The following is a 55,327-nucleotide window of genomic DNA, read 5'->3' on the forward strand; positions in this document are numbered from 1 at the left end:
GGTGCGGGGGGGGGGGGCGGGGCCCCGGGGGGCCGGGGGGGGGCGGGGGGCCGGGGGCCCCCCCCGGGGTGGGGGCGGGGGGGGGGGGGGCCCCCCCCCCGGGGGGGGGCCCCCCCCGCGCCCGCACACCCCCCGCGGTCTTCGGCGAGGCCGCCGCGGGGGCCGGGCCGGCTACTCGAACCGCGACGTGTCCCCGGCTCCCCGCCGTACGATCTCCAGCTCGCCGCTGGAGAAGTCGATGACCGTCGTGGGCTCCGTACCGCAGTCGCCGGAGTCGATGACGATGTCCACCTCGTGGTCCAGACGCTCCTTGATCTCCCAGCCCTGCGTGAGGGGTTCGGCCTCGTCGGGCAGGAGCAGCGTGCTGGAGAGCAGCGGTTCGCCCAGCTCGGCCAGCAGGGCCTGGACGACCGGGTGGTCCGGGATCCGGACGCCGACCGTCTTCTTCTTGGGGTGCAGCAGCTGGCGCGGCACCTCCTTCGTGGCCGGCAGGATGAAGGTGTATTGGCCGGGCGTCGACGCCTTGACCGTACGGAACACGTCGTTGTCGATGTGCACGAACTGCCCGAGCTGGGCGAAGTTCTGGCACATCAGCGTGAAGTGGTGGCGGTCGTCGAGGTTGCGGATCGCCCGGATGCGGGACAGGCCGTCCCGGCTGCCGAGCTGACACCCGAGCGCGTAGCAGGAGTCCGTCGGATACGCGACGAGCGACCCGGAGCGGATGCTTTCGGCCACGTTCGTGATGGTGCGCTGCTGGGGATTTTCGGGGTGTACGTCGAAATACTTCGCCATCCGGCGAGTCTACGGCGGGGTGCGTGAACGGGCCCAGGGGAAGCGGAATGTGCGGCCCCTGGGCAGGCAGGACAACCGGTTCGAGTGGAGGCCGCCGTTCAAACCCTTCCGGCCGGTGGCGCCCAGGGCGGCATGTTGTGCATCATGCACGATGCGTGCATCGTGCACACATTCCGTGGTATATGTGTACAGAGAGGTCGCCATTCCGGTGGGGGAGGCGTACCGCAGTCGTAGGGAGCCTTGCGTGGACATGCCTGTGGACCGGATCGAGTTCGAGACGATGCTGCTCGGCCGGCACATGAGCCTGCTCACCTCGCGCGGCGGCGGGCGGCTCGACAGGAGCGCGTACATCCTGCTCAGCCGCATCCGGGCCCAGGGGCCGATGTCGATCGGCCAGCTGCACGACGCCTTCGGCCTCGACACCTCGACGCTGAACCGGCAGACCGCCGCGATGCTCCGCGCCGGTGTGGTCGACCGCATCGCCGACCCGGACGGCGGGATCGCGCGCAAGTTCGTCATCACGGACGAGGGCGAACGCCGCCTCGACAAGGACCGGGCCGAGAACCGCGAGGGGCTGCAACGGGTCCTCGCCGAGTGGACCCCGGAGGAGGCCGCCCGCTTCGCGGACGACCTGGCCCGGCTCAACCGCGACATCGAACGCCTCGACGGACGGCCCTGGCCGCGCGACTGAGCTGCCCCGTGCGCGGTGTGAAGCGGAGCTGCGGTCCCGCTTAAGAAAACCTCGATGGACCTGGGGCGCGGGGTACGGCAGATTTCTCCGTGACGGCGGAGGATGGTGCGCGGCAGCCGGTGCGAGCGCGCTGCCGAGCCGTCCCTCTCATCCTTCCCCGGGCCGCAGGCTTCCTCAGTCGTGCCCCCGGCCCGGGGAGCTCAACGCCGTACAGGGAGCCGCAGCCGTGAAGGCACTCGTGAAGCAGAAGGCCGAGCCCGGGCTCTGGCTGATGGATGTCCCCGAGCCCGAGACCGGCCCCGGTGACGTACTGATCAAGGTCCTGCGCACCGGCATCTGCGGGACCGACCTGCACATCCGCAACTACGACGGCTGGGCGCAGCAGGCCATCAGCACCCCGCTCGTCCTCGGCCACGAGTTCGTCGGCGAGGTCGCCGCGATCGGCGCGGACGTGGTCGACATCGCCGTCGGCGACCTGGTCAGCGGCGAGGGCCACCTCGTCTGCGGCAAGTGCCGCAACTGCCTGGCCGGCCGCCGCCACCTCTGCCGCTCCACGCTGGGCCTGGGCGTCGGCCGCGACGGCGCCTTCGCGGAGTACGTCGCGCTGCCCGCGTCCAACGTGTGGGTGCACCGGGTCCCGGTCGACCTCGACGTCGCCGCGATCTTCGACCCGTTCGGCAACGCCGTCCACACCGCGCTGTCCTTCCCGCTGGTCGGCGAGGACGTCCTGATCACCGGCGCCGGCCCGATCGGCATCATGGCCGCCGCCGTCGCCAGGCACGCCGGCGCCCGCAACGTCGTCATCACCGACGTCAGCGAGGCCCGCCTCGAACTGGCCCGCAAGGTCGGCGTCAGCCTGGCCCTCAACGTCGCCGATTCGACCATCGCCGACGGCCAGAAGGAACTGGGCCTGCGCGAGGGCTTCGACATCGGCCTGGAGATGTCCGGCCGCCCCGAGGCCATGCGCGACATGATCGCGAACATGACGCACGGCGGCCGGATCGCCATGCTCGGGCTCCCCGCCGAGGAATTCGCCGTCGACTGGGCCCGGATCGTCACCTCGATGATCACGATCAAGGGCATCTACGGCCGCGAGATGTACGAGACCTGGTACGCCATGTCCGTCCTGCTGGAGGGCGGCCTCGACCTCGCCCCCGTCATCACCGGCCGGTACGGCTACCGCGACTTCGAGGCGGCCTTCGACGACGCGGCGAGCGGGCGCGGCGGCAAGGTCATCCTCGACTGGACCGTCTGACCTCCCGCCCCTTCAAGGACCCTCCCCGCCCCTTCAAGGACCAAGGAACCGGCATGTTCGACTCCGTACGCGACGATCTGCGCACCACCCTCGAAGAGATCGAGGCGGCCGGGCTGCACAAGCCCGAGCGCGTCATCGGCACCCCGCAGTCCGCGACCGTGGCCGTCACCGCCGGGGGCCGCCCCGGCGAGGTGCTGAACTTCTGCGCCAACAACTACCTGGGCCTCGCCGACCACCCCGACGTGATCGCCGCCGCGCACGAGGCGCTGGACCGCTGGGGCTACGGCATGGCCTCGGTCCGCTTCATCTGCGGCACCCAGGAGGTCCACAAGGAGCTGGAGCAGCGGCTCTCCTCCTTCCTGGGCCAGGAGGACACGATCCTCTACTCCTCCTGCTTCGACGCCAACGGCGGCGTGTTCGAGACGATCCTCGGCGCCGAGGACGCGGTCATCTCCGACGCGCTCAACCACGCCTCGATCATCGACGGCATCCGCCTCTCCAAGGCCAAGCGCTTCCGCTACGCCAACCGCGACATGGCCGACCTGGAGACACAGCTCAAGGAGGCGTCCGGGGCCCGGCGCCGGCTGATCGTCACCGACGGCGTCTTCTCCATGGACGGTTACGTCGCGCCGCTGCGCGAGATCTGCGACCTGGCCGAGCGCTACGACGCCATGGTCATGGTGGACGACTCGCACGCCGTCGGCTTCGTCGGCGCCGGCGGGCGCGGTACGCCGGAGCTGCACGACGTCATGGACCGCGTCGACATCATCACCGGCACCCTCGGCAAGGCGCTCGGCGGCGCGTCCGGCGGTTACGTCGCGGCCCGCGCCGAGATCGTCGCCCTGCTGCGCCAGCGCTCGCGCCCGTACCTCTTCTCGAACTCGCTCGCCCCGGTCATCGCCGCCGCCTCGCTCAAGGTCATCGACCTCCTGGAGTCCGCCGGCGACCTCCGCGAGCGGCTCAACGCCAACACCGCGCTCTTCCGTACCCGGATGACCGAGGAGGGCTTCGACATCCTGCCCGGCGACCACGCCATCGCCCCCGTCATGATCGGGGACGCGGCGAAGGCAGGCCGGATGGCGGAGCTGCTCCTGGAGCGCGGTGTGTACGTGATCGGGTTCTCGTACCCGGTCGTCCCCCAGGGCGCGGCACGCATCCGCGTCCAGCTCTCCGCGGCGCACTCCACGGAGGACGTGAACCGCGCGGTGGACGCGTTCGTCGCGGCGCGCGCCGAGCTGGAGGGCTGAGGGGCGGACCCAGGACGGTCGCGGGGGCGGTCAGGGCGCCCCCGCGACCCGGGCCGGCGTTCCCCCACGACCTGGGACAATAGGTCGCATGATCGATGCCCGGCGGCTGCGCGTCCTGCGTGCCGTGGCGGACCACGGCACGGTGACCGCCGCGGCCGCCGCCCTGTACCTGACCCCGTCCGCCGTCTCCCAGCAGCTCGCCGCCCTGGAGCAGGAGACCGGCCACCGGCTGGTCGAACGCGGCTCCCGGGGCGCCCGCCTCACCCCGGCCGGCGAGATCCTGCTCACCCACACCAACGCGGTCCTGGCCCAGCTGGAACGGGCGGAGGCCGAGCTCGCCGCGTACGGCTCGGGCGAGGCCGGTACGGTCACGGTCGCCGCGTTCGCCACCGGCATCGGGCTGGTGCTCGCCCCCGCCATCGCCGCGCTGAGCCGGACCGCCCCCGGCATCAAGGTCCGCGTCCAGGACGCCGAGGGCGACGCGAGCGTCCCCATGGTCCTGGACCGGCAGGTCGACGTCGCCGTCGCCGTCGAGTACCGGGGCGCGCCCGGCGAGGACGACCGCCGGCTCACCCGCGTCCCCCTCTACTCGGAGCCGTTCGACGCGGTGCTCCCGGTGGGGCACCGGCTGGCCGGCCAGGAGCAGGTGGCCGTCGCCGAGCTGGCCAAGGACGCCTGGATCGGGCCCTACCCCGGCAACCCCTGCCACGACGTGGTGGTCCTGGCCTGCGAGTACGCCGGATTCGCGCCGAATCTCGAACACTCCTCGGACGACTTCCACGCGGTCGTCGCCCTCGCCGGAGCGGCCGCCGGAGTGGCCCTGGTGCCGCGCACCGCCCTGAGCGGCATGCCCCTGACCGGCGTGGTGGTCCGCCCGGTACGCGGAACCGCCCCCACCCGCCGGGTCTTCGCGGCGGTGCGCCGGGGGGCCGAGGCCCACCCGCTGATCGCCCCGGTCCTGGAGGCGCTGGCGGGCGCGGCGGGCTGAGGGGAGCCGCCCGCAGGCGCCCCGGTCACGCCGGCTGGAGCAGGTCCCAGCGGTTGCCGTACAGGTCCTCGAAGACCGCGACCGAGCCGTACACCTCGTGGCGCGGCTCCTCCAGGAAGCGCACCCCGGCCGCCGTCATCCGGGCGTGGTCGGCCGCGAAGTCCTCGGTGTGCAGGAAGAAGCCGACCCGGCCGCCGGTCTGCGCGCCGACGCTCGCCGCCTGGGCCTCGTCCTTGGCGCGGGCCAGCAGCAGCCCCGTGCCCTCGGTGCCCTGCGGGCGCACCACCACCCAGCGCGAGCCGTCGCCCCGGTCGGTGTCCTCGACCAGCTCGAAGCCGAGGGCGCCGGTGTAGAAGGAAAGGGCTTCGTCGTAGTCGCGGACGACCAGCGTGACCAGGGCGATGTGGGCCATGGGACTCCTCGGGGCACGGTCGGGGGGAGGGACAACGGCCCCGGACGCGACACTATCGGCATGGACCTCCCCGACCTCACCGCCCGCGCGCACCGGCTCGCCCGCACTGGGGGACGGCGCGTCCTCGGCATCGCCGGGCCGCCCGGAGCCGGCAAGTCGACCCTGGCCGCGCGGATCACCGACGCGCTCGGCCCGCTCGCCGTCCTCGTGCCCATGGACGGCTTCCACCTGGCCCAGGCGGAGCTCCAACGCCTCGGCCGGGCCGGTCGCAAGGGCGCGCCCGACACCTTCGACGCGGCCGGGTACGTAGCCCTCCTGCACCGGCTGCGCGCCCCCGAGCCCGGCACCGTCGTCTACGCCCCCGCCTTCGACAGGTCCCTGGAGGAACCGGTCGCCGGAGCGGTCCCCGTACCGCCCGACGTCCCGCTCGTCGTCACCGAGGGCAACTACCTGCTGTACGGCGACGGCCCCTGGGCCCCGGTGCGCGCGCTGCTGGACGAGGCGTGGTACCTGGATCCGGACGACGCGGTGCGCGTCCCCCGGCTCGTCGCACGGCATGTGCGGTACGGGAAGGACCGGGCCGAGGCCGAGCGCTGGGTGGCCCGGTCCGACGAGGCCAACGCCCGGCTCGTCGCGGCCGGGCGGGACCGGGCCGACCTCGTCGTCCGGTGACCCGCTCGCGCGCGCACCGGCGGGCGGGCAGGATGGGAGGGCCGTTCCGCGCCGTCAGGAGGATCCGCATGCCCACGAACCAGCCCGTGCCGTTCACCGCCGACGACTACCGGGCCAGGATGGCGCGGGCCGCCGAGAGCGCCGCCGCGGCCGGGCTCGCCGGGGTCCTCGTCGCGCCGGGCCCCGACCTGGTGTACCTGACGGGCTACCAGCCGACCGCGATCACGGAACGCCTCACCCTCCTCGTCCTCGCGGCCGGCCACGACCCCGTGCTCGTCGTGCCGACGCTGGAGGCGCCGGACGCGGCGAAGGCCGTCGGCGCCCCGGCCCTGACCCTGCGCGACTGGACGGACGGCAAGGACCCGTACGAGGTCACCGCCCCGCTGCTCGACGCCCGGGGCCGGTTCGGGATCAGCGACAACGCCTGGGCGATGCACCTGCTCGGCCTCCAGCAGCGGCTGCCCGACAGCTCGTACTCCTCGCTCACCCAGGCGCTCCCGATGCTGCGCGCGGTGAAGGACGCCCACGAGCTGGAACGGCTCGCCGCCGCGGGGGCCGCCGCCGACGCCGCGTACGAGGAGATCCTGAAGGTCCGCTTCTCCGGCCGGAAGGAGACCGACGTCGCCGCCGACCTGGCCCGGCTGCTCACCGAATACGGGCACTCCCAGGTCGACTTCACCGTCGTAGGCTCCGGCCCCAACGGCGCCAACCCGCACCACGAAGCCGGTGACCGCACCATCGAGCGGGGCGACATGGTCGTCCTCGACTTCGGCGGCCTCAAGCACGGCTACGGCTCCGACACCTCCCGCACCGTCCACGTCGGCGAGCCCAACGCCGAGGAGCAGCGGGTCCACGACATCGTGCGCGAGGCGCAGCAGGCGGGCTGCGCGGCGGTGCGCCCCGGCGTCGCCTGCCAGGAGATCGACCGGGCCGCCCGCGCCGTCATCACCGAGTTCGGCTACGGGGAACGCTTCATCCACCGCACCGGCCACGGCATCGGCGTCACCACCCACGAACCGCCGTACATGATCGAGGGCGAGGAGCAGCCGCTCGTGCCCGGCATGTGCTTCTCGGTGGAGCCCGGCATCTACCTGCCGGGCCGGTTCGGCGTCCGCATCGAGGACATCGTGACCGTCACCGAGGACGGCGGGCGCCGCCTGAACGCCACCGCCCGCGAACTGGCGATCGTGGAGTAGGGCCGGTCAGTCGTCCGCGAGGACCACGCAGGACTCCGGCGGCAGGCGCAGCATCCCGTCCGGGCCCGGCGGGTCCACCGGCAGCCACGCCGCGAGGACCCGGCCGGGACCGCCCCGGTGCCGCCCGTTGCCCAGCGGGATCGCGGCCGGCTCCGCGTCGAGGTTGACCGCGATCCGCAGGTCGCCCCGGCGCACCGCGAGCCACCGCGCCCCGTCGTCGTACGCGGCCCTGACGCTCGCCAGGTCCGGGTCGCGCAGGTCCGGCAGGGTGCGGCGCAGGGCGATCAGCTCGCGGTACCAGGCGTACAGCCGGGCGTGCGGCTCGTGGTGGAGCTCGTCCCAGTCCAGGCAGGAGCGGGCCCGGGTGGCAGGGTCCTGCGGGTCCGGGATGTCCTCCTCCGCCCAGCCGTGCGCCCCGAACTCCCGCCGCCTGCCCGTCCGTACGGCCTCCGCCAGCTCCGGGTCCGTGTGGTCGGTGAAGAACTGCCACGGGGTGCGGGCGCCCCATTCCTCGCCCATGAACAGCATCGGCGTGAAGGGGCCGGTCAGCACGAGCGCCGCCGCGCAGGCCAGCAGCCCGGGGGAGAGGGAGGCGGCGAGCCGGTCGCCGAGCGCCCGGTTGCCGATCTGGTCGTGGGTCTGGGCGTAGCCGACGAAGCGGTGGGCGGCGCTGCGGGTGACGTCGACCGGGCGGCCGTGCGTACGGCCCCGGAAGCTGGAGTACGTGCCGTTGTGGAAGAAGGCGCTGGTCATCGTCTTGGCCAGGCCGGCCAGCGGGGCGGCCGCGAAGTCCGCGTAGTAGCCCTGCGACTCACCGGTGAGCGCGGTGTGCAGGCAGTGGTGGAAGTCGTCGTTCCACTGCGCGTGGAGCCCGAGCCCGCCCTCCTCGCGCGGGGTCGTGGTGCGCGGGTCGCACAGATCGGACTCCGCGATCAGCGGCAGCGGGCGCCCGAGCTCGGCGGCGAGCGCGTCGGCCCCGGCGGACAGCTCCTCCAGGAAGGTCAGCGCCCGGGTGTCGGCCAGCGCGTGCACCGCGTCGAGCCGCAGCCCGTCGAGCCGGTAGTCCCGCAGCCAGGCGAGCGCGCTGCCCAGCAGGTACGCCCGCACCTCGTCGGAGCCCGGTGCGTCCAGGTTGACCGCCGCGCCCCACGGGGTGTGGTGCGTCTCGGTGAAGTACGGGCCGAACGCGGGGAGGTAGTTCCCGGACGGGCCCAGGTGGTTGTGGACGACGTCCAGGACGACGGCCAGCCCGAGGCCGTGCGCCGCGTCGACGAAGCGCTTGAGCCCTTCGGGCCCGCCGTACGGCTCGTGGACGGCCCACAGCGACACGCCCTCGTACCCCCAGCCGTGCACCCCGGGGAACGGGCACACCGGCATCAGCGACACATGGGTGACGCCCAGCTCCGCGAGATGGCCGAGCCGGGCCGCCGCCGCGTCGAACGTGCCCTCGGCGGTGAACGTGCCGATGTGCAGCTCGTACAGGACCGCGCCCGGCAGCTCGCGCCCCGCCCACTCGGACCGCCAGGTGTACGCGGCGTGGTCGACCACCGCCGACTCGCCGTCGGGGCCGTCCGGCTGGCGGCGCGAGCGGGGGTCGGGGCGCACGGGACCGCCGTCGAGGGCGAAGCCGTAGCGGTCGCCGTCCGCGGCCTCCGCCTCGGCGGTCCACCAGCCGGGCCGGTCCGGATCGGGCTCCATGGGCCGCGGTTCGCCCGCCAGCCGCAGCACGGCCGACCCCGCATCGGGTGCCCATACTTCGAACAACATGCAGCACTCCCTCGCTCCCGGGCCCGGTCGCCCCGGCCCATGGTGCTACGGAGGCGAGGCGCCCGTCAGTCGTCCCACACCATGTCGAAGGCGCGCTCGAAATTGACGTAGCCCAGCCGGGCGAACGCCTTCGCCATCGGCACGTTGCCCAGGTCCGTCGCCGCCCGGACGCGCTCCACGCCGTCCTGCGCGGCCAGTATCCGCGTCCCCTCGGCGAGGATGTCGTCGATGTGGCCGTGACCGCGGTGGGCGGGCAGCACCCCGATGTACGCGATGATCGGGTTGTAGTCGTTGCGGGCCGGGATCACGAAGCCCACGGGCTCGCCGGCCGGAAGCTCCGCGACACGCCACCACTCCCGGGGCGTCGCGTACCCGGCCAGCTCCTCGTCGTAATGCTTCTCGGCGGCCTGACGCGGCGTCAGCCCGGACGCCAGGTCCTGCTTCCCGTGCGCGTCGAGGGTGCCCTCCATCACCGGCGTCATCAGCGCGAGCAGATCCTCGCGCCCCGCCACCGGCCGGAACCGCAGCCGCCCGGTCGGGGCGGGCACCTCGGTCCCGGCGCGCCACTCCAGGCGCAGGCGCTCCACGAGCATCCGGGCCCCGGTGCGCTCCATGACCCGGATCCGGGCCTCGACGGCCTCACGGACGGCCGGGTCCTCACGCCAGTCGGCCGGCACGAACCGCCCGTACTCGGGGCGCGGCGCTCCGGCCGGAACGACGGCGGCGGTCGCCGTCTCGACCAGCCGCAGCCCGGCCTCCTCGCGCTCCGCGGGCGGCAGGGTGTCGTCCAGGTCGAAGAAGTCGAGCAGCAGCGGTGCCGCGCCGTCCCTGCTCCACCAGGCGATGCGCGCCACCACGCGGTCGCCGCGCAGTGCCACCCACATCCATTCCGGGCGGCGGCGGCCCGTGTCGAGATCGTCGGCCAACTCGTGGTCGAGGACGTAGGAGAGACCGAGGAAGAGTTTCAGCTCCTCGGGGCCGGTCAGCGGACGGATGGTCAGGTCAAGCGGTGCGTCGGGCACTGAGCTCCAAAGGCGAAGGGGGCGCGTCACGGCGGTGTCCGGACGGCAGCGGCCGACCCTAGCAACGTTCCGTACGGGCCGCCCCCGGTTATCCGGTGCAGGTCAGAGTGGCGGAAAGCGGGGTCCTTCTGGACACCCCGGGGCCGTCGGACCGACAATCGAGCCGTGACGTCCCCGTTCGAGTACCACACGCCCACCGCGCGCCTGTCCGACGCGCAGCGCGACCGTGTTCTCGTCGTGCTCAGGGAGGGCGCGGCGCAGGGCAAGCTCTCCCAGGACACCTTCATGCGGCGCATGGAGGTGGCGCTGACGACGAGCCGCCCCGAGGAGCTGGAGGCGCTCACCAAGGACCTTGAGCGCGAAGGCCGTTGGTCGCGGCAGCTGCTGCGTGTGGTCGGCGGGGTCTCCGGCTTTCCCGAGCGGGTCCGCCGGGCCTGGCGGGCGGAGCGCCTGCCCAAGCTGCTGCTGCCCGCCCCCAGCCCGCACCCGCTGCTCATCGGCCGCGACCCGGGCAACGGACTGCGCCTCACCCACGAGACCGTCTCCCGGATGCACGCGGAGCTGACCGCGCACGGCGACCGCTGGCTGCTGCGGGACCTCGGCTCGACCAACGGCACCTGCGTCAACGGGCAGCGCGTCACCGGCACGGTCCCGGTGCGCGAGGGGGACCAGGTGAGCTTCGGCCGCATGATGTTCCGCCTCTCCGCACCGGCGCTCCGGCCGCCCGCGTAGCCGTTCGGACCGGGCCGCGCTCACGCCTGTCGGTGCAGTCCCCGGCCCGCCAGGGTGAGGAACGATTCGCCGATCGCCTCGGAGAGCGTCGGGTGCGGGTGGATGTGCCGGGCCACGTCGAAGGGCTCCGCGTCCCAGCCGACGATCAGCTGGGACTCGGCGATCATCTCCGATACGTGCGGCCCGACCAGATGCACGCCGAGCACCCGTCCGTCCCGCTCCGCGACCACCTTCACCATGCCGCCCTGGCCGTGCACCATGCCCTTCGCGACGGCCGTCAGCGGCATGGTGTTCACCACGACGTCGTGGCCCGCCTCGCGCGCCGCCGCCTCGGACAGCCCCACCGCCGCCGTCTGCGGTGCCGAGTACGTGACCCGGGGCACCGCGTCGTAGTCCACCGCCGTCGTACGGAGCCCCGCCAGGGCCTCCGCGACCAACAGCCCCTCCGCGAACGAGGCGTGGGCGAGCCCGGGGGACGGCGGCGGCAGCAGATCGCCGACCACGTGGATGCCCGGTACCGAGGTCTCCAGCCGCGACCAGTCCGCCGGTGTCACGTACCCCCGCTCATCGACGGCCGGCCCGGCGGCCGCGAGCCCGAGCCCGTCCGTCACCGGGACCCGGCCCACGGCCACCAGCAGCCGCTGGGCCTCGACGGTCCTGGTCTCGCCGCGCGGGGCACGCAGCGTGGCCCGTACGCCGTCGTCCAGGAGCACGGCCTCCAGCAGCCGCGTCCCGGTCCGCACGTCGACGCCCCGCTTCTTCAGCCCCCGGGTCAGATGGCGGGACACATCCGCGTCCTCCAGCGGAACCAGTCGGTCCGCCGCCTCCACCAGGGTCACCCGCGCCCCCATCGACCGGTGCAGCGAGGCGTACTCCACCCCGATCGCGCCGCCGCCCAGCACCAGCACCGACTCCGGGAGGCCGGGCGCGAACAGGGCGTCGTCACTGGTCACCACCCGCCGTCCGTCCGCCGCCAGGCCCGGCAGCGTCCGGGGCCGGGAGCCGGTCGCCAGCACGATGCCGCGCCGGGCGGCCACCTCCCCGTACCCCTCGATCCGCACCGTGCGCGGACCGGTCAACCGGGCGCTCCCCGCGACCACTTCGACGCCGGCGTGCGCCAAGTGCGCCTGCACGCCCCGGTGGTTGCGGGCCACGATGTCGTCGCGGGTGGCGGCCAGCTCCGGCCAGTCGACCGAATCGAGGACCGCCTTCACGCCCCATCGCTCCCGCGCCTCCGCGATGCCGTCGACCAGTTCGGCCGCGTGCAGCATCGCCTTGCTCGGGACGCAGCCCCGGTGCAGACAGGTCCCGCCCACCTTGTCGCGCTCCGCGAGCACCACGGCCAGGCCGAGCCCCGCCGCCCGCAGCGCCGTCGAATAGCCCCCGGTACCGCCGCCGATGACGACGACGTCGGCTTCCCCCACCCGCTGGTCCTGTGTCATGGCTCCCACCCTCCGCCCGGTCCTTGCCATGAGTCCAAGGCAATGTTTGTGTGGTTTCCATGCACGGAGCTCATAGGACGAGGGCGCGATGAGCCTGCGGCAGATGGAGTACTTCCTCACCGTGGTCGAGGAGGCGTCCTTCACCCGGGCCGCCGACCGGCTCCACGTCACCCAGCCCGCGCTCTCCCACCAGATCAAGGCCCTGGAGCGGGCCGTGGGAGGGCCCCTGCTCGAACGGCTGCCGCGCGGGGCGCGGCTGACCGCGATGGGCCGGGCCTTCCTGCCGCACGCCGAACGCTCCGTGCGCAGCGCCGCCCAGGCCCGCCGTGCCGCGCGCGCCGCCGCCGGTGCGCAGGGCGGGGAACTCCACATCGCCACCGTCCACGCCATCGCCGTCGGCATCCTCCCGGACGTCTTCGCCCGCTGGCGGACCGCCCACCCCGGCGTCGCCCTCGTCCTGCACGAGTACGCCACCACCGAGGCACTGGAGGACCGGATCGAACGGGGCACCGCCGACCTGGCCGTCGGCCCGCCGCCCACCCGCTGGACCGGCCCGGTCGTCCCCGTCGGCACGGAGGACATCGTCCTCGTCGCCCCCTTCGACGACCCCCTCGCCGGGCGGGCGTCGGTCCGCCTCCAGGAGCTCGCCGACCGCTTCTGGGTGCGCTGCGCCATGGAACCGCTCGTGGACGGGACGCCCTTCATCGACTGGGCCTGCGCCCGGGCCGGCTTCCGCCCCCGTACGGCGGTGCGCACCGAGCACACCTCGACGGCGGTGCGCATGGCGGCGGCCGGGGTCGGCGTCGCCACCGCCCCCGCCCACGTCGTCCGGGGCGCGGTCGGCGAGGACTGCGCCCTGCTCACCGTGGACCCGGCCTGGCGGCGCGAGCTCGCCGTCTTCTCGCGCGTCCCGCTGACCGGCGCGGCCGCCGCGTTCACCGAACTCCTGGCCGAAGCCCGGAGCGCCTGCGACACGCCCACCGTGTCACCCGGACGGGCGCGCGCCGACTGCGAAGCGACCGTTCAGGTGATGCCCTGAGGGGGACCGCGCCGTCCACCGGCGTACCGACTCGCCCGGGGGAACCGCCATGCAGGCAGACGCGCCCCGAGACATACCGGCCCCGACGACCTCGCCCGAGCCGCGAGGCCACGCCACCCGTTCCGCCAGGTCCCGCAGGCCCTGCACCGGGCCCAGCCTCCTCGCGCGGGGCGCGGCCCGGGACCCGTACCGCTTCTACCGGATGCTGCGCGAGCAGTACCCGCTCAGCTACGACGCGCCCCTCGGCGCCTGGCTGGTCAGCCGGTACGACGATGTGACCCTCGCCCTCGCCGACCCCCGGTTCACCGGCTTCCCGCAGGACGGGGCGCCCCGGGGCGGGCCCGCACCGCTCGGGCTGTGCCACGGCAGCCCCCGCTGCCTGCCCGCCGACCGCTACACCGTCGTGACCGGCACCGTCCCGGACGGGCTCGCCGAGCGCATGGAGCGCACCGCCTATGTGCTCGCCCGGCGGATCGCCCGCTCCTCCCGGGCCGACCTGGTCGAGGAGTTCTGCCGCTGGCTGCCCGCCGCACCGGCCGGCGACGGGCCCTGCGCCCGGGACACCGCCCTGCGCCGGACCGTGCTCGCCTCGCTCCTCGCCAGTCTGCTGGACGACCCCGACCTGCTGGCAGCCCTGCGCATCGAACCCGCGCTCACCGGCCGGGCCTGGACCGAGTCGCTGCGCCGCGACCCGCCGGTCCAGGTCGTCCTGCGCCGCACGGTCACCGAGGTCGCCCTCAGCGGCGGCACCCTCCCCGCGCGGGCCCCCGTCGCCTGCCTCGTCGGGGCGGCCGCGCGCGACCCCGGGCGGTTCGCGGCCCCGGACACGTTCGACCCGTTCCGCCCGGACCAGGACCGCACGCTGCCCGGCCCGGCGGGCTGCCCGGCCGTGGCGCTCAGCCGCCTGGAGGCCGAACAGGGGCTGCGCGCCCTGCTCGACGCGATGCCCCGGCTCCGCTGGGCGGAGGGCTTCCGGCCGGCCGCCACGGGCCTGCTCACCCGGGGCCCGCGCTCGCTGCTCGTCCGGCCGGGCTGAGCCTCACCCCCGTACCAGCAACGCCACCGGCCGGTCCGCGAACAGCTCCGCCACCTCCACCGTGCCGCCGGTGAACTCCCTGCCCGGCGTGAGGAGATCCCGCCACACGCCCTCGTCGGGCAGGGCCAGCCGTGTCCCGCGCCAGCCGCCCGACTCCGCGAGCCGCAGCGACAGCCGGGTCACCGCCGTAACGACCTCGCCGGACCGGCAGAAGGCCACGCAGTGCGAGGCCGCCGGACCCGAGGCGCGCAGCGGGGCGTACGTGCCCGACTCGCCGAACACCGCCGCCCGCTCCCGCCGCAGCCGCAGCGCGACCCGTGTCAGCTCCGCCTTCTCGTCGGCGGGCGCGTCCGGCGACGGCTCCGTGAACGGCCGCCGGTTGTCCGGGTCGACCAGCGCCAGATACGCGCGTTCGGTGCCCTGGTAGAGGTCCGGCACACCGGGCATCGTCAGGTGCACCAGGGCCGCGCCCAGCGACTGCGCCCGCACATGGGCGGCGAGCGGGGCGGCGAACTCCTCCACCAGGGACCGCACCGGACCGGTGTCCGCGGCGGGCCCGGCGGCGACGAAGTCCGACGCCATCCGCTCGTACACCGGGTCGGGCTCGGTCCAGCTCGTGAAGAGGCCCGACTCGCGCACCGCCTTCAGCAGCGCCGGTTCCAGCCGCGCAGCCCGCTCACCCGCCGGAATCCCCGCGCAGCCGACCGCCGTCTGCCACGCCTGCCAGGCCAGCTGCGGATCGGGCGCGGCCTGGGCGGACCGGCCGAGCCCCGCGACCAGACCCGCCCACCGCCCCGGGCACTGCGAGAGCACCGCGATGCTGGCCCGCACGTCCGCGCTGCGCTTCGTGTCATGCGTCGTCAGCGCCGTCCCGGTGGCGGGCCAGTCGCGGGCGAGCCGGGTGCAGAAGGCGTGGAAGTCCTCCGGCCCGACCGCAGGGTGGCCCGGGTCGCCGCCCACCTCGTTCGCCGAGACCAACGGCAGGTAGCGGTAGTACGCGGTGTCCTCGACCGCCTTCGCCCGCAGCGCGGACGACGTCTGGGCGAACCGGGCGCAGAACGCCGCCCGGTCCGCGCCGCCACCGAGCCGCCCGAGCGCCAGGTCCCGCACCACGTCGACCGCCAACGCCTCCTCACGCACGGCGAACACCGCCTTGGCGTCGCTCACCGTCGTCGCGTCGAGCGTCGCCTCGGCCGCTTCGGAGCAGGGGCCGCCCGCCGTGACGTACGGACGGTAGACCGGGACGCGTACCAGCAGCTCGCGGATGGCGGTGCGCAGCGCCCAGGGGGCGTGGTCGCGCAGCGCGGGGTCCGCGGCGCAGATCCGCGCGGCGAGGCGGGTCAGCAGCTCCGTCTCCGCCGCCAGTTCATGGGTGACGACGCGGTACGCGGCCCGGCGCACGGTCGCCGTCCAGTATCCCCCCCGGTCGCCGGCCGGGGACGCGGCCTCGCGGTAGTGGCCCAGCAGCTCGGCGGCGCCCTGGGGGTCGGTGAAGAGGCCGTCGATCCGGTACAGCGCGTCGTAGCCCGTGGTCCCGGCGACGGGCCAGCCGGCCGGCAGCCGTTCTGAACCGGTGAGGATCTTCTCCACCACCGTCCACACTCCGCCGCTCTCCCCGGAGAGCCGTTCCAGATAGCCGGCCGGGTCGGCGAGACCGTCCGGGTGGTCGATCCGCAGGCCGTCGACCACCCCGTCCCGGACCAGTTCGAGGATCTTGCCGTGGGTGGCGGCGAAGACCTCCGGGTCCTCCACCCGCACCCCGATGAGGTCCGAGATGGTGAAGAACCGCCGGTAGTTCAGCTCGGTACGGGCCAGCCGCCACCAGCCGAGCCGGTAGTGCTGGGCGTCCAGCAGTTCGGGGAGCGGGAGGTGGGCGGTTCCTTCGCGGAGCGGGAACTCCTGCTCGCCGTAGCGCAGCACCTCGCCGTCGACCCGCATCCGCTCCATCTCGTCGCCGACGCGGCCGCCGAGCACCGGCAGCAGCATCCGCCCGTCGCCGGCCGCCCAGTCGATGTCGAACCAGCTGGCGTACGGGGACTCCGGGCCCGCGCGCAGCACCTCGCGCAGGGCGTGGTTGTGGACGGGGTCGGCCGCCATGTGGTTGGGCACGATGTCCAGGACCAGGCCGAGGCCGTGCTCCCGCGCGGTGCGCGCGAGCCGCCGCAGCCCTTCCTCACCGCCCAGCTCGGCCCGGACCCGGCCGTGGTCGGTGACGTCGTAGCCGTGCCGGGACCCCGGCACGGCTTCGAGGACCGGGGAGAGGTGCAGATGGGAGACGCCGAGCGAGGCGAGGTACGGCACGGCGTCCTCGGCGGCGCGGAACGGGAACTCCGGCTGGAGCTGGAGCCGGTACGTGGCGGTAGGCGTCATGGGAACCTTCGTACCCACATAGGGGCCGCCTGTGTCACCGAGCGCGGCACAAGGGCACGACGGGGTGACACGGGCGGCCCCGCGCGGACCGGTCAGGCCGGTCGTTGCAGCACCACCATGCTCCGGCCCACCAGCGTCACCCGATCGCCCGCCGCCACCTTCGGCCCGGCCCCGGGCAGCACTCCGGCCGGGCGCGCGGTGTCCACGACGGCGTGCCACTGCCGGCCGTGGTTGACCGGCACCGCGAATTCCAGGGTCTCGGCGCTCGCGTTGAACATCAGCAGGAACGAGTCGTCGGAGATCCGCTCCCCGCGCGGCCCCGGCTCCGAGATGGCGTGCCCGTTCAGGAAGACGGTCAGGGCCTTGGCGTGGGCGGCCTGCCAGTCCCGCTGGGTCATCTCCTGCCCCTCGGGCGTGAACCAGGCGATGTCGGAGAGCTCGTCGTGCGTGCCCTCCACCGGGCGGCCGTGGAAGAACCTGCGGCGGCGGAAGACCGGGTGGTCGCGGCGCAGCCACACCATCGCCCGGGTGAACTCCAGCAGGCTCATGTCCTGGGGCCCGCCGCCCGGCCCGTCGTCCTCGTCCTCGCCGTCCGCGCCCACCGCGGCGGCCGGCTCCGGCCAGTGCACCCACGACAGTTCGTTGTCCTGGCAGTAGGCGTTGTTGTTGCCCTGCTGGGTACGCCCGAACTCGTCGCCGTGGCTGAGCATCGGCACGCCCTGCGACAGCATCAGCGTGGCGATGAAGTTGCGCATCTGACGCTCGCGGAGCTCCAGCACCTCGGGCCGGTCCGTCTCGCCCTCGGCGCCGCAGTTCCAGGACCGGTTGTGGCTCTCGCCGTCCCGGTTGCCCTCGCCGTTGGCCTCGTTGTGCTTGTCGTTGTACGAGACCAGGTCGTGCAGCGTGAAGCCGTCGTGGCAGGTGGTGAAGTTGATCGAGGCCAGCGGACGCCGCCCGTCGTCCTGGTACAGGTCGGACGACCCGGTCAGCCGCCCGGCGAACTCGGCCAGCGTCCGGGGCTCGCCCCGCCACAGGTCGCGGACCGTGTCCCGGTACTTGCCGTTCCACTCGGTCCACAGCGGCGGGAAGTTCCCCACCTGGTAGCCGCCCTCGCCCACGTCCCACGGCTCGGCGATCAGCTTGACCTGGCTGACCACCGGGTCCTGCTGCACCAGGTCGAAGAACGACGACAGCCGGTCCACCTCGTGGAACTGCCGGGCCAGCGTGGCCGCCAGGTCGAAGCGGAAGCCGTCCACGTGCATCTCGGTCACCCAGTACCGCAGCGAGTCCATGATCATCTGGAGCACGTGCGGCGACCGCATGAGCAGCGAGTTCCCGGTGCCCGTGGTGTCCATGTAGTAGCGCTGGTCGTCGGTCAGCCGGTAGTACGAGGCGTTGTCCAGGCCCCGGAACGACAGCGTGGGCCCCAGGTGGTTGCCCTCGGCGGTGTGGTTGTAGACCACGTCGAGGATGACCTCGATGCCCGCCTGGTGCAGGGCGCGCACGGCCTGCTTGAACTCCAGCACCTGCTCGCCCCGGTCGCCCCAGGAGGCGTAGGCGTTGTGCGGGGCGAAGAAGCCGATCGTGTTGTAGCCCCAGTAGTTGGCGAGCCCCGCGTCCGCCAGCCGGTGGTCCTGGACGAACTGGTGCACCGGCATCAGTTCGATCGCCGTGACGCCCAGCTCCGTCAGATGGGCGATGATCTCCGGATGCGCCAGCCCGGCGTAGGTGCCGCGCAGCTCCTTCGGCAGCCCCGGATGGAGCATCGTCAGGCCCTTCACATGGGCCTCGTAGATCACCGTGCGGTGGTAGTCCGTACGGGGGCGCCGGTCGTCGCCCCAGTCGAAGTACGGGTTCACCACGACCGAGGTCATGGTGTGCGGGGCGGAGTCGAGGTCGTTGCGCGCGTCCGGCTTCCCGAACGGATAGCCGTACACCGCCTCCCCCCACGTGATCCGCCCGGACACCGCGCGGGCGTACGGGTCCAGGAGCAGCTTGGCGGAGTTGCACCGGATGCCCCGCTCCGGCTCGTACGGGCCGTGCACGCGGAAGCCGTAGCGCTGACCGGGCATCACCCCGGGCAGATACGCGTGCCGGACGAACGCGTCGGTCTCTCTCAGCTCCACCGCCGTCTCGGAACCGTCGTCGTGCAGCAGGCACAACTCGATTCGGTGGGCGGCCTCCGAGAAGACCGCGAAATTGGTCCCGGCGCCGTCGTACGTGGCACCGAGCGGGTACGCCTGTCCCGGCCACACCTGCATGGATTCGACTCTTCCCGTCCTGCCGCCGTCGCCCTGGGGGATGCGGGCCGCCTCTCCCCGGGGCCTGGGCCCCGGCCCAGATCTTCCCCGAAAGAGCGCCCCCGACCTAGGACGTCGGCCCGTCGGTCAACCTCGTGCCTCTCCGCGTCGCCCGGAACCGGCCTCCGGCCGGTCCCACGTCCGAGCTGTCCGGTTCGCACCCCGGCTGGGGTGTTTAATCCCTATGAATCCGCTCACTCCCGTCGAAGCCGTCAACCGGAACAGGTTTGATTCCATGGGGAGTTGGTAAAGGAGCCTGCGCATCCGGCTGCACCGGCTCCCGCTCCCGGAGTACCCTTCCTTGATCGTTGGTGGGGGAGTGGAAGGCGGTGCGTGGGTGAGCTCGGGAGGGTTCGAGCTGCCCCCGGGTGACGCGGGTCACGAGGGGGACGTGGCCGAGGTCCCGCCCGGGGCGGTCTCGCTGGCGCAGCCCCTGGAGATCGGTGCGGAGCTGGACTGGGGCGCCGATGCCTGGAGCGAGGTGCGCACGCGCGCCCAGCGGGCCGGGCGCGCCTATATCTGGCTGAATCTCGTCGAACAGCGGCTCCGCGCCGTCGTGGCGGCGGTGCTCCGGCCGATCTACGAGCCCGTCCACGGCGAGGACTGGGTGGTGGCCGCCGCCGGGCCCGCCGGACAGGAGTGGGTGCAGCGCGCGGTCGCCGTGCGCGAGGTCTCCCGCCGCAAGGGCTATCTGCTCGACCCGGCCGACGACAACGTCCTCAGCTTCCTCACCCTGCCCCAGCTCCGCGAGCTGATGGTCCAGCACTGGCCGTGCTTCGAGCCGTACTTCGACGACCGCCGCGATGTCGAACTGGCGCTCGACGAGCTGGAGGTCACCCGCAACGTCGTCTCCCGCAACCGCGCGCTCAACGAGGCGGTGCTCGCCCAGGCCGAGCGGGCCTCCGCCCGGCTCCTGGAGATGCTGGGCAGCGGCGCGGGGGTGCCGTCCGCGGACCGGCTCCCGGTCGACGCGGTCGAGGAACTGGTCGGCGACCGGTACGCGGACGTGGTCTCCGTCCACTCCGACCGGGTGCGCCTCCAGCGGCAGCTGCCCGCCGAGGACCTGTTCGGCGGCGCCCGCAGGCTCGACGCGATCGGCATCGGGCTCAACCTGCTGGTGCAGAACTTCTCCGGACGCCGCCTCATCCGGCTCGCCGAGTCGGGCTGCCGGATCCGGCTGCTCTTCATCAACCCGGCCAGCAGCGCCGTCAAGCGCCGCGAGCGGGAGCTCGGCCTGAAGAAGGGCGAGCTGAGCCGGTCCGTCGAGATGAACATCCTGCACACCCGCCGGGTGCGCGCCAAGCTCCGCGACCCGGACGCCTTCCAGATCCACGTCTTCGACGAGACCCCGCGCTTCACGGCCTACCTGGTGGACGGCGACGGGGCCGACGCGGTCGGGGTCGTCCAGACCTATCTGCGCCGGGCGCGCGGCATGGAGGCGCCGGTGCTGGTGCTGCGCGGCGGCGGGCGTGCGGTGGTCCGTGCGGGGCAAGGGTACGAGCACGGGCTGTTCGAGACGTACCGCGAGGAGTTCGAGTCGGTGTGGACGGACTCCCGGCCGGTCTCCTGAGCGGCGTTGTCAGTGGCCCGTGCGAGGGTGGTCGTCATCCGGGGGAGCACCATGAAGGAGGTACGGGATGAGCTGGCACCGGCACACGCTGGTCGGCTTCGATCTGGAGACGACGGGGACCGACCCGCTGGAGGCCCGGATCGTCACGGCCGCGGTCATCGCGGTGGACGACCGGGACGGTGAGCCGGTGGCCCGGCACACCTGGCTGGCCGATCCGGGCATCCGCATCCCGGCCCAGGCGTCCGCGATCCACGGCATCAGCAGCGAGCGGGCGGCGGCGGAGGGCCGCCCCGCGCGCGAGGTGGCCGACGAGATCGCCGACACGCTCGTCGGCTACTGGCGCCGGGGCGTCCCGGTCGTCGCGTACAACGCCGCGTTCGACCTGACGCTGCTCACCGCCGAGTTGCGCCGCCACGGACTGCCCCCGCTCGCCGACCGGCTGGGCGGCGCGCCCGTCGGCCCCGTCATCGACCCCTACACCATCGACCGGGCGGTCGACCGCTACCGCAAGGGCAAGCGGAATCTGGAGGCGGTCTGCGTCGAGTACGGCGTGGTGCACGGCGGGGCCCACGACGCGGCGGCCGACGCCCTGGCCGCCGTCCGCGTGGCGTACGCGATAGCCGCCCGCCACCGCACCGTGGCCGAACTCCCGGCGCCCGCGCTGCACGACCGCCAGATCACGTGGCACGCGGAGTGGGCGGCGGACTTCCAGAACTTCCTCCGCCGCAAGGGCACTCCGGACGCGGTGGTGGACGGCCAGTGGCCGGTGCGGGAGCCGGTGCGCACGACCGCCTGACGGTGGGCGTCACGCCGTCCGCGTGGGTCCTCGATCGCCGGGCGGGCTTGCTTGTGCCGGTGCCGTCTCCTGCCCGCGGCTCAGAACGGATACCACCGCACCGAGGAGTCGCCCTCCCGCAGGGACGCCACCCGGCGCCGGAACTCCGCGAGAGCCGCCGCATTCGAGGGCGCGTGCTGCGCCACCCACGCACAGCTCGCCGTCTCCCGCGCCCCCCGCAGCACCCCGCACCCGTCCCACTCCCGCACGTCCCACCCGTACGCCCCGGTGAACGCGTCGTACGCCTCGGCCGCCAGCCCGTACCGGTCGCGGGACAGCGCGAGGACCACCAGATCGTGTTCGCGCAGGTCGGCGGAGAAGGTCTCCAGGTCCACCAGGACCGGCCCGTCCGCACCGACATGGACGTTGCGCGCCAGCGCGTCCCCGTGGATCGGCCCCGGCGGCAGATGCGGGACCAGCGCCGCGGCCGCCGCCGCGAACCCGTCGCGCCGCTCGCGCAGAAACGCCGCGTCGGCCGGATCGATCGCGTCGCCCGCCAGCCGCAGCCACCGCTCGACGCCGCCCAGCAGTTCCCGGCGCGGCAGCGCGAAGTCCTCCGGCGCGGGCAGCGCGTGGACGGCGGTCAGCAGCGGGGCCAGATCGCGCGGCTCGGCGGGCCGCACCGCCTCGGGCAGCCGGTGCCACACGGTCACCGGATGGCCCCCGACCAGCCGGGCGCCGTCCTCGGCGGCCCGCACGGCGGGGACGCCGGACGTCGCGAGCCACCGGGCGACGGCCACCTCGCGCTCGGCGCGTTCCAGCAGCTCGGGGTGGCGCGCGGCGTCCCGGCCGACCTTGATCACGAGGCCGTCGGCCGTGAACACCGCGTTCTCGCCGAGCGCCAGCAGTTCCGCGCCCCCGGGGAACCCGGCGGCGGCCAGCACCTCGCGCGCTTCCATCTCGTTCATGGTCCGATTTTCGCATCCGTGCAGGTTGCCTTGACGAACCGGCGGCCCGTCAGCACGATGACGGAGGCCACCTGAGCGGCCAGAACGGCAAGAAGCCGATCGAACGACGCAAAGGGGGCCCAGGGCCTTTCGTTTGGATCATGCCGGGCTCGCGGGCTCTGGCACCGCACCTCGCGGCGTTGTCGTCAATCACCAACGCTCCTTCCCCAAGTTCTCGGCTGCGCTCGAACAGGGGAGACCCCATCTGTCTCAATCCTCCGCCTTGCGATGCACGGCACCAGAGCCCGCTCCCTGATCCGGCCTGACCCAAACGAAAGGCCCTACGCATGACATTGGCGAGTGCAACGGTACGGACCGGGCGCCACGGGCCGCCCGGCAAGCGCACCGACGGACGGCTCGACCGGGGTGCCGGGACCTGGTTCCTGGTGCTCCCCGCGCTCATCCCGATCCTGGTCCTGAGCGTCGGCCCCCTGCTCTACGGCATCGCGCTGGCCTTCACCGACGCCCAGTCCGGCCGCACCCGCGCCACGCAGTGGACCGGCACCCTGAACTTCCAGGACCTGCTGCACGACGGGCTGTTCTGGGAGTCCTTCAGGATCGGCCTGGTGTGGGCGGTCGGCGTCACCGTCCCGCAGTTCGTACTGGCCCTCGGCCTCGCCCTGCTGCTCAACGAGAACCTGCGGATGCGCTGGCTGGCCCGGGCGCTGGCGATCATCCCGTGGGCGATGCCCGAGGTCGTCGTCGGCATCATGTGGCGCCTCGTCTACAACCCGGACGCCGGCATCCTCAACGAGACCATCCGCGACCTCGGGCTCGGGGACGGCCGGGACTGGCTCACCGGGCTCGCGACCGCGCTGCCCGCCGTGATCGTCGTCGGCGTCTGGTCCGGGATGCCGCAGACCACGGTCGCCCTGCTGGCTGGGCTCCAGAACACCCCGCACGAACTCCACGAGGCCGCCGCGCTGGACGGGGCGGGTGCCTGGCGCCGGTTCCGCACGGTGACCTGGCCCGCCATCAGGCCGGTGGCCCTCTCCATCACCGCGCTCAACTTCATCTGGAACTTCAACTCGTTCGCCCTGGTCTACGTCCTGACCAACGGCGGCCCCGGCGGCCGCACCCGGCTGCCGATGCTCTTCGCGTACGAGGAGGCGTTCCGCTACGGACAGTTCGGCTACGCCGCCGCGATGGGCTGTGTGATGGTCGCCGTGATCTCCGTGATCCTCGCCGTGTATCTCGCCGGGCGGCTCAGGGGAGGCGACGACCGATGAGCATGCGTACCAAGCGGTCCGTGCGCGCCGGGCAGTACGCGGCGCTGCTGTGCTACCTGGTCTTCCTGGCGTTCCCGTTCCTGTGGCTGATCTCCACCGCCTTCAAGCCCGCTCCCGAGCTCGGTTCCCTGCATCCGACCTGGATTCCGCAGCACCCGACGCTGGACAACTTCCGGCAGGCGTTCGACGAGCAGCCGCTGCTGCGGGCCACCGCCAACTCGCTGATCGCCGCGCTCTCGGCCGGGCTGATCGCGGTCCTGATCGCGACGCCGATGGCCTATGTGATGGCCCGCCACCGCACCCGCCTCGCCACCGCCGCCACCGGCTGGGTCGTGGTCAGCCAGGCGTTCCCCTTCGTCCTGCTGATCATCCCGCTCTTCCTGGTCCTGAAGAACCTGCACCTGATCAACACCCTCTGGGGCCTGATCCTGGTCTACGTGGTGTGGGCGCTGCCCTTCGCGCTCTGGATGCTCGTCGGCTACGTACGGGCCGTGCCGCGCGAGCTGGAGGAGGCGGCGGCGGTCGACGGGGCCGGGCGGCTGCGCACGCTGGTCTCGGTCACCGCCCCGCTCCTGGCCCCCGGGATCGTCGCCACGGCCCTCTTCGCGTTCATCACCGCGTGGAACGAGTTCTTCTTCGCGCTCGTCCTCCTCAAGACTCCGGAGAAGCAGACGTTGCCCGTCGTACTGACCCACTTCCTCGGCGCCGAGGGCGCCAGCGACCTCGGACCGCTCGCCGCCGCCGCGTTCCTCGCCACCCTCCCCTCGCTCGTGCTGTTCGCGGTGATCCAGCGGCGGATCACCGGCGGCATGCTGGCCGGGGCGGTGAAGAACTGATGCGCGCGCTGGTACGTACGGCAGCCGCGGCGGCCACCGCGCTCGCCCTGCTGCTCACCGGCTGCGGTGGGGGCGGTGACGGCGAGGCGGACGGGAAGATCACCCTCCGCTTCCAGTCGCTGGCCTGGCAGAAGGAGTCCGTCGACATCAACAAGCAGCTGGTGAAGGAGTGGAACGCGGCCCACCCCGACATCCGGGTCGAGTACGTCCAGGGCAGCTGGGACAGCGTCCACGACCAGCTCCTCACCTCCTTCGAGGGCGGCGAGGCGCCCGACATCATCCACGACGCCTCCGACGACCTCGCCGACTTCGCGTACGGGGGCTATCTCGCCGACCTCCGCCCCCTCCTCCCGGACGCCCTGAAGGAGGGCATCCCGCGCAACAGCTGGGAGACGGCCACCTTCGACGGCGGGGTCTACGGCGTGCCCTTCCTCCAGGAGCCCCGGGTCCTGATCGCCAACGCCAAGATCCTCAAGGCGTCCGGAGTCCGCATCCCCACCCCCGGGAAGCCGTGGAGCTGGGCGGAGTTCCGGCAGGTGACCGCGGAGCTGACCGGCGAAGGCCGCTACGGGGTCGCCTGGCCGCTCAAGGAGCCGGTCTCCGTCACCCTCAACCTCGGCCTCTCGGCGGGCGGCGAGCTCTTCCACCGGGGCGCCGACGGCAGGGTCACCGTCGCGATGGGGGAGGGCGACCAGGTCGTCCCGGGCACCATCCACGACCAGGTCAACACCGACCACAGCGCCGCCCGCACCGCGCTCGGCATGGGCGGCGGCGACACCCTGCCCGGCTTCTTCGGCGGCAAGTACGCGATGGTGCCGCTCGGCTTCTCGTACCGCCAGCAGATCGTGGAGCAGGCGCCGAAGGGCTTCGAGTGGACGGTGCTCCCCGCCCCGGCGGGCCGCGGCGGACTGGCCCAGGGAGTGAGCCCGCAGACCCTGTCCGTCGCCGAGGACAGCCCGCACAAGAAGGAGGCCGTGGAGTTCATCGACTTCCTGCTGCGCCCCGCCAACATGGTGCGCCTCGCCAAGGGGGACTGGATGCTGCCCACCGGCACCGAGGCGCTGGCCGATCCCTCCCTGCACACCGCGGACCGGGGCTGGGCGACCGGCGCCGCGCTCGCCGCTTCGCTGCGGTCCGCCCCGGCCCAGTCGGTGCGCGGCTACCCCGAGTGGAAGGACAAGGTGGCGACACCCGCGCTCCAGGAGTACTACAGCGGGGCGATCGACGCGGCCGGGCTGAAGAAGCGTCTGGTGACCGACGGCAACCGGGTCCTGGCCCGCTACCAGCGCTGAACGGCGTGTGCCCTCCGCCCGGTGGTCCGGGCGGAGGGCACACGTACGGCAGGGTCAGACGCCGACCCGCTCCGGCTCCTCGCCGCCGCGCGCCGGTGCGGACAGGACCGGCTCGTCGTCGTAGGACTCGTCGTGCGTCATGTCCGGCAGCCACCGCAGCCACTTCGGGAAGTACCAGTTGCGGTCGCCCAGCAGGGCCATCACGGCCGGGAGCAGCACGCCGCGGATGATCGTCGCGTCGATCAGCACGGCCGCCGCCAGGCCGACCCCCATCTGCTTCATGGACTGCATCGACAGCGTCCCGAAGATCGCGAACACGGCGACCATGATCACGGCGGCGCTGGTGACGACCCCGGCCGTGGTGACCACACCGTGGGCGATGGCGTCCCGGGTGTTACGGCCCTGGATGCGGGCCTCACGGATACGGGAGACCACGAACACGTGGTAGTCCATCGAGAGCCCGAAGAGGATTACGAAGAGGAACAGCGGCAGCCAGGAGATGATCGCGCCGACGCCCTCCGCGCCCACCAGCGAGGCGCCCCAGCCGTGCTGGAAGACCGCCGTCAGGATGCCGTACGCGGCGCCCACCGAGAGCAGGTTGAGCACGATCGAGGTGATGGCCACCGTCAGCGACCGGAAGCAGAGCAGCATCAGCAGGAAGGCGAAGACGACCACGAAGGCGAAGACCGGCACGACCGAGCCGACGATCTGGTCGTTGAAGTCCTTCGACCCGGCGACCTGCCCGGTGACCGGCGCCTCCACCCCGTCGACCTTGCCGAGGGTCGCCGGACGCACGGTGTCCCGCAGCAGGTCCAGGCTCTTCTCGGCCTTCTTCTGGTCCGAACCGCCGACCAGCGGTACGTCGATGACCGCGACGTTCTCCGCGTCATGCGTCACGATGTCCACCGGGCCCTTCGAGGCCCCCGAGGCGACGGCCTGCCTGCGGAACTCCTCCAGCGCCTGGCGTACCGGCGCCGCTCCGATGTCTTCGGCCTTCACCACGACCTGCGCCGGGTCGGCGCCCCCGGGGAACGCCTCGTTCAGCCGCTCGTAGGTGCGCACGATCGGCAGCGAGTCGCCGAACTCCTGGTCCAGCGTGAGGTTCTGGGTGTGCATGCCGAGCGCGGGCAGGGCGATCGCGGCGAGCGCCCCGGCGGCGACCACGAGCGCGGTCCACGGGCGGCGCAGCACGGCGGTGAGCACCGCGCGCCAGATGCGGCTCTCGCCGTCGGCACCGCCCCGCTCCGAGCGCTTCAGACGGTTCAGGAACGGCACCCGGCCCTTCTCCACCCGCTCGCCGAGCAGCGAGAGGAGCGCGGGCAGCACGGTGACCGAGCCGACCATGGCGACGGCGACGACCATCAGCGAGGCGAGACCCATCGCCTCGAACTCCGCGATGCCGGTGAAGAGCATGCCCGCCATCGCGACGCAGACCGTCACACCGGAGACGACGATGGCGCGTCCGCTGGTCGCGGCGGCGATCATCAGCGCGGTCCGGGCGTCCCTGCCCTTGGCGCGCTCCTCGCGCTCCCGGCGCAGATAGAACAGGCAGTAGTCGACGCCGACGGCCAGCCCCACCAGCAGCATCACCGAGTTGGCAGTGTCGCTCATCGGCTGGAAGTGGCTCACCACCCCCATGAGGCCCATCGTCGCCATGATCGCGGTGAGGGCGAGGGCGACCGGGAGCAGCGCGGCGACCAGCGCGCCGAAGGCGATGAGGAGGATGCCGAGCGCGACCGGCACCGCGGAGAGCTCGGCGCGCTGGAAGTCGCTCCCGAAGGCGTCGTCGAACGTCTTGCCCATGCTGGCGCCGCCGATCTCCTCGATCAGCAGCCCGTCGTGCGCGCCGTCCACCTTCGCGACGGCCTCCAGCACGGGTGCGACGCGCTCGCTCGCCGTCTCGGGGTCGCCCCTCATCTCGAACTGCACGAGCGCGCTGTGCCCGTCGGCCGAAATGGTCTTGGTGGTGTACGGCGAGGTGACGGCGGTGACCTCGCCGGTGTCCTGCACGGCCCGGATGACGTCCTTGACGGCCGCCCGGAACTCAGCCGACCCGGCCACCGCCCCGTCCTCGCCCTCCGACTGGACGAGCACGGTCTCGCCGGCCGGGTCCTTGAGCCCGGCGTCCTCGATGATCTGCACCGCCCGGCCCACCTCGCCGGACATCTGGTCGCTCTCCTTGACGTCGACCCGGCCGGCCGCGGAGCCGAGCCCCATGGCCAGGACGACGAACAGCACCCAGATCGTCACCGCCGCCCAGCGGTGCCGCGCGCTCCACCCACCCGCCCGGGCCGCGATGCCCCGCACCCGCGGCCCCCGCGCCCGTGCCGTATCCGCATTCCCCATGACGGGCCTGCCCCCTCGTGAACGGCACCGGCCCACCGCCGTCGCCTCCCGATTCGAAGGTAGGGGCGGCATAAAGCGAGTTCGTCATGCTCTCCGGCGAGGCGGGGGCGGCCCCTCTCCGCCCTGGGGACGGGGCGTGCCCCCGAGAAGGAGGATCGAAGCCCCTTACACGTAAAGGTGATCGTCGTATCGAGGGGCTCCTGCGACCTTCCTGTGACGAAAAGTTGGCGAGTGCGTCGGAGCTGTAGGGAGGTATTGATCTGCGCGCGTCAATCGGTCAGGGTTTCGAGCCAACCCCCGGAGATCTTCCGGCCGGAGGTCAATCCCCCCACAAAGAATGACGAGGAGACCCCTCTTCATGGCCATTCACAAGCGCGCACGCCGGTTCAAGCTGACCGCCTCCATCACCGCGGTCGCGGCCGCCGCCGGCGTCACCCTGCTGGGCACCCCGTTCGCCGGAGCGACACCCGCTCCGGCCATGGGCAAGGTCTACGGCGCCGACGCGGCGACCGCGGTCGCCGGCAGCTACATCGTGATGCTGGACCAGAAGGCGGACAAGGCCGAACTCGCCGAGGAGTACGGCGGAAAGCTGAAGCGCAACTACAGCTCCGCCATCAACGGCTTCTCCGCCAGCGGCCTTTCGGAGACCGAGGCCAAGCGGCTCGCCGCCGACCCGGCCGTCTCGAAGGTCGTCCAGAACAAGAAGTTCCACATCGACGCCACCCAGGACAACCCGCCGTCCTGGGGCCTGGACCGCATCGACCAGACGGAGACCGCGGGCGACAACGCCTACACCTACCCGGACAGCGCGGGCGAAGGCGTCACCGCGTACGTCATCGACACCGGGGTCCGCACCACCCACGAGGAGTTCGAGGGCCGCGCCAGCTCCGGCTTCGACGCCGTCGACAACGACGACAGCGCCGACGACGGCAACGGCCACGGCACCCACGTCGCCGGCACCATAGCCGGGGCGACCTACGGCGTCGCCAAGAAGGCGAAGATCGTCGCCGTCCGCGTCCTGGACGACTCCGGCTCCGGCACCACCGAGCAGGTCGTCGCCGGCATCGACTGGGTCACCGAGCACCACGAGGGCCCGTCCGTCGCCAACATGAGCCTGGGCGGCGGCGCGGACGAAGCGCTCGACGCGGCCGTCCAGAAGGCCATCGCCTCCGGCGTCACCTTCGCGGTCGCCGCCGGCAACGAGTCGAGCGACGCAGGCGAGGGCTCCCCGTCCCGCGTCCCCGAGGCCATCACCGTCGCCTCGTCCACCGTGGACGACGAGCAGTCGTCGTTCTCCAACTACGGCTCGGTCGTGGACATCTACGCCCCGGGCTCCGACATCACCTCGTCCTGGAACGACAGCGACACCGGCTCCAACACCATCTCCGGTACGTCGATGGCGACCCCCCACGTCGTCGGCGCCGCCGCCGTCTACCTGGCCGGGCACCCGGACGCCACCCCGGCCGAGGTCGGCACGGCCCTGACCGACGGGGCCACCCCGGACGCCATCAGCAACGCCACCGACGGCACGGCGAACAAGCTGCTGAAGATCGTCGAGTAACAACCCCGCCACCCCGCCGGGCGGTCACCGCGCTCTCCCCCACGGGGCGCGGCGGCCGCCCGGTCCGCGTCCGCCGTCCTACGCTTGCCGCATGACGACCGATGCGGGCGGGAGGCGGGCATGACCGGACCGGCACCGGGTGTGGCCGCGGCCATCGAGGGCGAGCTCCGGCTCCTGGACCCCCAGGTCCGGGCCTCCGCCGATCTCCTCGACCAGGTGCTGCACCCCGACTACCGCGAGGTGGACAGCACAGGCCGCCACTGGGACCGGGACACGATCATCGACCTGCTCGTCTCGGGCCTGGCCCCGGCGCCGGGGCGGCTCACCGCCTCCCGGATGAACGGCACCCACCTCGCCGACGAACTCGTCCACCTCACCTTCGACACCGAGGCCAGGAACAGGCGCGCCCACCGCAGTTCGCTGTGGCGGCGCACCCGGGCCGGCTGGCTCCTCTACTACCACCAGGCGACACCGTTCGACGCCACGCCCCTCGACGCCGCGCCCTCCGAGGTCAGTTCCGGGCCGTCCGCCGCGCCCGGGCCGCCCACCGGCCGTCCGTCCGGCTGATCCGCACCGGGTGGCCGAAGCACTCGCTGACCAGGTCCGTCGTCAGCACCTCGTCCGCCCCGCCCGAGGCCAGGCACCGCCCGCCGCGCAGCAGCATCGCGTGCGTGGTGGAGGCGGGCAGCTCCTCCAGATGATGGGTGACCAGCACGGTCGCCAGCTCCGGGTGCTCCTCGCGCAACGCGTCCAGGCTGTCCAGCAGCTGTTCCCGGGCAGCCAGGTCGAGACCGGTCGCCGGCTCGTCCAGGAGCAGCAGCCGGGGCTGCGGCATCAGGGCGCGGGCGATCAGCGTACGGCCGCGCTCGCCCTGCGACAGGGCCGGCCAGCGCGACTCCGTCTTGCCGCCCATCCCGAGCATCGTCAGCAGCCGCTCCGCCCGCTCCCGCTGCCCCGGACCCGGCGACCAGCGCGGCACCGGCTCGACCGAGTTCGTCAGACCGGTCAGCACCACCTCGTTCACTGTCAGCGGGGAACGCAGCGGATGGCGCGGATTGACATGCCCGAGCAGCGTCCGCAGCTCCCGCAGATCCACCCGCCCCAGCGTGCGGCCCAGCACCTCGACCGAGCCCCGCGTCGGATGCGTCACCGCCCCGAGCAGCCCGAGCAGGGTGCTCTTGCCCGCCCCGTTCGCCCCGAGCAGCGCCCAGTGCTCTCCGCCGCGCACGGTGAGCGAGACCGCGTCGAGGAGGACGTTTCCGTCGCGTACGAGCGAGACCCCGTCGGCCCGGATGACCGGGACCGGAACCGTGACGACGGACGGGGAGAGGGGTGCGGTGGTGGTCACGTGCGGCTGCTCCTTCGTACGGGCGCGAGCGCTCGTCCGCGCACCGGAAAGCCTATCCGTGGCCCGTACACCCTCCGTGCCCGGCACCTGTCGCCTTTCTTCAAGACCGGCCCCGCCCGCCCGCCTAGCTTGGGGCCCATGAAGAACGAGCACGCCCACATGACCGAATGCGCCGCCGAGGCCGCCCGCGTGGCCCGGGGCGTCACCGCCGCACAGCTGGACGCCACCACCACCCCCTGCGCGGACTGGGACCTGCGCACCCTCGTCAACCACTGGGTCCTCTACACCTCGCACGGCATGGAGCACCGCGCCCGGCGCACCGAGCTCCCCGAGGAGCTGATCGCCCGGGACTTCACCGCCGACACCGACTGGGCCGAGCGGTACGCCGACCGGCTCGACCGGGCCGTCGCCGCCTGGTCCGACCCCGCCGTCTGGGAGGGCACGATCGGCGAGGGCGAATCCGCCTCCCCGGCCGCCGACACCGCCGCGATGCTCATCGAGGAGATCGCGCTGCACGGCTGGGACGTGGCCCGCGCCACCGGCCAGGAGTTCCGGATCTCCGCGGAGGCCGCCGCGTACGTCCTGGCCACCGTCGAGAAGACCGCCGCCCTCTACCGCCAGTACGAGGGGTTCACCGAGGAGGTGGACGCCCCCGGCGCCACCGGGTTCACCCGCGCCCTGGCGCTGAGCGGACGCGACCCGCAGTGGAGCGCGGGCTGAGAATGGCCCAGGCGGACGGGTGCCGAATGGCCCGGGGGACTGTGCCACCGACTGGCTAGGCTCGCCCCATGACCACTCACCCCGCCCCGGAACCGGGCAGGCCCGTCGTCGACTTCTACTTCGACCCGGCCTGCCCGTTCGCCTGGATCACCTCCCGCTGGATGCTGGAGGTGGAGCAGCGCCGCGACATCGAGCTCCGCTTCCACGTCATGAGCCTCTACCTGCACAACATCGGCAACGAACTCCCGGACTGGTACCGCGACCTGGTCGACCGGTCGATCGGCCCCGTCCGGGTCGCCGCCGCCGCGGCCGAGGAGCGGGGCGAGGAGATCCTGCGCGACCTCTACACCGCTCTCGGCAGCCGCATCCACCAGCAGAAGAACGAGGACTTCGACCAGGTCGTCGCCGAGGCCCTCGCCGAACTCGGCCTGCCCGCGCACCTCGCGGAGGCCGCGCACGACGAGGCGTACGACGAGGCCGTACGGCGCAGCCACGAGGCCGGGCAGGACCCGGAGGCGGGCGGCTATGTCGGCACGCCGACGATCCACGTCGACGGGACGGTGTGGTTCGGGCCGGTGCTGCGGGCGATCCCGCGCGGCGAGGAGGCGGCCCGGCTCTTCGACAGCTTCCGGACGCTCGCGGGCCACGCCGACTTCTTCGAGCTCAAGCGCACCCGGACGGGCGGCATCGACGTCGGCTGACGCCGGCCGGCGTTTCAGGCGCTGACCGCGACCGGCCGCGCCGCGGCCGCGTTCGCCTCGTCGTAGCGGTCCAGCAGCAGCCGGGCCAGCTCCGGGGCCGGCCCCAGCACCCCGGCCAGCACCTCCGCGCCGGCCGCGGCCGCCCCCGCCGCGATGCGGTCCGGGAGGCGGCCGGGCGCGATCACATACGGGGCGACGGCCACTCGGTGGACGCCCTCCGCCCGCAGGGCGCGTACCGCGTCCTCGGTGGGGGGAAGAGATGCGGAGGCGAACGCAGGCCGCACGGAACACCAACCGGTGTGCCGCAGCTCCCGCGCGATTTCAGCGATCACTGCGATCGCCTCCGGGTCTGATGAGCCCGCCGAGGCCAGGACGAGCCCGGTCGAGCCACGGTCGCCGGGGCGCACCCCGGCCTCGTACAGCCGCCGTTCCAGCGCGGCGTTCAGCAGCGGCGACGGGCCGAGCACCTCGGCCTGCCGGACCCGCAGCCGGGGCAGCGCCGCGCGGGCCTCGCGCAGCACCGCCGGGATGTCCGACTTCGCGTGGAACGCCCGGGTGAGGAGCAGCGGAAGTGCCACCACCTCGTGCGCTCCCTCGGCGGCCAGCCGCTCCAGGAGCCTCGGTACCGAGGGCGCGTTGAAGTCCAGGAACCCCGTCTCGACGCGCAGCCCCGGGCGCAGCGCCCGTACCCGCGCGGTCAGCGCGTGCACGGTCGCTGCGTGCCGCGGGTCGCGGCTGCCGTGGGCGATGACGAGGAGGACCGGAGAGGACATGGCGGGCTCAGTTCTTGACGAGGAGACCGCGGCTGCGCAGCACCCACCGCTCCAGCGGGCTGAAGATGAGCAGGTCGATGGCGATGCCGACGAACAGGATCAGGATGATGGCGAGGAAGATGCCCGGCATGTCCGCGTTGTTGCGGCCGTTCTCCAGCAACTGCCCGAGCCCGAGGCCCAGATCGGGAGAGGAGGCGATGATCTCGGCGGCCATCAGCGAACGCCAGGAGAACGCCCAGCCCTGCTTGAGGCCCGCCAGATAGCCCGGCAGGGCGGCCGGCATCACGATCAGCCAGGTTCCGCGCAGCCCGGTCGCGCCCAGGGTGCGCCCGGCCCGCAGGAAGAGCGGGGGCACCTGGTCGACGCCCGAGACGAGCCCGTTGGCGATCGAGGGCACCGCGCCGAGCAGGATGACCGCGTACATCATCGAGTCGTTCAGCCCGAGCCAGATCACCGCCGGGGCCACCCAGGCCACCGAAGGCAGCGACTGGAGCCCGGACAGGATCGGGCCGATCGCGGCCCGGACGAACTTCACCCGGGCGACCAGCAGCCCCAGCGGCGTACCGATCGCGACCGACAGCAGGAAGCCGAGCAGACCGCGCGAGATGCTGGTCCACACCACCTCCAGCAGCGTGCCCTGCAACCACATGTCCCGGGCGCTGTCCCAGACGGCGGACGGCGCGGGCAGCTTGTAGTCCTCCGTCACCTCGCCCCAGACGAGGAGCTGCCAGACGACCAGGACCAGGGCCACCGCGACGAGCGGGGGCAGGACCTTGCGCAGCAGGATCTCGCGCACCGGGGTGCGCTGCACCTGCACCGCGTCCAGGGCGTCCAGACCGGCTTCGAGGCCGGCCAGGTCGTCCGGCTTCCCGCCCCGGCCGGACCCCGCCTCGTCCGGCTTGATGTCAGTGCTGGCCATGACGGCGGATCTCCCCACGCAGTTGTTCGGTGATCTCGACGGACAGTTCCGCGACGGCGGTGTCCTCGATACGGCGGGGCTGCTCGATGTCGACCGTCCACTCACGGGCGATCCGGCCGGGGCGGGACGAGAGCAGCACCACGCGCTCGGCGAGGCGGACGGCCTCGCGCACGTTGTGTGTGACGAAGAGGACCGAGACGTTCGTCTCGCGCCAGATACGGGTCAGCTCGTCGTGCAGCACATCGCGGGTGATGGCGTCGAGCGCGGCGAACGGCTCGTCCATCAGCAGCAGTTGGCTGTCCTGGGCGAGCGCGCGGGCCATCGCCACGCGCTGCCGCATACCGCCGGACAGCTCGTGCACCCGCTTCCCGTACGCCCCGCCGAGCCGGACCAGCTCCAGCAGCCGCTCCGCCTCGCCGCGGCGCTCCGACTTCGGCACCCCGCGCAGGCGCAGCGCCAGTTCGATGTTCTTGCCCGCGGTCAGCCACGGGAACAGGGCGTGCTCCTGGAACATCAGCGCGGGCCGGCCGCCGGGGGTCTCGATGCTGCCCCCGGTCGGCCGGTCCAGCCCGGCCACCAGATTGAGCAGAGTCGACTTGCCGCACCCGGAGGCTCCCAGGAGGGTGACGAACTCGCCCGGGGCGACGTCGAGACTGATGTCGTCCAGGACCAGCTGCGTTCCCGCGGGCCCGGCGAAGGACTTCGAGACATGCGCGATGCGGGCGGCGTGCCCGACCTGGACACGGTCCTCGGCCTTGGTGAGGGTGTTCGCCATGGTCGTCACCTCCTGGGAGTCTTCGGGCGGCTGGTTACTTGACGCCGAGTCCGGCGTCGTCGGCCTCGGGCTGGCCCGCGGCCTTGAGGATCTTGTTGAGCGGCTTCAGGTCGTAGATGCCCTTGAGGTCGGGCTTCTCCAGCAGACCGGACTTCACCGCGTGCTGGGCCTGCGCGTCGAGCGTCGCGGCCAGCGGGTCGTCGGTGATCCGGATCGACTTCCAGGCGGGGTCGATGACCTCGGCCGGCAGCTCCTTGCCGGTGAGCTTCTTCAGCGCGGCGTTCGCGGAGTTCTTCGCCTTGTCCGGATTGGCGTTGATCCAGGCGTTGGTCTTCACCGAGCCGCGCAGCACGGCCTCGACCACGTCCGGGTGCTCCTTGAGGAACTTCTGCGACACGATGATGTTGGTGATCACGAACTTGTCGTCCGGCCACAGCGTCGACTCGTCCAGCAGCTCCTTCGCGCCCTCGGCCACCAGCTTGGAGGCGGTCGGCTCGGGGACCCAGGCGCCGTCGATGGAACCGGAGCGGTAGGCGTCCGGCGTCACCTTGTTGTCCGTACGGACGACGGAGACGTCGCCCTTGCCGCTCTGGGCGTCGACCTTCCAGCCCTTCTCGGATATCCAGTTGAGGAACGCCACGTCCTGGGTGTTGCCGAGCTGCGGGGTCGCGATCCTCTTGCCCTTGACGTCGTCCAGGGTCTTGATCTTCTCCGGGTTCACGACGAGCTTGACGCCGCCGGACGCTGAGCCGCCGATGATCCGCAGGTTCTGGCCCTTGGACTTGGTGTAGCCGTTGATGGACGGCGAGGGGCCGATGAAACCGATGTCGATCGAGTTGGCGTTCAGCGCCTCGATCTCGGACGGGCCCGCGTTGAAGGTGGCGGTCTTGAGCTGGGTGCCGCCCAGCTCCTTCTGGAACAGGCCCTCCTGGTCGCCCACGAGCGCGGTGGCGTGCGTGAGGTTCGGGAAGTACCCGATGCGCACGGTGTCCACGGAGAGCTTCTTGCCGCTGGCCGAGTCGACCTTCTTGGCGTCGTCGTCCGTCGACTCGGAGCCGTAGCCGCAGGCGGTCAGGGCCACGGCGAGCAGGGGCAGGGCGGCGACTGCGGCGATGCTGCGGCGCAGCGTGGTACGGGGGGCAGGCACGGGAGGTCGTCCTCTCGGAGGCCCGGTGCTCACGCCCCTCGTACGTGCGGGGGCGCGGCCGGGAAGTCGGCAGGTCTTCGTCTGAACTGGCGGTGCGTGCGGTGCAGGTGGTGCTGCCGGGCGCGCAGGCAGTGCGCGTACGTCATCGCGCACATCGCCCGACTCCGCCCTGGCCGCTGCCCAGGGCGCCGCTGCCGACGCGGCCGCCCTCCTTCGCGAAGGTCGAGAAGACGTCGATGCCCATCAGAAGTCCCACTCCGCGTCGTCGTCCGCGGCCGGCTGCTCCTCGGCGGCGGCGAACGAGACGCCCGCCATGCCCGCCGAGAGGGTGGTGCCGTCCGCCGGGTCGATCAGCAGGAAGGAACCGGTGCGGCGCGAGTCGGCGTACGCGTCGAGCGCCAGCGGCTCGGCGGTCCGGACGACGACCCGGCCGATGTCGTTGGCGACCAGCTTGCCCGGGGCCGGGTGCTGCGAGAGGTCGTCCAGGGTCAGCCGCGAGGGGATGTCCTTGACGATCGCCTTGACCGTGCGCGTGGTGTGCTTGAGCAGCACGCGCCGGCCCACGGTGAGGGGCTCGTCCGCGACGTGGCAGACGGTCGCCTCGACGTCCTGGGTGACGGCAGGCGCGTCGCCCACCGGGGCGATGAGGTCGCCGCGCGAGACGTCGATGTCGTCCGCCAGGCGCAGCGTCACCGACTGGGGCGCCCAGGCGATGTCCACGGAGTCGCCGAGCAGGTCGATGCCCTCGATCGTGGAGGTGCGGCCCGAGGGCAGCACGGTCACGGACTCGCCGACCCGGAACACCCCGGCGGCGATCTGGCCCGCGTAGCCCCGGTAGTCGGGGTGCTCCGCGGTCTGCGGCCGGATGACGTACTGGACCGGGAAGCGGGCGTGGCAGCCGGTCAGGTCGTGGCTGACCGGGACGGTCTCCAGGTGCTCCAGGACCGTCGGGCCGCCGTACCAGTCCATGTTGGCGGACGGCTCCACGACGTTGTCGCCGGCCAGCGCGGAGATCGGGATCGCGGTGATCTCGGGGACCCCGAGGGAGGCCGCGTACGCGGTGAACTCCTCGGCTATCGCGGCGAACACCGGCTCCGCGTAGTCCACCAGGTCCATCTTGTTGACGGCCAGGACCACGTGCGGGACGCGCAGCAGCGCGGCGACCGCGGCGTGCCGGCGGGTCTGCTCGACGACCCCGTTGCGGGCGTCGACCAGGACCACGGCCAGCTCGGCGGTGGAGGCACCGGTGACCATGTTGCGGGTGTACTGCACGTGGCCCGGGGTGTCGGCGAGGATGAACCGGCGCCGGGGCGTGGCGAAGTAGCGGTAGGCGACGTCGATGGTGATGCCCTGCTCGCGCTCGGCGCGCAGGCCGTCGGTCAGCAGCGCCAGGTCCGGCGCCTCCTGGCCCCGGTTGCGCGAGGCGTGCTCGACGGCCTCCAGCTGGTCGGTGAGGACCGACTTGGAGTCGTGCAGCAGGCGTCCGACGAGGGTGGACTTGCCGTCGTCGACGGATCCGGCGGTGGCGAAGCGCAGCAGGGTGGTGGCGCTCAACTGCTCAGCTGTGGTGGTCATTTAGAAGTACCCTTCGCGCTTACGGTCTTCCATCGCGGCCTCGGACATCTTGTCGTCGGCGCGGGTCGCGCCCCGCTCGGTGAGCCGGGAGGCGGCGATCTCGGTGATCACGGCGTCCAGCGTGGTGGCGTCGGAGTCGACGGCGCCGGTGCAGGACATGTCGCCGACCGTGCGGTAGCGCACCTGACGGGTCTCGGTGGCCTCGTGCTCCTTGGGCCCGCCCCAGTCGCCCGCGGTCAGCCACATGCCGTTGCGGTTGAACACCTCGCGCTCGTGGGCGAAGTAGATCTCCGGCAGCTCGATCCCCTCGCGCTCGATGTACTGCCAGACGTCCAGCTCGGTCCAGTTGGAGATCGGGAAGACCCGGACGTGCTCGCCGGGCGCGTGCCGGCCGTTGTACAGCTGCCACAGCTCGGGGCGCTGGCGGCGCGGGTCCCACTGGGAGAACTCGTCGCGCAGCGAGAAGACCCGCTCCTTGGCGCGCGCCTTCTCCTCGTCGCGCCGCCCGCCGCCGAACACCGCGTCGAAGCGGTGCTGCTGGATGGCCTCGGTCAGCGGCACGGTCTGGAGCGGGTTGCGGGTGCCGTCGGGGCGCTCGCGGAGCTTGCCGGCGTCGATGTACTCCTGCACGGAGGCGACGTGCAGCCGCAGCCCGTGCTCGGCGACCACGCGGTCGCGGTAGGCCAGCACCTCGGGGAAGTTGTGCCCGGTGTCCACGTGCAGCAGGGCGAACGGCACCGGCGCGGGCGCGAACGCCTTGAGCGCCAGGTGGAGCATCAGGATCGAGTCCTTGCCGCCCGAGAACAGGATCACCGGCCGCTCGAACTCGCCCGCCACCTCGCGGAAGATGTGCACCGCCTCGGACTCCAGCGAGTCCAGGTGGCTCAGCGCGTACGGATTGTCGGTGCCCTCTTGCACAGTCGCGACGGTCGTCACGCCGCACCCCTCTCGCTCAGCAGCGCGTACAGCTCCGCCGCGGACTCCTGCACGGTCTGGCGGTGCGACTCGATCCGCAGATCGGGCGACTCGGGCGCCTCGTAGGGGTCGTCCACCCCGGTGAGCCCGCTGATCTCGCCCGCCGCCTGCTTGGCGTAAAGGCCCTTCACATCGCGCTCCGAGCACACCTCGACCGGAGTGGCGACGTGCACCTCCAGATACGCGGTGCCCTCGGCCTGGTGCCGCTTGCGGACCGCGTCCCTGCTGTCCGCGTACGGGGCGATGACCGGGACCAGCACCTTGACGCCGTTCGCCGCCAGCAGTTCGGCGACGAAGCCGATCCGCTGCACGTTGGTGTGCCGGTCCTCGCGCGAGAAGCCGAGGCCCGCCGAGAGGAACTCGCGGATCTCGTCGCCGTCGAGCACCTCCACGCGGTGGCCCTCGGCGCGCAGCCGCCCGGCGAGTTCGTAGGCGATGGTGGTCTTGCCGGCGCTCGGCAGACCGGTCAGCCAGACGGTGGCCCCCGTCTCCGTCACGCTCATCGAAGTCTCCTGATCAGTCGTCATCAGCCGTGCAGCCCGCATTCGGTCTTGCCGCGCCCGGCCCAGCGGCCGGCCCGCGCGTCCTCGCCCTCCAGCACCCGGCGGGTGCAGGGCGCGCAGCCCACGGAGGCGTAACCGTCCATCAGCAGCGGGTTGGTGAGCACCCCGTGCTCGGCGACGTAGGCGTCCACGTCGTCCTGGGTCCAGCGGGCGATCGGCGAGACCTTCACCTTCCGGCGCTTCTCGTCCCAGCCGACCACCGGGGTGTTCGCCCGGGTCGGGGACTCGTCGCGGCGCAGCCCGGTCGCCCAGGCGGCGTACCCGGTCAGACCCTCTTCCAGGGGCTTGACCTTGCGCAGCTTGCAGCACAGGTCGGGGTCGCGGTCGTGCAGCTTCGGGCCGTACTCGGCGTCCTGCTCGGCGACCGTTTGACGCGGGGTCAGCGTGATGACGTTGACGTCCATCACGGCGTCCACCGCGTCCCGGGTCCCGATGGTCTCCTCGAAGTGGTAGCCGGTGTCGAGGAACACCACGTCCACGCCGGGCATCACCCGGGAGGCGAGATGGGCGACGACCGCGTCCTCCATCGAGGAGGTGACGCAGAACCGGGGGCCGAAGGTGTCGGCGGCCCACTTCAGGATGTCGAGTGCGGAGGCGTCCTCCAGCTCGCGGCCGGCCCGCTCGGCGAGCGCCCTCAGCTCCTCACCGGTGAGCGTGTCGATGTTCTGAGTGACCGTCATATCCCGTCCCCTCCAACGTTGTTGGGCGTCAGTCCCCGGCTCAGCAGGCCCAGGAACTTCAGCTGGAACGCACGATTGCAGGAGGCGCATTCCCACGCCCCGTGCCCGGCCTCGTGCGGGCGCAGGTCCTCGTCCCCGCAGTAGGGGCAGTGGAACGGGGCGGCGCGCTCGCTCATGACAGGGACTCCGCACTGGCGCGGGCCGCCCAGGTGGCGAAGCGCTCGCCGTCCTCGCGCTCCTCCTGGAACCGGCCGAGCACCCGCTCGACGTAGTCCGGCAGCTCCGCCGAGGTGACCTTCAGTCCGCGCACCTTGCGGCCGAAGCCCGCGTCCAGGCCGAGGGCGCCGCCCAGGTGGACCTGGTAGCCCTCCACCTGGTCGCCGTTCTCGTCCAGCACGAGCTGGCCCTTGAGGCCGATGTCCGCGGTCTGGATGCGGGCGCAGGCGTTGGGGCAGCCGTTGATGTTGATGGTCAGGGGCTCGTCGAAGTCGGGGAGCCTGCGCTCCAGTTCCTCGATGAGGGAGGCGCCGCGCGCCTTCGTCTCCACGATCGCGAGCTTGCAGTACTCGATGCCGGTGCAGGCCATCGTGCCGCGCCGGAAGGTGGACGGCTTCACCTGGAAGCCGAGCGATTCCAGCCCGGCGGACAGCGACTCGACCCGGTCCTGCTCGACGTCGAGGATGATCATCTTCTGCTCGACGGTGGTCCGGACCCGGCCGGAGCCGTGCTCCTCGGCCAGTTCCGCGATCTTGGCGAGGGTCGAGCCGTCGACCCGGCCGACCCGGGGGGCGAAGCCGACGTAGAAGCGGCCGTCCTGCTGCTGGTGGACGCCGATGTGGTCGCGCCACCGGCTGCTGGGCTCCGCCGGGGCGGGGCCGTCGAGCAGCGGGCGCTTCAGGTACTCGTCCTCCAGGACCTGGCGGAACTTGGCCGTGCCCCAGTCGGCGACCAGGAACTTCAGCCGGGCCCGGTTGCGCAGCCGGCGGTAGCCGTAGTCGCGGAAGATGCCGACCACTCCGGCCCAGACGTCCGCGACCTCGTCCAGCGGCACCCAGGCGCCGAGACGTTCGGCGAGCCGGGGGTTGGTGGACAGGCCGCCGCCGACCCAGAGGTCGAAGCCCGGTCCGTGCTCGGGGTGTTCGACGCCCACGAAGGCGATGTCGTTGATCTCGTGGACGACGTCCTGGACCGGGGACCCGGAGATCGCGGTCTTGAACTTGCGGGGGAGGTTGGAGAATTCGGGGCTGCCGATGTACCGGGCGTGGATCTCCTCCAGCGCCGGTGTGCCGTCGATGATCTCGTCGGCGGCGATGCCCGCCACCGGGGAGCCGATCATCGTACGGGGGCAGTCGCCGCACGCCTCGGTGGTGGAGAGCCCGACGGCCTCCAGCTTCTGCCAGATCGCCGGGACGTCCTCGATGCGGATCCAGTGCATCTGGACGTTCTGCCGGTCGGTGATGTCCGCGCTGCCCCGCGCGTACTCCTGCGAGATCTCGCCGATGACGCGCAGCTGCTGAGTCGTCAGCTTCCCGCCGTCGATGCGGACCCGCATCATGAAGTACTTGTCCTCCAGCTCCTCCGGCTCCAGCACCGCGGTCTTGCCGCCGTCGATGCCGGCCTTGCGCTGGGTGTAGAGCCCCCACCAACGCATGCGTCCCCGCAGGTCGTTGGGGTCGATCGAGTCGAATCCGCGCTTGGAGTAGATCGTCTCAATGCGTGTCCGCACATTGAGACTGTCGTCGTCCTTCTTGAACTGCTCATTGCCGTTGAGCGGGGTGTAGTGCCCCAGGGCCCACTGGCCTTCGCCGCGGTGGCGGCCCACCTTGCGGCGGGGCGCGGCGGGCGCAGGCGTTTCCGGGGTTGCGGCCATGACAGTACGTCCTTCGGGACTGCGGGAGGGCGGCTCTGAACTGCACACTCGCGTGAAGCGCGGCGGTGCGCAGGGCTGAACTGAAGCAAGGGGGATCTCGGCGGTGCTGGGACTCTCAGCTCGCCGGACAGATGGCGCTGGACATGCGGCCGAGGTCGACGTGACGTCGACTCACCAAGGCAATTCCAGTTCCGGACATGACGGAAGCGTGTCATGGGGATCTCGCGGCAGTCCACCACTATCCATGATGTGGACGGCATGGTCCCGCCTGGTGAGACAATGTGGCGCCCGTCACGCATGTGACGGGCGCCGGGGTGGAGCGTAAAACCGGACAAGCAAGGGGAATTGCTAAGGAATGGGTGACGGCTGTGCGCGGGGCACCACTCAGCGGCCGGAGCCCGGCCATGGGCCGGGGGCGTCCACCGGCTCCTCCAGCTCCGTGCGCGTGTCGAACAGCCGGAATCCGCGCCTCAGGTAGTTGTCCATCGCGTGCGGACCGTCCTTGGAGCAGGTGTGCAGCCAGACCCGCTTCGTCGCCGGCCGCTCCGGCCACCGCTCGGCCAGGTCCCAGGCGCGGGCCGTGCCGTACGACAGCAGATGACCGCCGATCCGCCGCCCCCGGAAGGCCGGGATCAGCCCGAAGTACATGATCTCGACCACGCCGTCGTCCTGCGGGTCCAGCTCGATGTAGCCCGCCGGGGTGCCGTTCGCGTACGCCACCCAGGTCTCCGCGCCCGGCCGCTCCAGGGCCTCCTGCCACTGCGTGTACGTCATGCCCAGGCGGTCCGTCCACCGGATGTCCCCGCCCACCGCGGTGTACAGGAAGCGGCTGAACTCGGGCAGCGGCACCTCGGACCGCACGATCCGGACCTCCGCGTCCGGCACGGCGGACGGCCGCAGATCATCGGGGGAGGTCTGCTCCAGGGACCAGATGGTCACCTCTTCGCAGGCCGGCGGTGCGGGACGTACGGGGTCGCTCATGGCTGCCAGACAACCATGCCCCGCACCCCTCGCCCCACCCGGCCCCTGGTCACCCGGTCTCCGGCTCCTCCCCTTCGCCTCCTTCACGCGCCTCGCGCGCCGCCACGACCACCGGGGCCTGCGAGCGCGGCAGCAGATCGGCCGGGTGCTCCGGATGGACCACCTCCACCTCCACGCCCTCGCCGAACCGGTACGGGCGGTGCGCGAGGACTTCGGCCAGATGGCGCCGCAGCCGGGATATCTCCGCCCGCACCGTCACGGTCCTGGTCGCGTCACCGAACAGGTCCCGGGCCAGCTCGGAGGCCGTACGCCCCTCCCGGTGCAGCGCCAGCGCGTACAGCAGCTCGGCGTGGCGCGGGGAGAGCCGCTGGGTCCAGGTGCCCACCGGGCTCACCACGTTGACCGCGAGCGCGCGCGGCCGGCTCAGATCGAGGACCACCCGGCGCGGCGGGCTGTCCATCGCCCCGTCCGCGACCTGGACCAGCCAGCCGCCCGGCAGCGGCTCCACCCGGCACATCCCCAGCGACGGCAGCCACACCCGGCCCGGCCCCAGCGACTTCGGCAGCGGCAGCCGGTCCACCGGGGGCATCCCCGTCACCGCCGCCGTCCAGCCGTGGCCGTCCACCGCCACGGCCCGGCCGCCGATCCGGCTCAGGACCGGGGCGGCCACCGCCCGCAGCCGGTCCACCGCCTCCAGGTGCCGCACCCGGACCTCGCTCTCCGCCAGCCGGGCCACCGACCGCACCAGAGCCAGCGTCGTCGGGTGGAAGGTGGACGCGGGCCCGCTGATGTCCACGATCCCCATCAGCCGGCCGTCCCGGGGATCGCGCACCGGGGCCGCCGCGCACGTCCAGCCGTGCAGACTGCGCACGAAGTGCTCCGCCGAGTGCACCTGTACGGGGACGCGGGCCGCCAGCGCCGTACCGATCGCGTTGGTGCCGGTGATCTCCTCGGCCCACGCCGCGCCCTCCGCGAGGCAGATGTCGTCGGCCCGGCGCAGCACCCCCGTATTGCCCTCGCGCCACAGCACCCGGCCCTCCACATCGGTGACGACCATGATCTGCTGCGAGGCGTCCGCGATGCTCGTCAGCCCGTCGCTGAGCAGCGGCATCACCTCGCCCAGTGCCGAACTGCGGCGCCGGTGCTCGATCTCGTCCGCCTCCAGCAGCCTGCTGTGCGTCGGCTGCTCGGGATCGAGGCCGCTGCGCAGCACCCGGTCCCAGGAGGCGCCGATCTCCGCCCGGGGCACGGCGGGCATGCGGTCGCCCGCCATCCGCGCCTCACGGGACCGGTGCACCAGACGTCTGGCCTGCGCGCTCTCCCGGGCGATCGACCGCAGCACGTCGGCCGGAGTCGTCTCCATGCCGGTTCCCCCTCACCCCACCGCCGGCCCGGTGCGCGGGCCGCGCCCCCATCCTGCCGCCGCCCGTGCCCCGATACCGCAACTCCACACAATGGTTGCAACCCTCTGCAACTCTGGCGAGGGTCCCCGGACCGTACAAGAGTGGCGGCACACCGCACCGCGGGGCCCCCGGCCCTCACGTGCGGTGTGTACAGCATGGGGGGTGGTGCCGTGTCGGCGCAGCACCACCCCCCGTCGCTGCGCACGGTCAGGACTCTGCCGGCCGGGCCCGGGCCACGACCGACGCCAGATCCAGCGTGTGCGGAAGGGTCCCGAAAGCCGCGCCCCCGTCCCCGCCCAGGCGCGAAGCGCAGAAGGCGTCCGCCACCTCGGGCGGCGCCCAGCGCACCAGCAGCGAACCCTGGAGCACCAGCGCGATGCGCTCCACGACCCGGCGCGCCCGCGCCTCGATCCCCGCCAGGTCGGCCAGCTCCGTCAGCATGTCCCTGATCGCCGCGTCCAGCCGGTGATCGGCGCCCCGGGCCCGCCCCACCTCCTGGAGGAACGCGTTCAGCGCGAGCGGTTCGCGCCGCAGCACCCGCAGCACGTCCAGCGCCTGGACGTTCCCGGACCCCTCCCAGATGGAGTTGAGCGGCGCCTCCCGCAGCAGCCGGGGCATCCCCGACTCCTCCACGTAGCCGTTGCCGCCCAGGCACTCCAGCGCCTCGCCCACCAGCGGCGTGCACCGCTTGGTCACCCAGTACTTCGCCGCCGGCACCGCGATCCGCAGGAACGCCGCCTCGCTCTCGCCGCCGTCGTCGTACGCCGCCGCGAGCCGCATCGCCAGCACGGTCGCCGCCTCGGACTCGACCGCCAGATCGGCCAGCACATTGCGCATCAGCGGCTTGTCCACGAGCGGGCCGCTGAATGCGGACCGGTGCGTCGTGTGGTGGACCGCCTGCGCCACCGCCTGCCGCATCAGCGCCGCCGAACCGGTCACGCAGTCCAGCCGGGTGGCCGCCACCATCCCCATGATGGTGCGGACGCCCTCACCCTCCTCGCCGATCCGCCGCGCCCACGTCCCGTCGAACTCGACCTCCGCCGACGCGTTGGACCGGTTGCCCAGCTTGTCCTTGAGCCGCTGGATCGCGAACGGGTTGCGGCTGCCGTCCGGCAGCACCCGGGGCAGCAGGAAGCAGGTGAGACCGTCCGGGGCCTGCGCGAGGACCAGGAAGCCGTCGGACATCGGCGCCGAGCAGAACCACTTGTGCCCCGTCAGCACATAGCCGCCGTCCCCGGCCAGCGGCTCGGCGCGCGTGGTGTTCGCTCGGACGTCCGAGCCGCCCTGCTTCTCGGTCATGCCCATCCCGAGCAGTGCCCCCGCCTTCCGCGCGGGCGGCCGCAGCCCCTGCTCGTACACCCGCGAGGTCAGCAGCGGCTCCCACTCGGCGGCCGCCTCCGGCTCGGCGCGCAGGGCCGGCACGGCCGCGTGCGTCATGGAGAGCGGGCAGCCGTGCCCCGCCTCCGCCTGCGTCCACACGAGGAAGCCCGCCGCCCGGCGGACATGCCCGCCCGGCCGGTCCCAGGCATCGGTCAGCCCGGCGCCGACGGCGTGCCCGAGCAGCCGGTGCCAGGCCGGGTGGAAGTCCACCTCGTCCACGCGGTGCCCGTAGCGGTCGTGGGTGCGCAGCCGCGGCGGGTTCGCGTTCGCCTCGGCGCCCCAGGACGCGGCCTGCGCGGACCCGGCCGCCAGGCCGAGGGTGGTGAGACCGTCCCGGGCCTCGTCCAGGACCTCGGGCGGAAGATGTCGTTCCACGGCCTCGCCGAGCGCCCGGTCCGTGCCGAAGACGTCATGGCCGAGCAGCGGAGGGGCCTGGTTGGACACGGTGTGGGTGGTGGTCGCCATGCCGATACGGTAAGGACGTGCAGGCAGCAGACGAAACTCCCGAGCGGCCACCGGGCCGCCTCCACCGGGCCCGAGTGCTCTACCGCAATGTCTCCAAGCGGCAGCTCGCCTGGCAGCTGCTCAAGGACACGGTCAACTCGTGCATGGAGTACCGCATCCTCGGGCTCGCCGCGGAGGCGGCGTTCTTCACCCTGCTGTCCCTGCCCCCGCTGCTCCTCGGCCTGATCGGCCTGCTCGGTTACGTGGACGAGTGGACCAGCACCGCCACGGTCGCGTCCATCGAGCGCAACATCCTCAGCGCGGCCCACACCATGCTCTCCGAGCGCGGCGTCAACGACTTCGCCAAGCCGCTCCTGGCCGACGTCACGACCGGCGCCCGGCCCGACGTCATCTCGCTGGGCTTCGCGATCGCCCTGTGGTCGGGCTCCCGCGCGGTCAACGTCTTCATCGACACGATCACCGTCATGTACGGGCTCGACGGCCAGCGCGGCATCGTCAAGACCCGGATGCTCGCCTTCCTGCTGTACGTGGTGGCGCTCCTGCTCGGCGCGGTCGTGCTGCCGCTGCTGGTGGTCGGCCCGGACCGGGTCGTGGAGCTCATACCGTGGGGCACCGAGGTCATAAGCGTCCTGTACTGGCCGCTCGTCATCGTGCTCTCGGTCGCCTTCCTCACCACCCTCTACCACGTGTCCGTGCCGGTCCGCTCGCCGTGGATCGAGGACATGCCGGGCGCCCTGGTGGCCCTGGCGATGTGGGTGTTCGGCAGCTTCCTGCTCCGGATCTACCTGACCAGTACGGTCGAGGGCCCCACGATCTACGGCTCGCTGGCCGCCCCCATCGCGGTGCTGCTGTGGATCGGTGTCTCCGCCTTCGCCGTGCTGGTGGGCGCCGCCGTCAACGCGGCCATCGACCGGGTCTGGCCCTCGGTGGCGACGGCCGCCGCCCGCGCCGCGAACGACCGGGTGCGCGCCGCCCAGGCCGCCGAGTTCGTCGCCCGCACCCAGGCGGAGAGCTGGCACGGCGGCCCGCCGGACGACGAGGACGACGACGAGGACGAGGGCGACGACGGCGACAGTCCGTACATGCCCTCCGAGTTCCCCGAGCGCTGGTCGCGGTTCCTGCCGCCGGACGACGTGAAGTCCCGGCTCCAGAAGCCCGGCCGCGAGAAGGACGCGGACCGGTCCAACCCGTACGACGAGTGAGCGCTCAGTCGGCGGCCGGCGTGGTCTGAGACCCCGGCGACCAGGACAGCTTCACCGTCAGATGGCCTTCCAGCGCACTCTTCGCGATCACCGCGCCCGCCTCCGAGGTGATCTTCACGCCGAACTCCAGCTCCACCCCGTCCGGCTTCAGCTGTCCGTCCCGGAACACGGCGAGCGCCGACTCGGCCGCCGACCGGATGCCCTCCAGCGCGCTGTCGAACGTGCGCCCCGCGCGCGCCAAAGCGTGCTGACCGTCCCGCGACACCAGCCGCGCACCCGGTGCGTGCCGGTCGACCTCCACGGTCACCGTCGCACCGTTCTCCGTGGTGAACTCCATCAGTGCCGCCATGACCGCCCCCGTAGCCGATACGCACGCTGCCGTGTCCGTCAACGACACTAGTGGCATGGGCGACAGCTATACAGAGCGCGCGTCGCGGCTCGGGGGCGCGAAGGTGTGGACCCTGGACGTGGCGCCGGGCACCGCCCATCCGGTGCTGCCCGACGGCTGCATGGACCTGCTCTGGAGCGGTGCGCGGCTGCTCGTCGCCGGGCCGGACACGCACACCGCGCCCGCCACCGGCACCGGCGGCAGCTGGGCCGGAATCCGCTTCGCCCCCGGCACCGCCCCCGCCCTGCTCGGCGTGCCCGCCCACGAACTGCGCGACCTCCGGGTGCCGCTCGCCGCACTGTGGCCCGGCGCCCCGGTGCGCCGCCTCACCGAGCGCGTCGCCGAAGCGGCCGACCCGGCCGCCGCCCTGGAGGACATCGCGCTGGACCGGGCGGCCCGCACCGGCCCCCCGGACCCGGCGATGCGGGCGGTCGCCGCGCGGCTGGAGGCGGGCAGCAGCGTCGCGGAGGCCGCCGGGAGCGCCGGGCTCGGCCCACGCCAGCTGCACCGCCGCTCCCTGACCGCCTTCGGCTACGGCCCCAAGACCCTGGCCCGGATCCTGCGCCTCCAGCGGGCGCTGGCCCTCGTACGCTCCGGACTGCCGTACGCCGACGCGGCTCTCGCGGCGGGCTGCGCCGACCAGGCCCATCTGGCGCGGGACATGCGCGACCTGGCCGGCACCACCCTCACCGCGTACTTCGGCCGCTCCTAGGACCTGTCTTCAAACTGCCGTCTGCCGCGCGACGCCATGCACGCACTCTCGCCGCACCGGCCCCAGACCCCAGTACATCCAGCGCCTAGGACGCCAAGGGCGCGAACAGCGAGACCGCGCAGTCGTCCGGGTCGAGGACGACGGCGTACCGCTGCCCCCACACCGCGTCCCACGGCTTCAGGTGGCCCCGGTGGCCGGCGCCGGTCAGGTCCGCGTAGACCGCGTCGACCTCCGCCGGGCTGTCGCACAGGAAGGCGAGCCCGAGCCGGTCCCCGCCGGAGGGCGGGTTCCAGCCGGGGTCGAAGGAGCGGACGACGTCCTCCGTGTCCCACAGCAGGCGCCCGCCGCCAGGCAGGGACACCTCCACATGGGGCGCGGATTCCGCACCGGCCGGGATGTCGAGCCCCAGGCGCCGGTAGAAGGCGAGGGACGCGGGCAGGTCGGCGGTGGTGAGGGAGATCGCGTCGAGTCGTGGAGTCATGGACCGACCGTAGGCAGAACCCCGGGCCGCCGTCTTGTACGAATCGGTCACGGCGCCCCGAGCACGTCCCCCGGCGACGTCCCCGCGTCCGTCAGTGCCAGCCCCAGCGCAGCGCGCTCCGTGACCCAGCGGGTCGGGCGGTGGCGCGGGTCGCCCGTCGACGCGTACAGCGCCTGGTGCAGCTCCAGCATCCGGACCGCGCCGACCCGGTCGCCCCCGGCCAGCGGGCCCACCGGGTAGCCGAGCCCCGTCGTGACGGCCACGTCGATGTCGGCCGGGGCGGCGAGCGCGCGCTCCGCGATGGACGCCGCGACCGACACGACGGAGGCCAGCAGCCGCTGCGCCACGGAGCCCGCCGTGTCCCGGACCACCGACACCGCGAACGGCTCACCGCCCTCCGCGGCCCGGGCCAGCACCGCGCGGGCGTCCCGCGCCGCAGCCGCGTCCGCCGCCGGGGTCACCGCGAGCACGCGTCGCCGCCCCGCCGACGGCAGCGGGTCGACGCCGAAGGTGCGCCCGGCGGGCAGCCCGTGCGCGGCCACCGCCGCGGCGACCGGGGTGCCCCAGACCGGGACCAGGACGACCGCCGCGTCCGACGGCCGCTCCCCGCCCTCCACGACGGCGCCCGCCGAGGCCAGCGCCTCGCGGAGCACGGCCGCTTCGGCCTCCCGCGCGGGGTCCGGCGCGAAGACGTGCACCGGGCGGTCCGCGTCCCCGGCGACCGGCGGCTCCGGCGCGGGTCCGGTGGACTCGGGGCCGTAGGCGTACCAGCCGCGTCCGGTCTTGCGGCCGTGCAGCCCGGCCGCCACCCGGTTCGGGGTGAGGAAGGAGGGGCGGAGCCGGTCCTCGTAGCGGAAGCCCTCCCAGATCGAGTCGATGACGGCGGCCGTCACATCGAGCCCGGTGAGGTCCATCAGCTCGAACGGGCCCATCCGCAGACCCAGCACGTCCCGCGCGATCCGGTCGATGTCCGCGGGCTCCCCGACGTTCTCCTCAAGCAGCGCCAGCGCCTCCGTCACCAGGCCGCGCCCGGCGTGGTTGATCAGGAAGCCCGGGGTGTCCGCGACCGTCACCGCGCGGTGGCCGCAGCCCTCCACGAGCGAGGTGAGCAGCGCCGGGATCTCCGGCCGGGTCGCCGCGCCGGGCACCACCTCCACGATCCGCATCAGCGGCACCGGGTTGAAGAAGTGCAGCCCGGCCAGGCGTGACGGGTCCTCCAGCGCGGCGGCGATCCGGGTCACCGACAGCGAGGAGGTGTTGGTCGCGAAGACGGCGGAGGCGGGCAGCACCCGCTCCAGGCGCCCGAACACCTCGGTCTTCGTCTCCAGGTCCTCGCGCACGGCCTCGATCACCAGCTCCACGTCCGGGCCCGCCGCCCACGGATCGTCCAGCGGGACCAGCCGCTCCGCCGCCGACTCCACGTCCGCCGCCGCCATCCGCCCCTTGGCCACGGCCCGGTCCAGCATGGAGCGTACGAAGGCGACGGCGTCCGCCACCGCCTCGGCGCGTACGTCGCACAGCTCGACGGTGTGTCCGGCCGAGGCCGCCCACTGGGCGATGCCGCGGCCCATGGCTCCGGCGCCGACGATCCTGATACGCATGCGGGTCACGGTCCTCTCACTGGGGCGGGCCGGGTGCCCGCGCTGCCGACGCTTTCAGTGGCTTTGATCGCCGTCCAATACCGAATTAGGCTCGGACCGAGACGCCTGCCGACTCAATGATGAGGGCGGGCCCGGGGGAGGGGACGGCATGGAGCTGCGCCACCTCGCCGCGTTCCTCGCCGTGGCGGAGGAACTGCACTTCGGCCGCGCCGCCAGACGGCTCCGCATGGCGCAGCCGCCGCTGAGCCAGCAGATCCGCCGCCTGGAGAAGGAACTCGGCGTCCAGCTCTTCGAACGCAACACCCGCTCGGTGCGGCTCACCAGCGCGGGGGAGTCCTTCCTCCAGCCGGTACGGACCGTGCTGGACGATCTGGACACGGCGGTACGGGCCGCGAGGGCGGCCGGACAGGGCGCGTACGGCAGGGTCCGCATCGGCTTCGCGGGCGCGTCCAGCCACGAGACGCTGCCGCTGCTCACCCGGGCGGTGCGGGCCGCCCACCCGGGCATCGAACTGGTCATGACCGGCCAGACCTACGCCGACGTGGCGCTCGCCCGGGTCGCGGACGGCTCGCTCGACCTGGGGTTCGTCCGGCTGCCGGTGACCGCGCCGGGCGTCAGCTGCCGGGTGATCGACGAGGAGGAGCTCGTGTGCGCGCTGCCCCTCGACCATCCGCTCGCCGGCCGCCCGGAGATCCCGCTCGACGCGCTGGCCGGGGAGCCGTTCGTCGCGTTCCCCGCCAACACCGGGTCCACCGTGCGCGACGCGATGACCGGGGCGTGCGAGGCGGCCGGGTTCAGCCCGCGCGTGGTGCAGGAGGCGCCCGACTCGTACACCATCCTGGCGCTGGTCGCGGCGGGCGTCGGGGTGACGCTGACCGTCACCTCCGTCCAGCACATCCAGCTCAGCGGGCTGGTCTACCGCCCGTTGGCCGGGCCGCCGATCCGGCGGCAGCCGGCGCTCGCCTGGCGGACGGACAACCCGTCGGCCGCACTGCGCGCGGTGCTGGACGTGGCGGAGCGCGCGCTGCCCACGCCGCCGGTCTGACGCACCGTCCCGGCCCGCGTCCGAGGGCGGTCGGGCGGCCGATTGAGACGCCGGGCGTCTCGGTTCCGGGGAAACTGGGTATTGGACCGGTCCCGCCGCCGGGTGCGAGGGTCGTGCCGGACCCACGCACTCCGTCTTCCGGAAAGGCCCTGCCGTGCCCGACGCCCTCGATGTCGTGATCTGCGAACCCCTGCGCACCCCCATCGGCCGCTTCGGCGGGGTGTTCGCCGCGCAGAAGCCGGCCGGCCTCGCCGCCCGGGTGATCGCCGAGGTCGTCGCCCGCACCGGCATCGACCCCGACCGGGTGGACGAGGTGATCCTCGGCCACTCCTATCCCTCGGCGGAGGCCCCCGCGATCGGCCGGGTCGCCGCCCTGGACGCCGGGCTCCCGCAGTCGGTGACCGGCCTCCAGACCGACCGCCGCTGCGGCTCCGGGCTCCAGGCGGTCCTGGACGCGGCGATGCAGATCCGGGCCGGGTTCAGCGAGGTCGTGATCGCGGGCGGCGTCGACGTGATGAGCGGCGCCCCGTACTACACGCACGACGGGCGCTGGGGCATCAAGGGCCCCGGCCTCCAGCTCCACGACGCGCTCGCCCGGGGCCGGGTCACCGCGGGGGGAGTCCACCACCCGGTCCCCGGCGGCATGATCGAGACCGCCGAGAACCTGCGCCGGGCGTACGGGATCAGCCGCGAGGACCAGGACGCGCTGGCCCTGCGCTCGCAGCGGCGGGCGGGCCGTGCCGCCGCGGAGGGCCGGTACGAGAAGGAGACGGTCCCCGTCACCGTGAAGACCAGGAAGGGCGAGACGGTGGTGACCGCCGACGAGCACCCCCGCCCCGACACCACCGCCGAACAGCTCGCCGCGCTCCGCCCGGTCATGCTCAAGTCCGACCCGGAGGCCACCGTCACCGCGGGCAACGCCAGCGGCCAGAACGACGCGGCAGCCGCCTGCCTGGTGACGAGCGCCGCCACCGCCGAACGCCTCGGCCTCACCCCGCTCGTCCGGCTGGTCTCCTTCGCCCGGGCCGGGGTGCCCGCCGCGACCATGGGCCTCGGCCCCGTCCCCGCGACCGAGGCCGCGCTCGGCCGCGCCGGGCTCACGCTCGCCGACCTCGACCTGATCGAGCTGAACGAGGCGTTCGCCGCCCAGGTCCTGGCCTGCACCCGCGAGATGGGCCTCGGCGAGAAGGACCACGAGGAGCGGATCAACGTGAACGGCTCCGGTGTCTCGCTGGGCCACCCGGTCGGCGCGACCGGCGCCCGCATCCTCGCCACGCTCACCCGCGAGCTCCACCGCCGCGAGGCCCGCTACGGCCTGGAGACCATGTGCATCGGCGGCGGCCAGGGCCTGGCGGCGGTCTTCGAGCGCGTGGCGGTCTGACGGGTCGGCTACGTGGCGTCCGGGCCGAAGTCCTCCGTGAAGTAGCTGTCGTGCCGGACGCGGAACCGCTTGAGCTCCTCGCCGCCGCGCTGCGACATCTCCGCGACCCGCTCGAAGTACTCCTCGCGCGGGGCACCCGGCGAGAACAGCATCAGCATGGACATCGGTTCGTCGCTCACGTTCCTGAAAGCGTGCAGCCCGCCGACCGGCACGTACAGGAAGTCACCCGTCCGGCCGGTGACCCACTTCTCGCCGTTGTAGAGCTCGATCTCGCCGGAGAGGACGTAGAACGACTCCGACATCGCCTTGTGGAAGTGGGTCTTCGCACCGGCGGACCGGTCGGCCAGATCCACCTTGTACAGCCCGAACTCACCGGCGGTCGACTCATGGGTGGCGAGGTAGTGGGTGGCGCCGCCGCCCGGCGAGGAGATGTCCGGCGGGGTGCCGGCAGGACGGAAAACGGCGTTCACCTCGCCCGTGGCGCCGAGGTAGCGGGGTTCCGGGTACTCCAGGTGCTCTGGGTACGACATGGTGCACTCCTTCGATAGGCGTGCACCCACCCTGGCCGCCGCCCCGGCCGGATCCATCGGGCGCGCGGACGATCTTCGGCCGGCCGGGGACCAGGCCCGGAGGCCCGTCCCCCGCCGTCCCTCGTCCTACTGCTTCACGCGCACCCGCTCGTCCGCCACCGGCCCCGCCGCCAGGTGGTCCTCCCGCGCCTCCGGGTCCGTCAGCCGGTTCAGCCGGGCCGGGACGTCGAAGCCGACGAGCAGCACCACGATCACCGTGCCCGCGAAGGTCAGCACCGCCAGGGCCTGCCCCAGGCTCATCCCCGATGCCAGGTGCGCGCCGAGCACCGGGGCGACCGCCCCGCCCAGCGCACCCACGTTGTAGGTGAAGCCGAGCGCCGCGCCCCGGCTGCGGGTCGGGAAGTGGCCGCCGATGTAGCGCGGGAGCAGGCCGGAGATCCCGAAGCTGGTCGCCTGGAGCAGGAACAGCAGCGCGCCGAGCAGCAGGAGGTTGTCCTCCACCGCGAAGACCGGGTACACGAAGGCGAGCGAGGCCAGCAGCGTCAGCGCGTACGCCTTCTTCGTGCCGATCCGGTCCCCGAGGAAGCCGGCCATCCAGCAGCCCGCCATGGTGCCGAAGCCCGCGAAGTACAGGACATCGGTGACCTGGCCGGTGGAATAGCCCAGCTCCGTCTTGAGATACGTCGGGAGCAGCGCCTGGATCGGCCAGGAGTACAGGAACGCGAAGAACAGCGTCACGATCATCGACAGATACAGCACCCAGCCGCGCTTCCCGCCCAGCTGCACCGCGAGCGCCGCCAGTGAGACCCCGGCGACCACCGACAGCACCGGCACCATGCCGGCGCCGCCCGGGGTGAAGACCAGGAAGAGCGCGAGCGTGGCGACGGCCACCAGGACCGTGTTGACGGCCGCCCGGCGCGGGGTCAGGAACAGCGGCCGGAACGGGTTGGGCTTCGCATCCCCGTCCGCGACGGACTCGGTCCACTCCTCCGCCTCGGGCAGCGCCCGCCGCATCCACAGCGCGACGGCGATCGGGATCAGCCCGAGGTAGAACATCCAGCGCCAGCCGAGCGACGGCACCACCCAGTCGTACACCTGGGCGGCCAGCACCGAGCCCACCGAGAAGCCGGAGATCAGGAAGCCGCTGGCCCGATTGCGCAGCGCGGGCGGCCAGCTCTCCATGACGTACGTGGAGCTGGCGCTGTACTCGCCGGCCATGCCCATGCCGATGGCCAGCCGGGCGGCGAACAGGCTGTGGTAGTTCCACGCGAACCCGCAGGCGAAGGTCCCCAGCGAGTAGAGCAGGATGCTCGCCACCATCGACAGCTTCCGGCCGTAGCGGTCGCCGAGGGCGCCGAGCACGGCGCCGCCGAGCCAGCGGGTGATGAAGGCGCCGGAGATCAGACTGGCCGCCTGCACCGTGCTGAGCCCGAAGTCGTCGCTGATCTCGGTCAGCACGAGGGTGATCAGCACGAAGTCGAAGCCGTCGAGTACATAGCCGATCCAGGCGGCGAAGAACGACTTCCACTGGGTGCGGCTCACCTGGCGGTACCAGGGGAGGGTGGGGGGTGTGTGGTGCACGGTGACTCCAGGATGCGGGACGGCGCTCGTCCTTGAACAGCCGCCCCGCGAAGTGGGGGCAGGTCAGCGCTGGGGGAGGCCCGCGACGAAGCGGGCGGTGAGGGCCGTGGGCGCGGTGATGGCGGTGCCGACGACGACGCTGTGCGCGCCGCGCGCCAGGGCCTCGGCCGCGTCCTCGGGGGTGTTGATACGGCCTTCGGCGACGACGGGTACGTCGATCGCGGCGGCGAGTGCGGAGACCAGGTCCAGGTCGGGCCCGGTCTGCTTCGGCTGCCCCGGCACATAGCCGGACAGGGTCGTGGAGACGAAGTCCGCGCCGAGCCGGGCTGCCGCGACGCCCTCGGCGAGGGTGGAGACGTCGGCCATGACGAGCGCGCCCGCCGTGTGCACCGCCTCGACCAGCTCCGCGAACGTCGAGCCGTCGGGGCGCGGCCGGTCGGTGGCGTCCGCCGCGACGACGGCCGCCCCGGCCCCGGCCACCGCGAGGGCGTGCCGGACGGTCGGCGTGATGTACACCCCGGTGTCGCCGTCCTTCCAGAGCCCGACGACCGGCA

The 55,327-nt window shown here is 72.9% G+C and carries 52 protein-coding genes (1 of these 52 cut by a window edge); 22 read left to right on the forward strand and 30 right to left on the reverse strand.

The window, feature by feature from the left end; all coding sequences use genetic code 11:
* Nucleotides 1–171: 171 nt before the first annotated feature.
* On the reverse strand, nucleotides 172–792 hold the full coding sequence (locus ACZ6C6_RS31095) for an L-threonylcarbamoyladenylate synthase (RefSeq protein WP_469207627.1): 621 nt from the start codon (nucleotides 790–792) through the stop codon (nucleotides 172–174).
* A 244-nt stretch (nucleotides 793–1,036) separates the two neighbouring features.
* Between ACZ6C6_RS31095 and ACZ6C6_RS31100 the strand changes: the two genes are divergently transcribed.
* The 4 genes from ACZ6C6_RS31100 to ACZ6C6_RS31115 all read left to right on the forward strand — a co-directional run bounded on the left by ACZ6C6_RS31100 (nucleotide 1,037) and on the right by ACZ6C6_RS31115 (nucleotide 4,973).
* Entirely contained in the window at nucleotides 1,037–1,483 is a 447-nt protein-coding gene (locus tag ACZ6C6_RS31100; RefSeq protein ID WP_469207629.1) for a MarR family winged helix-turn-helix transcriptional regulator, read from the forward strand.
* Between the two features lie 226 nt (nucleotides 1,484–1,709).
* Nucleotides 1,710–2,738: an L-threonine 3-dehydrogenase gene (gene tdh, locus ACZ6C6_RS31105; protein WP_469207630.1), complete on the forward strand. Its 1,029-nt coding sequence runs from the start codon at nucleotides 1,710–1,712 to the stop codon at nucleotides 2,736–2,738.
* Between the two features lie 53 nt (nucleotides 2,739–2,791).
* Complete coding sequence (locus tag ACZ6C6_RS31110) at nucleotides 2,792–3,985, forward strand: glycine C-acetyltransferase (protein ID WP_469207632.1); 1,194 nt, start codon at nucleotides 2,792–2,794, stop codon at nucleotides 3,983–3,985.
* A gap of 88 nt (nucleotides 3,986–4,073) precedes the next feature.
* Nucleotides 4,074–4,973 (forward strand): LysR family transcriptional regulator, encoded by a 900-nt coding sequence (locus ACZ6C6_RS31115; RefSeq protein ID WP_469207634.1) that lies wholly within the window; start codon nucleotides 4,074–4,076, stop codon nucleotides 4,971–4,973.
* A 25-nt stretch (nucleotides 4,974–4,998) separates the two neighbouring features.
* Here ACZ6C6_RS31115 and ACZ6C6_RS31120 read toward each other — a convergent pair whose 3' ends face one another.
* Entirely contained in the window at nucleotides 4,999–5,385 is a 387-nt protein-coding gene (locus tag ACZ6C6_RS31120; protein ID WP_469207636.1) for a VOC family protein, read from the reverse strand.
* Nucleotides 5,386–5,445: 60 nt separating this feature from the next.
* Between ACZ6C6_RS31120 and ACZ6C6_RS31125 the strand changes: the two genes are divergently transcribed.
* Nucleotides 5,446–6,057 (forward strand): nucleoside/nucleotide kinase family protein, encoded by a 612-nt coding sequence (locus ACZ6C6_RS31125; RefSeq protein ID WP_469207637.1) that lies wholly within the window; start codon nucleotides 5,446–5,448, stop codon nucleotides 6,055–6,057.
* 68 nt (nucleotides 6,058–6,125) lie between these two features.
* A complete protein-coding gene (locus ACZ6C6_RS31130) occupies nucleotides 6,126–7,253 on the forward strand; it encodes a M24 family metallopeptidase (protein WP_469207638.1) in 1,128 nt (375 codons plus the stop codon).
* Between the two features lie 6 nt (nucleotides 7,254–7,259).
* Here the strand turns inward: ACZ6C6_RS31130 and treZ are convergent, their stop codons facing one another.
* Nucleotides 7,260–9,020, reverse strand: coding sequence for a malto-oligosyltrehalose trehalohydrolase (gene treZ / locus ACZ6C6_RS31135; protein WP_469207640.1), 1,761 nt, complete (start codon nucleotides 9,018–9,020; stop codon nucleotides 7,260–7,262).
* A 65-nt stretch (nucleotides 9,021–9,085) separates the two neighbouring features.
* Nucleotides 9,086–10,042, reverse strand: a complete 957-nt coding sequence (locus tag ACZ6C6_RS31140) for a GNAT family N-acetyltransferase (RefSeq protein WP_469207642.1) — start codon at nucleotides 10,040–10,042, stop codon at nucleotides 9,086–9,088.
* Nucleotides 10,043–10,207: 165 nt separating this feature from the next.
* Here ACZ6C6_RS31140 and ACZ6C6_RS31145 point away from each other — a divergent pair, with 165 nt between their 5' ends.
* Nucleotides 10,208–10,774: an FHA domain-containing protein gene (locus ACZ6C6_RS31145; protein ID WP_469207644.1), complete on the forward strand. Its 567-nt coding sequence runs from the start codon at nucleotides 10,208–10,210 to the stop codon at nucleotides 10,772–10,774.
* Between the two features lie 20 nt (nucleotides 10,775–10,794).
* Here ACZ6C6_RS31145 and lpdA read toward each other — a convergent pair whose 3' ends face one another.
* Nucleotides 10,795–12,216, reverse strand: coding sequence for a dihydrolipoyl dehydrogenase (gene lpdA, locus ACZ6C6_RS31150; protein WP_469207646.1), 1,422 nt, complete (start codon nucleotides 12,214–12,216; stop codon nucleotides 10,795–10,797).
* A gap of 88 nt (nucleotides 12,217–12,304) precedes the next feature.
* Here lpdA and ACZ6C6_RS31155 point away from each other — a divergent pair, with 88 nt between their 5' ends.
* Nucleotides 12,305–13,255 (forward strand): LysR family transcriptional regulator, encoded by a 951-nt coding sequence (locus ACZ6C6_RS31155; RefSeq protein WP_469207647.1) that lies wholly within the window; start codon nucleotides 12,305–12,307, stop codon nucleotides 13,253–13,255.
* A gap of 49 nt (nucleotides 13,256–13,304) precedes the next feature.
* A complete protein-coding gene (locus ACZ6C6_RS31160) occupies nucleotides 13,305–14,291 on the forward strand; it encodes a cytochrome P450 (RefSeq protein WP_469207649.1) in 987 nt (328 codons plus the stop codon).
* Nucleotides 14,292–14,294: 3 nt separating this feature from the next.
* Here the strand turns inward: ACZ6C6_RS31160 and treY are convergent, their stop codons facing one another.
* Entirely contained in the window at nucleotides 14,295–16,661 is a 2,367-nt protein-coding gene (gene treY, locus ACZ6C6_RS31165) for a malto-oligosyltrehalose synthase (protein WP_469207651.1), read from the reverse strand.
* A 92-nt stretch (nucleotides 16,662–16,753) separates the two neighbouring features.
* Nucleotides 16,754–18,922, reverse strand: a complete 2,169-nt coding sequence (gene glgX / locus ACZ6C6_RS31170) for a glycogen debranching protein GlgX (protein WP_469207652.1) — start codon at nucleotides 18,920–18,922, stop codon at nucleotides 16,754–16,756.
* Nucleotides 18,923–19,298: 376 nt separating this feature from the next.
* On the opposite strand from glgX, the gene ACZ6C6_RS31175 reads away from it, so the two are divergent.
* Together ACZ6C6_RS31175 and ACZ6C6_RS31180 are read left to right on the forward strand one after the other, a co-directional pair.
* Nucleotides 19,299–20,531 (forward strand): SAV2148 family HEPN domain-containing protein, encoded by a 1,233-nt coding sequence (locus ACZ6C6_RS31175; RefSeq protein ID WP_469207654.1) that lies wholly within the window; start codon nucleotides 19,299–19,301, stop codon nucleotides 20,529–20,531.
* Nucleotides 20,532–20,598: 67 nt separating this feature from the next.
* Nucleotides 20,599–21,327, forward strand: a complete 729-nt coding sequence (locus ACZ6C6_RS31180) for an exonuclease domain-containing protein (protein WP_469207656.1) — start codon at nucleotides 20,599–20,601, stop codon at nucleotides 21,325–21,327.
* Between the two features lie 80 nt (nucleotides 21,328–21,407).
* Here the strand turns inward: ACZ6C6_RS31180 and ACZ6C6_RS31185 are convergent, their stop codons facing one another.
* A complete protein-coding gene (locus ACZ6C6_RS31185; protein ID WP_469207658.1) occupies nucleotides 21,408–22,274 on the reverse strand; it encodes a phosphotransferase enzyme family protein in 867 nt (288 codons plus the stop codon).
* 326 nt (nucleotides 22,275–22,600) lie between these two features.
* On the opposite strand from ACZ6C6_RS31185, the gene ACZ6C6_RS31190 reads away from it, so the two are divergent.
* From ACZ6C6_RS31190 to ACZ6C6_RS31200, 3 genes are read left to right on the forward strand one after another with little or no spacing between them, the layout of a single operon-like run.
* Nucleotides 22,601–23,542 carry a carbohydrate ABC transporter permease gene (locus ACZ6C6_RS31190; protein WP_469207660.1) on the forward strand — a complete coding sequence of 314 codons (942 nt, stop codon included), beginning with the start codon at nucleotides 22,601–22,603 and terminating at the stop codon, nucleotides 23,540–23,542.
* Entirely contained in the window at nucleotides 23,539–24,378 is an 840-nt protein-coding gene (locus tag ACZ6C6_RS31195) for a carbohydrate ABC transporter permease (protein WP_450826220.1), read from the forward strand. Before ACZ6C6_RS31190 ends, ACZ6C6_RS31195 begins: the two co-directional genes overlap by 4 nt.
* Nucleotides 24,378–25,670 carry an ABC transporter substrate-binding protein gene (locus ACZ6C6_RS31200; protein WP_469207662.1) on the forward strand — a complete coding sequence of 431 codons (1,293 nt, stop codon included), beginning with the start codon at nucleotides 24,378–24,380 and terminating at the stop codon, nucleotides 25,668–25,670. Before ACZ6C6_RS31195 ends, ACZ6C6_RS31200 begins: the two co-directional genes overlap by 1 nt.
* Nucleotides 25,671–25,724: 54 nt before the next feature.
* On the opposite strand, the gene ACZ6C6_RS31205 is transcribed toward ACZ6C6_RS31200, so the two are convergent.
* Nucleotides 25,725–28,016: an MMPL family transporter gene (locus ACZ6C6_RS31205; RefSeq protein ID WP_469207664.1), complete on the reverse strand. Its 2,292-nt coding sequence runs from the start codon at nucleotides 28,014–28,016 to the stop codon at nucleotides 25,725–25,727.
* Between the two features lie 358 nt (nucleotides 28,017–28,374).
* Here ACZ6C6_RS31205 and ACZ6C6_RS31210 point away from each other — a divergent pair, with 358 nt between their 5' ends.
* The gene (locus ACZ6C6_RS31210) at nucleotides 28,375–29,577 is read left to right on the forward strand and encodes a S8 family peptidase (RefSeq protein WP_469207666.1); all 1,203 of its coding nucleotides are present in this window, start codon (nucleotides 28,375–28,377) and stop codon (nucleotides 29,575–29,577) included.
* A gap of 120 nt (nucleotides 29,578–29,697) precedes the next feature.
* Entirely contained in the window at nucleotides 29,698–30,144 is a 447-nt protein-coding gene (locus ACZ6C6_RS31215) for a nuclear transport factor 2 family protein (RefSeq protein ID WP_469207668.1), read from the forward strand.
* On the opposite strand, the gene ACZ6C6_RS31220 is transcribed toward ACZ6C6_RS31215, so the two are convergent.
* Nucleotides 30,089–30,925: an ABC transporter ATP-binding protein gene (locus ACZ6C6_RS31220; RefSeq protein WP_469207670.1), complete on the reverse strand. Its 837-nt coding sequence runs from the start codon at nucleotides 30,923–30,925 to the stop codon at nucleotides 30,089–30,091. The genes ACZ6C6_RS31215 and ACZ6C6_RS31220 overlap by 56 nt on opposite strands.
* 138 nt (nucleotides 30,926–31,063) lie before the next feature.
* Here ACZ6C6_RS31220 and ACZ6C6_RS31225 point away from each other — a divergent pair, with 138 nt between their 5' ends.
* Nucleotides 31,064–31,645: a TIGR03086 family metal-binding protein gene (locus ACZ6C6_RS31225; protein ID WP_469207672.1), complete on the forward strand. Its 582-nt coding sequence runs from the start codon at nucleotides 31,064–31,066 to the stop codon at nucleotides 31,643–31,645.
* Between the two features lie 68 nt (nucleotides 31,646–31,713).
* Entirely contained in the window at nucleotides 31,714–32,346 is a 633-nt protein-coding gene (locus ACZ6C6_RS31230; protein ID WP_469207674.1) for a mycothiol-dependent nitroreductase Rv2466c family protein, read from the forward strand.
* 14 nt (nucleotides 32,347–32,360) lie between these two features.
* Here the strand turns inward: ACZ6C6_RS31230 and ACZ6C6_RS31235 are convergent, their stop codons facing one another.
* From ACZ6C6_RS31235 to ACZ6C6_RS31300, 14 genes are all read right to left on the reverse strand, one after another.
* Nucleotides 32,361–33,119 (reverse strand): sirohydrochlorin chelatase, encoded by a 759-nt coding sequence (locus ACZ6C6_RS31235; protein ID WP_469207676.1) that lies wholly within the window; start codon nucleotides 33,117–33,119, stop codon nucleotides 32,361–32,363.
* A 7-nt stretch (nucleotides 33,120–33,126) separates the two neighbouring features.
* Nucleotides 33,127–34,038, reverse strand: coding sequence for an ABC transporter permease (locus ACZ6C6_RS31240; protein WP_469207678.1), 912 nt, complete (start codon nucleotides 34,036–34,038; stop codon nucleotides 33,127–33,129).
* A complete protein-coding gene (locus ACZ6C6_RS31245) occupies nucleotides 34,025–34,813 on the reverse strand; it encodes an ABC transporter ATP-binding protein (RefSeq protein WP_469207680.1) in 789 nt (262 codons plus the stop codon). Before ACZ6C6_RS31245 ends, ACZ6C6_RS31240 begins: the two co-directional genes overlap by 14 nt.
* Before the next feature lie 34 nt (nucleotides 34,814–34,847).
* Nucleotides 34,848–35,960: an aliphatic sulfonate ABC transporter substrate-binding protein gene (locus ACZ6C6_RS31250; RefSeq protein WP_469207682.1), complete on the reverse strand. Its 1,113-nt coding sequence runs from the start codon at nucleotides 35,958–35,960 to the stop codon at nucleotides 34,848–34,850.
* 243 nt (nucleotides 35,961–36,203) lie between these two features.
* On the reverse strand, nucleotides 36,204–37,535 hold the full coding sequence (locus ACZ6C6_RS31255; RefSeq protein WP_469207684.1) for a sulfate adenylyltransferase subunit 1: 1,332 nt from the start codon (nucleotides 37,533–37,535) through the stop codon (nucleotides 36,204–36,206).
* Nucleotides 37,536–38,471, reverse strand: a complete 936-nt coding sequence (cysD, locus tag ACZ6C6_RS31260; RefSeq protein ID WP_469207686.1) for a sulfate adenylyltransferase subunit CysD — start codon at nucleotides 38,469–38,471, stop codon at nucleotides 37,536–37,538. It abuts the gene before it with no gap.
* Nucleotides 38,468–39,013 (reverse strand): adenylyl-sulfate kinase, encoded by a 546-nt coding sequence (gene cysC, locus ACZ6C6_RS31265; RefSeq protein WP_018100635.1) that lies wholly within the window; start codon nucleotides 39,011–39,013, stop codon nucleotides 38,468–38,470. The genes cysD and cysC overlap by 4 nt, the downstream gene beginning before the upstream one ends.
* Before the next feature lie 23 nt (nucleotides 39,014–39,036).
* Nucleotides 39,037–39,753, reverse strand: a complete 717-nt coding sequence (locus ACZ6C6_RS31270) for a phosphoadenylyl-sulfate reductase (RefSeq protein ID WP_469207689.1) — start codon at nucleotides 39,751–39,753, stop codon at nucleotides 39,037–39,039.
* Nucleotides 39,750–39,929 carry a hypothetical protein gene (locus ACZ6C6_RS31275; RefSeq protein ID WP_073966074.1) on the reverse strand — a complete coding sequence of 60 codons (180 nt, stop codon included), beginning with the start codon at nucleotides 39,927–39,929 and terminating at the stop codon, nucleotides 39,750–39,752. Before ACZ6C6_RS31275 ends, ACZ6C6_RS31270 begins: the two co-directional genes overlap by 4 nt.
* A complete protein-coding gene (locus ACZ6C6_RS31280) occupies nucleotides 39,926–41,623 on the reverse strand; it encodes a nitrite/sulfite reductase (protein ID WP_469207691.1) in 1,698 nt (565 codons plus the stop codon). Before ACZ6C6_RS31280 ends, ACZ6C6_RS31275 begins: the two co-directional genes overlap by 4 nt.
* A gap of 115 nt (nucleotides 41,624–41,738) precedes the next feature.
* Nucleotides 41,739–41,822 carry a putative leader peptide gene (locus ACZ6C6_RS31285; protein WP_309486338.1) on the reverse strand — a complete coding sequence of 28 codons (84 nt, stop codon included), beginning with the start codon at nucleotides 41,820–41,822 and terminating at the stop codon, nucleotides 41,739–41,741.
* Nucleotides 41,823–42,007: 185 nt separating this feature from the next.
* Nucleotides 42,008–42,604: a GNAT family N-acetyltransferase gene (locus ACZ6C6_RS31290; RefSeq protein ID WP_469207693.1), complete on the reverse strand. Its 597-nt coding sequence runs from the start codon at nucleotides 42,602–42,604 to the stop codon at nucleotides 42,008–42,010.
* Between the two features lie 49 nt (nucleotides 42,605–42,653).
* A complete protein-coding gene (locus ACZ6C6_RS31295; protein WP_469207695.1) occupies nucleotides 42,654–43,967 on the reverse strand; it encodes a helix-turn-helix domain-containing protein in 1,314 nt (437 codons plus the stop codon).
* Between the two features lie 247 nt (nucleotides 43,968–44,214).
* Nucleotides 44,215–45,852, reverse strand: coding sequence for an acyl-CoA dehydrogenase family protein (locus ACZ6C6_RS31300; RefSeq protein WP_469207697.1), 1,638 nt, complete (start codon nucleotides 45,850–45,852; stop codon nucleotides 44,215–44,217).
* Between the two features lie 74 nt (nucleotides 45,853–45,926).
* Here ACZ6C6_RS31300 and ACZ6C6_RS31305 point away from each other — a divergent pair, with 74 nt between their 5' ends.
* Nucleotides 45,927–47,054 (forward strand): YihY/virulence factor BrkB family protein, encoded by a 1,128-nt coding sequence (locus ACZ6C6_RS31305; RefSeq protein ID WP_469207939.1) that lies wholly within the window; start codon nucleotides 45,927–45,929, stop codon nucleotides 47,052–47,054.
* Nucleotides 47,055–47,058: 4 nt separating this feature from the next.
* Here ACZ6C6_RS31305 and ACZ6C6_RS31310 read toward each other — a convergent pair whose 3' ends face one another.
* Nucleotides 47,059–47,403 (reverse strand): CU044_2847 family protein, encoded by a 345-nt coding sequence (locus ACZ6C6_RS31310; RefSeq protein ID WP_469207699.1) that lies wholly within the window; start codon nucleotides 47,401–47,403, stop codon nucleotides 47,059–47,061.
* 55 nt (nucleotides 47,404–47,458) lie between these two features.
* Between ACZ6C6_RS31310 and ACZ6C6_RS31315 the strand changes: the two genes are divergently transcribed.
* Nucleotides 47,459–48,154 (forward strand): helix-turn-helix domain-containing protein, encoded by a 696-nt coding sequence (locus ACZ6C6_RS31315; RefSeq protein WP_469207701.1) that lies wholly within the window; start codon nucleotides 47,459–47,461, stop codon nucleotides 48,152–48,154.
* A gap of 85 nt (nucleotides 48,155–48,239) precedes the next feature.
* On the opposite strand, the gene ACZ6C6_RS31320 is transcribed toward ACZ6C6_RS31315, so the two are convergent.
* A complete protein-coding gene (locus ACZ6C6_RS31320; protein ID WP_469207703.1) occupies nucleotides 48,240–48,635 on the reverse strand; it encodes a VOC family protein in 396 nt (131 codons plus the stop codon).
* A gap of 47 nt (nucleotides 48,636–48,682) precedes the next feature.
* Nucleotides 48,683–50,236: a 3-hydroxyacyl-CoA dehydrogenase gene (locus ACZ6C6_RS31325; protein ID WP_469207705.1), complete on the reverse strand. Its 1,554-nt coding sequence runs from the start codon at nucleotides 50,234–50,236 to the stop codon at nucleotides 48,683–48,685.
* Nucleotides 50,237–50,384: 148 nt separating this feature from the next.
* On the opposite strand from ACZ6C6_RS31325, the gene ACZ6C6_RS31330 reads away from it, so the two are divergent.
* Nucleotides 50,385–51,281: a LysR family transcriptional regulator gene (locus tag ACZ6C6_RS31330; protein WP_469207707.1), complete on the forward strand. Its 897-nt coding sequence runs from the start codon at nucleotides 50,385–50,387 to the stop codon at nucleotides 51,279–51,281.
* 154 nt (nucleotides 51,282–51,435) lie between these two features.
* Entirely contained in the window at nucleotides 51,436–52,662 is a 1,227-nt protein-coding gene (locus ACZ6C6_RS31335) for an acetyl-CoA C-acetyltransferase (RefSeq protein WP_469207709.1), read from the forward strand.
* Between the two features lie 8 nt (nucleotides 52,663–52,670).
* On the opposite strand, the gene ACZ6C6_RS31340 is transcribed toward ACZ6C6_RS31335, so the two are convergent.
* The 3 genes from ACZ6C6_RS31340 to ACZ6C6_RS31350 form a co-directional block, all read right to left on the reverse strand.
* A complete protein-coding gene (locus ACZ6C6_RS31340; RefSeq protein WP_469207711.1) occupies nucleotides 52,671–53,192 on the reverse strand; it encodes a cupin domain-containing protein in 522 nt (173 codons plus the stop codon).
* Between the two features lie 126 nt (nucleotides 53,193–53,318).
* Nucleotides 53,319–54,773, reverse strand: coding sequence for a sialate:H+ symport family MFS transporter (locus tag ACZ6C6_RS31345; protein WP_469207713.1), 1,455 nt, complete (start codon nucleotides 54,771–54,773; stop codon nucleotides 53,319–53,321).
* A 63-nt stretch (nucleotides 54,774–54,836) separates the two neighbouring features.
* Nucleotides 54,837–55,327 carry the 3' portion of an N-acetylmannosamine-6-phosphate 2-epimerase gene (locus ACZ6C6_RS31350; RefSeq protein WP_469207715.1) on the reverse strand. 190 nt of this gene lie beyond the right edge of the window, so only the last 491 of its 681 coding nucleotides appear in the window; the start codon falls outside the window, past its right edge; the stop codon is at nucleotides 54,837–54,839.

The sequence above is a fragment of the Streptomyces sp. NPDC041814 genome (genome assembly GCF_055590565.1).

What these genes read in the sequence shown, in the direction of transcription:
- lpdA (WP_469207646.1), bottom strand. Translation starts at nt 12,216, where the DNA reads ATGACACAGGACCAGCGGGTGGGGGAAGCCGACGTCGTCGTCATCGGC.
- ACZ6C6_RS31275 (WP_073966074.1), bottom strand. Translation starts at nt 39,929, where the DNA reads ATGAGCGAGCGCGCCGCCCCGTTCCACTGCCCCTACTGCGGGGACGAG.
- ACZ6C6_RS31255 (WP_469207684.1), bottom strand. Translation starts at nt 37,535, where the DNA reads ATGACCACCACAGCTGAGCAGTTGAGCGCCACCACCCTGCTGCGCTTC.
- ACZ6C6_RS31270 (WP_469207689.1), bottom strand. Translation starts at nt 39,753, where the DNA reads ATGACGGTCACTCAGAACATCGACACGCTCACCGGTGAGGAGCTGAGG.
- ACZ6C6_RS31195 (WP_450826220.1), top strand. Translation starts at nt 23,539, where the DNA reads ATGAGCATGCGTACCAAGCGGTCCGTGCGCGCCGGGCAGTACGCGGCG.
- ACZ6C6_RS31205 (WP_469207664.1), bottom strand. Translation starts at nt 28,016, where the DNA reads ATGGGGAATGCGGATACGGCACGGGCGCGGGGGCCGCGGGTGCGGGGC.
- ACZ6C6_RS31200 (WP_469207662.1), top strand. Translation starts at nt 24,378, where the DNA reads ATGCGCGCGCTGGTACGTACGGCAGCCGCGGCGGCCACCGCGCTCGCC.
- ACZ6C6_RS31235 (WP_469207676.1), bottom strand. Translation starts at nt 33,119, where the DNA reads ATGTCCTCTCCGGTCCTCCTCGTCATCGCCCACGGCAGCCGCGACCCG.
- ACZ6C6_RS31180 (WP_469207656.1), top strand. Translation starts at nt 20,599, where the DNA reads ATGAGCTGGCACCGGCACACGCTGGTCGGCTTCGATCTGGAGACGACG.
- ACZ6C6_RS31315 (WP_469207701.1), top strand. Translation starts at nt 47,459, where the DNA reads ATGGGCGACAGCTATACAGAGCGCGCGTCGCGGCTCGGGGGCGCGAAG.
- ACZ6C6_RS31300 (WP_469207697.1), bottom strand. Translation starts at nt 45,852, where the DNA reads ATGGCGACCACCACCCACACCGTGTCCAACCAGGCCCCTCCGCTGCTC.
- ACZ6C6_RS31215 (WP_469207668.1), top strand. Translation starts at nt 29,698, where the DNA reads ATGACCGGACCGGCACCGGGTGTGGCCGCGGCCATCGAGGGCGAGCTC.
- treY (WP_469207651.1), bottom strand. Translation starts at nt 16,661, where the DNA reads ATGACGCCTACCGCCACGTACCGGCTCCAGCTCCAGCCGGAGTTCCCG.
- ACZ6C6_RS31310 (WP_469207699.1), bottom strand. Translation starts at nt 47,403, where the DNA reads ATGGCGGCACTGATGGAGTTCACCACGGAGAACGGTGCGACGGTGACC.
- ACZ6C6_RS31280 (WP_469207691.1), bottom strand. Translation starts at nt 41,623, where the DNA reads ATGGCCGCAACCCCGGAAACGCCTGCGCCCGCCGCGCCCCGCCGCAAG.
- ACZ6C6_RS31330 (WP_469207707.1), top strand. Translation starts at nt 50,385, where the DNA reads ATGGAGCTGCGCCACCTCGCCGCGTTCCTCGCCGTGGCGGAGGAACTG.
- ACZ6C6_RS31210 (WP_469207666.1), top strand. Translation starts at nt 28,375, where the DNA reads ATGGCCATTCACAAGCGCGCACGCCGGTTCAAGCTGACCGCCTCCATC.
- ACZ6C6_RS31160 (WP_469207649.1), top strand. Translation starts at nt 13,305, where the DNA reads ATGCAGGCAGACGCGCCCCGAGACATACCGGCCCCGACGACCTCGCCC.
- ACZ6C6_RS31115 (WP_469207634.1), top strand. Translation starts at nt 4,074, where the DNA reads ATGATCGATGCCCGGCGGCTGCGCGTCCTGCGTGCCGTGGCGGACCAC.
- ACZ6C6_RS31295 (WP_469207695.1), bottom strand. Translation starts at nt 43,967, where the DNA reads ATGGAGACGACTCCGGCCGACGTGCTGCGGTCGATCGCCCGGGAGAGC.
- glgX (WP_469207652.1), bottom strand. Translation starts at nt 18,922, where the DNA reads ATGCAGGTGTGGCCGGGACAGGCGTACCCGCTCGGTGCCACGTACGAC.
- ACZ6C6_RS31190 (WP_469207660.1), top strand. Translation starts at nt 22,601, where the DNA reads ATGACATTGGCGAGTGCAACGGTACGGACCGGGCGCCACGGGCCGCCC.
- cysC (WP_018100635.1), bottom strand. Translation starts at nt 39,013, where the DNA reads ATGAGCGTGACGGAGACGGGGGCCACCGTCTGGCTGACCGGTCTGCCG.
- ACZ6C6_RS31155 (WP_469207647.1), top strand. Translation starts at nt 12,305, where the DNA reads ATGAGCCTGCGGCAGATGGAGTACTTCCTCACCGTGGTCGAGGAGGCG.
- ACZ6C6_RS31285 (WP_309486338.1), bottom strand. Translation starts at nt 41,822, where the DNA reads ATGTCCGGAACTGGAATTGCCTTGGTGAGTCGACGTCACGTCGACCTC.
- ACZ6C6_RS31130 (WP_469207638.1), top strand. Translation starts at nt 6,126, where the DNA reads ATGCCCACGAACCAGCCCGTGCCGTTCACCGCCGACGACTACCGGGCC.
- ACZ6C6_RS31245 (WP_469207680.1), bottom strand. Translation starts at nt 34,813, where the DNA reads ATGGCGAACACCCTCACCAAGGCCGAGGACCGTGTCCAGGTCGGGCAC.
- ACZ6C6_RS31230 (WP_469207674.1), top strand. Translation starts at nt 31,714, where the DNA reads ATGACCACTCACCCCGCCCCGGAACCGGGCAGGCCCGTCGTCGACTTC.
- ACZ6C6_RS31125 (WP_469207637.1), top strand. Translation starts at nt 5,446, where the DNA reads ATGGACCTCCCCGACCTCACCGCCCGCGCGCACCGGCTCGCCCGCACT.
- ACZ6C6_RS31340 (WP_469207711.1), bottom strand. Translation starts at nt 53,192, where the DNA reads ATGTCGTACCCAGAGCACCTGGAGTACCCGGAACCCCGCTACCTCGGC.
- ACZ6C6_RS31240 (WP_469207678.1), bottom strand. Translation starts at nt 34,038, where the DNA reads ATGGCCAGCACTGACATCAAGCCGGACGAGGCGGGGTCCGGCCGGGGC.
- ACZ6C6_RS31290 (WP_469207693.1), bottom strand. Translation starts at nt 42,604, where the DNA reads ATGAGCGACCCCGTACGTCCCGCACCGCCGGCCTGCGAAGAGGTGACC.
- ACZ6C6_RS31095 (WP_469207627.1), bottom strand. Translation starts at nt 792, where the DNA reads ATGGCGAAGTATTTCGACGTACACCCCGAAAATCCCCAGCAGCGCACC.
- ACZ6C6_RS31110 (WP_469207632.1), top strand. Translation starts at nt 2,792, where the DNA reads ATGTTCGACTCCGTACGCGACGATCTGCGCACCACCCTCGAAGAGATC.
- ACZ6C6_RS31120 (WP_469207636.1), bottom strand. Translation starts at nt 5,385, where the DNA reads ATGGCCCACATCGCCCTGGTCACGCTGGTCGTCCGCGACTACGACGAA.
- ACZ6C6_RS31325 (WP_469207705.1), bottom strand. Translation starts at nt 50,236, where the DNA reads ATGCGTATCAGGATCGTCGGCGCCGGAGCCATGGGCCGCGGCATCGCC.
- ACZ6C6_RS31225 (WP_469207672.1), top strand. Translation starts at nt 31,064, where the DNA reads ATGAAGAACGAGCACGCCCACATGACCGAATGCGCCGCCGAGGCCGCC.
- ACZ6C6_RS31185 (WP_469207658.1), bottom strand. Translation starts at nt 22,274, where the DNA reads ATGAACGAGATGGAAGCGCGCGAGGTGCTGGCCGCCGCCGGGTTCCCC.
- treZ (WP_469207640.1), bottom strand. Translation starts at nt 9,020, where the DNA reads ATGTTGTTCGAAGTATGGGCACCCGATGCGGGGTCGGCCGTGCTGCGG.
- ACZ6C6_RS31320 (WP_469207703.1), bottom strand. Translation starts at nt 48,635, where the DNA reads ATGACTCCACGACTCGACGCGATCTCCCTCACCACCGCCGACCTGCCC.